Annotated in this window: 55 protein-coding genes (2 of these 55 cut by a window edge); 32 read left to right on the forward strand and 23 right to left on the reverse strand. The window is 69.3% G+C overall.

Features of this window, described 5'->3' with window-relative positions:
• Positions 1-1029: the 3' portion of a hydrogenase formation protein HypD gene (hypD, locus tag ABEA43_RS22920; RefSeq protein ID WP_345564678.1), read on the forward strand. The gene continues 75 nt to the left of window position 1, outside the view; only the last 1029 of its 1104 coding nucleotides appear in the window; its start codon lies beyond the left edge, outside the window; it ends in the stop codon at positions 1027-1029.
• On the forward strand, positions 1026-2075 hold the full coding sequence (gene hypE, locus ABEA43_RS22925; RefSeq protein ID WP_345564679.1) for a hydrogenase expression/formation protein HypE: 1050 nt from the start codon (positions 1026-1028) through the stop codon (positions 2073-2075). The genes hypD and hypE overlap by 4 nt, the downstream gene beginning before the upstream one ends.
• A 30-nt stretch (positions 2076-2105) precedes the next feature.
• Here hypE and ABEA43_RS22930 read toward each other — a convergent pair whose 3' ends face one another.
• From ABEA43_RS22930 to ABEA43_RS22960, 7 genes are all read right to left on the reverse strand, one after another.
• Positions 2106-2555, reverse strand: a complete 450-nt coding sequence (locus ABEA43_RS22930) for a hydrogenase maturation protease (RefSeq protein ID WP_345564680.1) — start codon at positions 2553-2555, stop codon at positions 2106-2108.
• Entirely contained in the window at positions 2548-3831 is a 1284-nt protein-coding gene (locus tag ABEA43_RS22935) for a Ni/Fe hydrogenase subunit alpha (protein ID WP_345564682.1), read from the reverse strand. Before ABEA43_RS22935 ends, ABEA43_RS22930 begins: the two co-directional genes overlap by 8 nt.
• Positions 3821-4570: an NADH-quinone oxidoreductase subunit B family protein gene (locus ABEA43_RS22940; RefSeq protein WP_345564684.1), complete on the reverse strand. Its 750-nt coding sequence runs from the start codon at positions 4568-4570 to the stop codon at positions 3821-3823. The genes ABEA43_RS22935 and ABEA43_RS22940 overlap by 11 nt, the downstream gene beginning before the upstream one ends.
• A complete protein-coding gene (locus ABEA43_RS22945; RefSeq protein WP_345564686.1) occupies positions 4567-5370 on the reverse strand; it encodes an FAD/NAD(P)-binding protein in 804 nt (267 codons plus the stop codon). Before ABEA43_RS22945 ends, ABEA43_RS22940 begins: the two co-directional genes overlap by 4 nt.
• Positions 5367-6440, reverse strand: a complete 1074-nt coding sequence (locus ABEA43_RS22950; RefSeq protein ID WP_345564688.1) for a 4Fe-4S dicluster domain-containing protein — start codon at positions 6438-6440, stop codon at positions 5367-5369. The genes ABEA43_RS22945 and ABEA43_RS22950 overlap by 4 nt, the downstream gene beginning before the upstream one ends.
• A 1-nt stretch (position 6441) precedes the next feature.
• Positions 6442-7134, reverse strand: coding sequence for a CBS domain-containing protein (locus tag ABEA43_RS22955; protein ID WP_345564689.1), 693 nt, complete (start codon positions 7132-7134; stop codon positions 6442-6444).
• A 75-nt stretch (positions 7135-7209) separates the two neighbouring features.
• Entirely contained in the window at positions 7210-7872 is a 663-nt protein-coding gene (locus ABEA43_RS22960) for a CBS domain-containing protein (protein ID WP_345564690.1), read from the reverse strand.
• Positions 7873-8188: 316 nt separating this feature from the next.
• On the opposite strand from ABEA43_RS22960, the gene ABEA43_RS22965 reads away from it, so the two are divergent.
• The 5 genes from ABEA43_RS22965 to ABEA43_RS22985 all read left to right on the forward strand — a co-directional run bounded on the left by ABEA43_RS22965 (position 8189) and on the right by ABEA43_RS22985 (position 13799).
• Positions 8189-9394 carry an NAD(P)/FAD-dependent oxidoreductase gene (locus ABEA43_RS22965; protein WP_345564692.1) on the forward strand — a complete coding sequence of 402 codons (1206 nt, stop codon included), beginning with the start codon at positions 8189-8191 and terminating at the stop codon, positions 9392-9394.
• Between the two features lie 73 nt (positions 9395-9467).
• Positions 9468-10580: a Glu/Leu/Phe/Val family dehydrogenase gene (locus tag ABEA43_RS22970; RefSeq protein WP_345564694.1), complete on the forward strand. Its 1113-nt coding sequence runs from the start codon at positions 9468-9470 to the stop codon at positions 10578-10580.
• A gap of 68 nt (positions 10581-10648) precedes the next feature.
• Entirely contained in the window at positions 10649-11698 is a 1050-nt protein-coding gene (locus ABEA43_RS22975; RefSeq protein ID WP_345564695.1) for a class I fructose-bisphosphate aldolase, read from the forward strand.
• A 343-nt stretch (positions 11699-12041) separates the two neighbouring features.
• A complete protein-coding gene (gene gap, locus ABEA43_RS22980; protein ID WP_345564696.1) occupies positions 12042-13025 on the forward strand; it encodes a type I glyceraldehyde-3-phosphate dehydrogenase in 984 nt (327 codons plus the stop codon).
• 111 nt (positions 13026-13136) lie between these two features.
• Positions 13137-13799 (forward strand): CBS domain-containing protein, encoded by a 663-nt coding sequence (locus ABEA43_RS22985; protein ID WP_345564699.1) that lies wholly within the window; start codon positions 13137-13139, stop codon positions 13797-13799.
• A gap of 12 nt (positions 13800-13811) precedes the next feature.
• On the opposite strand, the gene ABEA43_RS22990 is transcribed toward ABEA43_RS22985, so the two are convergent.
• The 3 genes from ABEA43_RS22990 to ABEA43_RS23000 form a co-directional block, all read right to left on the reverse strand.
• Complete coding sequence (locus ABEA43_RS22990) at positions 13812-14765, reverse strand: Acg family FMN-binding oxidoreductase (RefSeq protein WP_345564701.1); 954 nt, start codon at positions 14763-14765, stop codon at positions 13812-13814.
• A gap of 194 nt (positions 14766-14959) precedes the next feature.
• Complete coding sequence (locus ABEA43_RS22995) at positions 14960-15640, reverse strand: L-2-amino-thiazoline-4-carboxylic acid hydrolase (RefSeq protein ID WP_345564703.1); 681 nt, start codon at positions 15638-15640, stop codon at positions 14960-14962.
• Positions 15641-15923: 283 nt separating this feature from the next.
• The gene (locus ABEA43_RS23000) at positions 15924-16565 is read right to left on the reverse strand and encodes an MBL fold metallo-hydrolase (protein ID WP_345564704.1); all 642 of its coding nucleotides are present in this window, start codon (positions 16563-16565) and stop codon (positions 15924-15926) included.
• Between the two features lie 68 nt (positions 16566-16633).
• On the opposite strand from ABEA43_RS23000, the gene ABEA43_RS23005 reads away from it, so the two are divergent.
• Positions 16634-17056, forward strand: a complete 423-nt coding sequence (locus ABEA43_RS23005) for a MarR family winged helix-turn-helix transcriptional regulator (RefSeq protein WP_345564706.1) — start codon at positions 16634-16636, stop codon at positions 17054-17056.
• A gap of 238 nt (positions 17057-17294) precedes the next feature.
• Here the strand turns inward: ABEA43_RS23005 and ABEA43_RS23010 are convergent, their stop codons facing one another.
• Positions 17295-17660, reverse strand: a complete 366-nt coding sequence (locus ABEA43_RS23010) for an STAS domain-containing protein (protein ID WP_345564707.1) — start codon at positions 17658-17660, stop codon at positions 17295-17297.
• An 886-nt stretch (positions 17661-18546) separates the two neighbouring features.
• On the opposite strand from ABEA43_RS23010, the gene ABEA43_RS23015 reads away from it, so the two are divergent.
• From ABEA43_RS23015 to ABEA43_RS23045, 7 genes are all read left to right on the forward strand, one after another.
• On the forward strand, positions 18547-19071 hold the full coding sequence (locus ABEA43_RS23015; protein WP_345564708.1) for a hypothetical protein: 525 nt from the start codon (positions 18547-18549) through the stop codon (positions 19069-19071).
• A gap of 152 nt (positions 19072-19223) precedes the next feature.
• On the forward strand, positions 19224-20186 hold the full coding sequence (locus ABEA43_RS23020; RefSeq protein ID WP_345564709.1) for a sigma-70 family RNA polymerase sigma factor: 963 nt from the start codon (positions 19224-19226) through the stop codon (positions 20184-20186).
• A gap of 166 nt (positions 20187-20352) precedes the next feature.
• Positions 20353-20703 carry a nitroreductase/quinone reductase family protein gene (locus ABEA43_RS23025; RefSeq protein WP_345564711.1) on the forward strand — a complete coding sequence of 117 codons (351 nt, stop codon included), beginning with the start codon at positions 20353-20355 and terminating at the stop codon, positions 20701-20703.
• A gap of 83 nt (positions 20704-20786) precedes the next feature.
• Positions 20787-21689: an ABC transporter ATP-binding protein gene (locus ABEA43_RS23030; RefSeq protein ID WP_345564712.1), complete on the forward strand. Its 903-nt coding sequence runs from the start codon at positions 20787-20789 to the stop codon at positions 21687-21689.
• Positions 21686-23293, forward strand: a complete 1608-nt coding sequence (locus tag ABEA43_RS23035) for an ABC transporter permease (protein WP_345564714.1) — start codon at positions 21686-21688, stop codon at positions 23291-23293. The genes ABEA43_RS23030 and ABEA43_RS23035 overlap by 4 nt, the downstream gene beginning before the upstream one ends.
• A gap of 62 nt (positions 23294-23355) precedes the next feature.
• Complete coding sequence (locus ABEA43_RS23040) at positions 23356-25653, forward strand: phosphoketolase family protein (protein ID WP_345564716.1); 2298 nt, start codon at positions 23356-23358, stop codon at positions 25651-25653.
• A 178-nt stretch (positions 25654-25831) separates the two neighbouring features.
• Positions 25832-26035: a DUF1918 domain-containing protein gene (locus tag ABEA43_RS23045; RefSeq protein WP_345564717.1), complete on the forward strand. Its 204-nt coding sequence runs from the start codon at positions 25832-25834 to the stop codon at positions 26033-26035.
• 139 nt (positions 26036-26174) lie between these two features.
• Here the strand turns inward: ABEA43_RS23045 and ABEA43_RS23050 are convergent, their stop codons facing one another.
• The gene (locus tag ABEA43_RS23050) at positions 26175-26495 is read right to left on the reverse strand and encodes a DUF4342 domain-containing protein (RefSeq protein WP_345564718.1); all 321 of its coding nucleotides are present in this window, start codon (positions 26493-26495) and stop codon (positions 26175-26177) included.
• Positions 26496-26756: 261 nt separating this feature from the next.
• On the opposite strand from ABEA43_RS23050, the gene ABEA43_RS23055 reads away from it, so the two are divergent.
• Positions 26757-26999 carry a PLDc N-terminal domain-containing protein gene (locus ABEA43_RS23055; RefSeq protein WP_345564720.1) on the forward strand — a complete coding sequence of 81 codons (243 nt, stop codon included), beginning with the start codon at positions 26757-26759 and terminating at the stop codon, positions 26997-26999.
• Here the strand turns inward: ABEA43_RS23055 and ABEA43_RS23060 are convergent, their stop codons facing one another.
• Positions 27000-28427 (reverse strand): alpha/beta hydrolase family protein, encoded by a 1428-nt coding sequence (locus tag ABEA43_RS23060; protein ID WP_345564722.1) that lies wholly within the window; start codon positions 28425-28427, stop codon positions 27000-27002. It abuts the gene before it with no gap.
• A 356-nt stretch (positions 28428-28783) separates the two neighbouring features.
• Between ABEA43_RS23060 and ABEA43_RS23065 the strand changes: the two genes are divergently transcribed.
• From ABEA43_RS23065 to ABEA43_RS23095, 7 genes are all read left to right on the forward strand, one after another.
• Complete coding sequence (locus ABEA43_RS23065) at positions 28784-29692, forward strand: spore germination protein GerW family protein (protein WP_345564724.1); 909 nt, start codon at positions 28784-28786, stop codon at positions 29690-29692.
• A gap of 181 nt (positions 29693-29873) precedes the next feature.
• Positions 29874-30029 carry a hypothetical protein gene (locus ABEA43_RS23070; protein ID WP_345564725.1) on the forward strand — a complete coding sequence of 52 codons (156 nt, stop codon included), beginning with the start codon at positions 29874-29876 and terminating at the stop codon, positions 30027-30029.
• 241 nt (positions 30030-30270) lie between these two features.
• A complete protein-coding gene (locus ABEA43_RS23075; protein WP_345564727.1) occupies positions 30271-30942 on the forward strand; it encodes a DUF305 domain-containing protein in 672 nt (223 codons plus the stop codon).
• Positions 30943-31423: 481 nt separating this feature from the next.
• Positions 31424-31927, forward strand: a complete 504-nt coding sequence (locus tag ABEA43_RS23080; protein ID WP_345564729.1) for a DUF4365 domain-containing protein — start codon at positions 31424-31426, stop codon at positions 31925-31927.
• An 8-nt stretch (positions 31928-31935) separates the two neighbouring features.
• Positions 31936-33021 carry a cupin domain-containing protein gene (locus ABEA43_RS23085; protein WP_345564730.1) on the forward strand — a complete coding sequence of 362 codons (1086 nt, stop codon included), beginning with the start codon at positions 31936-31938 and terminating at the stop codon, positions 33019-33021.
• 32 nt (positions 33022-33053) lie between these two features.
• On the forward strand, positions 33054-33665 hold the full coding sequence (locus ABEA43_RS23090; RefSeq protein ID WP_345564732.1) for a hypothetical protein: 612 nt from the start codon (positions 33054-33056) through the stop codon (positions 33663-33665).
• Positions 33662-36754, forward strand: a complete 3093-nt coding sequence (locus ABEA43_RS23095) for a helicase HerA domain-containing protein (RefSeq protein WP_345564734.1) — start codon at positions 33662-33664, stop codon at positions 36752-36754. Before ABEA43_RS23090 ends, ABEA43_RS23095 begins: the two co-directional genes overlap by 4 nt.
• A gap of 69 nt (positions 36755-36823) precedes the next feature.
• Here the strand turns inward: ABEA43_RS23095 and ABEA43_RS68205 are convergent, their stop codons facing one another.
• From ABEA43_RS68205 to ABEA43_RS23105, 3 genes are all read right to left on the reverse strand, one after another.
• Entirely contained in the window at positions 36824-37051 is a 228-nt protein-coding gene (locus ABEA43_RS68205) for an acetate--CoA ligase family protein (RefSeq protein WP_425570338.1), read from the reverse strand.
• Positions 36972-37169: an acetate--CoA ligase family protein gene (locus ABEA43_RS23100; RefSeq protein WP_345564736.1), complete on the reverse strand. Its 198-nt coding sequence runs from the start codon at positions 37167-37169 to the stop codon at positions 36972-36974. The genes ABEA43_RS68205 and ABEA43_RS23100 overlap by 80 nt, the downstream gene beginning before the upstream one ends.
• A gap of 155 nt (positions 37170-37324) precedes the next feature.
• Positions 37325-37639: an NAD(P)/FAD-dependent oxidoreductase gene (locus ABEA43_RS23105; RefSeq protein ID WP_345564740.1), complete on the reverse strand. Its 315-nt coding sequence runs from the start codon at positions 37637-37639 to the stop codon at positions 37325-37327.
• 125 nt (positions 37640-37764) lie between these two features.
• Between ABEA43_RS23105 and ABEA43_RS23110 the strand changes: the two genes are divergently transcribed.
• The gene (locus ABEA43_RS23110) at positions 37765-37950 is read left to right on the forward strand and encodes a hypothetical protein (protein WP_345564742.1); all 186 of its coding nucleotides are present in this window, start codon (positions 37765-37767) and stop codon (positions 37948-37950) included.
• Between the two features lie 173 nt (positions 37951-38123).
• Here the strand turns inward: ABEA43_RS23110 and ABEA43_RS23115 are convergent, their stop codons facing one another.
• The 4 genes from ABEA43_RS23115 to ABEA43_RS23130 form a co-directional block, all read right to left on the reverse strand.
• A complete protein-coding gene (locus ABEA43_RS23115; RefSeq protein WP_345564744.1) occupies positions 38124-39116 on the reverse strand; it encodes a universal stress protein in 993 nt (330 codons plus the stop codon).
• Between the two features lie 31 nt (positions 39117-39147).
• Positions 39148-39270 carry a hypothetical protein gene (locus ABEA43_RS23120; protein WP_345564745.1) on the reverse strand — a complete coding sequence of 41 codons (123 nt, stop codon included), beginning with the start codon at positions 39268-39270 and terminating at the stop codon, positions 39148-39150.
• Positions 39271-39820: 550 nt separating this feature from the next.
• Positions 39821-42418, reverse strand: coding sequence for a cation-translocating P-type ATPase (locus ABEA43_RS23125; RefSeq protein ID WP_345564747.1), 2598 nt, complete (start codon positions 42416-42418; stop codon positions 39821-39823).
• Between the two features lie 387 nt (positions 42419-42805).
• Complete coding sequence (locus ABEA43_RS23130) at positions 42806-43687, reverse strand: universal stress protein (RefSeq protein WP_345564749.1); 882 nt, start codon at positions 43685-43687, stop codon at positions 42806-42808.
• A 252-nt stretch (positions 43688-43939) separates the two neighbouring features.
• Here ABEA43_RS23130 and ABEA43_RS23135 point away from each other — a divergent pair, with 252 nt between their 5' ends.
• From ABEA43_RS23135 to ABEA43_RS23160, 6 genes are all read left to right on the forward strand, one after another.
• Positions 43940-44782 carry a universal stress protein gene (locus ABEA43_RS23135; protein ID WP_345564751.1) on the forward strand — a complete coding sequence of 281 codons (843 nt, stop codon included), beginning with the start codon at positions 43940-43942 and terminating at the stop codon, positions 44780-44782.
• Positions 44783-44824: 42 nt separating this feature from the next.
• Positions 44825-45664 carry a universal stress protein gene (locus tag ABEA43_RS23140; RefSeq protein ID WP_345564753.1) on the forward strand — a complete coding sequence of 280 codons (840 nt, stop codon included), beginning with the start codon at positions 44825-44827 and terminating at the stop codon, positions 45662-45664.
• Positions 45665-45819: 155 nt separating this feature from the next.
• Positions 45820-46770, forward strand: coding sequence for a universal stress protein (locus tag ABEA43_RS23145; protein ID WP_345564755.1), 951 nt, complete (start codon positions 45820-45822; stop codon positions 46768-46770).
• Positions 46771-46816: 46 nt separating this feature from the next.
• Positions 46817-47731 (forward strand): ABC transporter ATP-binding protein, encoded by a 915-nt coding sequence (locus ABEA43_RS23150; protein ID WP_345564757.1) that lies wholly within the window; start codon positions 46817-46819, stop codon positions 47729-47731.
• Positions 47728-49323, forward strand: a complete 1596-nt coding sequence (locus ABEA43_RS23155) for an ABC transporter permease (protein ID WP_345564759.1) — start codon at positions 47728-47730, stop codon at positions 49321-49323. Before ABEA43_RS23150 ends, ABEA43_RS23155 begins: the two co-directional genes overlap by 4 nt.
• 37 nt (positions 49324-49360) lie before the next feature.
• Positions 49361-50224: a universal stress protein gene (locus ABEA43_RS23160; RefSeq protein ID WP_345564761.1), complete on the forward strand. Its 864-nt coding sequence runs from the start codon at positions 49361-49363 to the stop codon at positions 50222-50224.
• Between the two features lie 56 nt (positions 50225-50280).
• On the opposite strand, the gene ABEA43_RS23165 is transcribed toward ABEA43_RS23160, so the two are convergent.
• Positions 50281-52551: a glycoside hydrolase family 65 protein gene (locus ABEA43_RS23165; protein WP_345564763.1), complete on the reverse strand. Its 2271-nt coding sequence runs from the start codon at positions 52549-52551 to the stop codon at positions 50281-50283.
• Positions 52548-53297 carry an HAD family hydrolase gene (locus tag ABEA43_RS23170; RefSeq protein ID WP_345564765.1) on the reverse strand — a complete coding sequence of 250 codons (750 nt, stop codon included), beginning with the start codon at positions 53295-53297 and terminating at the stop codon, positions 52548-52550. The genes ABEA43_RS23165 and ABEA43_RS23170 overlap by 4 nt, the downstream gene beginning before the upstream one ends.
• A gap of 125 nt (positions 53298-53422) precedes the next feature.
• Here ABEA43_RS23170 and ABEA43_RS23175 point away from each other — a divergent pair, with 125 nt between their 5' ends.
• Complete coding sequence (locus tag ABEA43_RS23175; protein WP_345564767.1) at positions 53423-54265, forward strand: universal stress protein; 843 nt, start codon at positions 53423-53425, stop codon at positions 54263-54265.
• Positions 54266-54391: 126 nt separating this feature from the next.
• Here the strand turns inward: ABEA43_RS23175 and ABEA43_RS23180 are convergent, their stop codons facing one another.
• Positions 54392-55054 (reverse strand): hypothetical protein, encoded by a 663-nt coding sequence (locus tag ABEA43_RS23180; RefSeq protein ID WP_345564769.1) that lies wholly within the window; start codon positions 55052-55054, stop codon positions 54392-54394.
• A 197-nt stretch (positions 55055-55251) separates the two neighbouring features.
• Here ABEA43_RS23180 and gap (ABEA43_RS23185) point away from each other — a divergent pair, with 197 nt between their 5' ends.
• Positions 55252-55417, forward strand: partial view of a type I glyceraldehyde-3-phosphate dehydrogenase gene (gap, locus tag ABEA43_RS23185; RefSeq protein ID WP_345564771.1) — the 5' end (the start) only. Its footprint extends 830 nt past the window's final position; only the first 166 of its 996 coding nucleotides appear in the window; the start codon lies at positions 55252-55254; the stop codon falls past the right edge of the window.

The following is a 55417-nucleotide window of genomic DNA, read 5'->3' on the forward strand; positions in this document are numbered from 1 at the left end:
CGGCGGTGGTCGATCATGGAGGTCTGCGGCGGGCAGACGCACACCATCGTCAGGCAGGGCATCGACGAGCTGATCCCGGTACGCATGGTGCACGGCCCCGGCTGCCCGGTCTGCGTGACCCCCTTGGCGACGATCGACCGCGCCCTCGCCATCGCGGACCACCCAGAAGTGATCTTCACCTCGTTCGGCGACATGCTGCGCGTCCCCGGCTCCGGCGGCGACCTGCTGTCGGCCAAGGCCCGGGGCGCGGACGTGCGCGTCGTCTACTCGCCGCTCGACGCCGTGCGGCTGGCCGCGGCGAACCGCGATCGGCAGGTGGTGTTCTTCGCGGTCGGGTTCGAGACCACGGCGCCGGCCAACGCGATGGCCGTGCTGCGCGCCGCCCAGGAGGGACTGGCCAACTTCAGCGTGCTGGTCAGTCACGTCCTGGTGCCCCCGGCGATGGCCGCGATCATGGATTCGGCGTCGGGCGCCGACGGCGGCGTGGACGCGTTCCTGGCGGCCGGGCACGTCTGCGCGGTCATGGGCTGGACCGAGTACGAGCCGCTCGCCGCACGCTACCGGGTGCCGATCGTCGTCACCGGGTTCGAGCCGCTCGACCTGCTGGAAGGCATCCTCATGGCCGTACGCCAGCTGGAGGAGGGGCGCTTCGAGGTCGAGAACCAGTACGCGCGGGCGGTCCGCCGCGAGGGCAACGCCTTCGCCCAGGACGCCCTCCGCCGGGTGTTCCGGGTGAGCGACCAGACGTGGCGGGGAATCGGGGAGATCCCGGCCAGCGGGCTGGTCCTCGCACCGGAATTCGCGGCCTTCGACGCCGCGGGACGCTTCGAGGTGCGCGGGGTGTGCACGGCCGAGCATCCCGGCTGCATCGCGGGGGAGATCCTGCGCGGCATCCGCACGCCGCTCGACTGCTCCTCCTACGGGACCCTGTGCACGCCGCGCCGCCCTCTGGGCGCGCCGATGGTCTCCGCCGAGGGCACCTGCGCCGCCTTCCACAACGCCGGACGTACGAGACAGGAGCAGCCATGAGCACGGCCTACGATCCGATCGCCGCCACCTGCCCGGTGCCGCACGCCGAGAACGAACGGGTGCTGCTCGGCCATGGCTCCGGCGGGCAGCTCATGGCCGAGTTGCTCGCCGACCTCACCCCGCGCCTGGGCGCCCCCGCCACGGAGGACGCCGCGATCGTCGTCACCGGCGCGCCCGAGGTCGTGATGTCCACCGACGGGTTCGTGGTCACGCCGCGCTTCTTCCCGGGCGGCGACATCGGCTCGCTGGCCGTCCACGGCACCGTCAACGACCTGGCCATGATGGGGGCGACGCCGGTCGCGCTCAGCCTGGCCTACATCGTCGAGGAGGGCCTGCCGCTGGACGAGCTGCGCCGGATCACCATGTCGGTCGCCGAGGCGGCCCGCGGCTGCGATGTCCGGATCGTGACCGGTGACACCAAGGTCGTCGGCAGGGGCGCGGCGGACGGCCTCTACCTCACCACGACCGGGATCGGCATCCGGCTGCCCGGCGCGGCCCCGGCCGTCGCGAACGGCCGGCCGGGCGACGCGGTGCTGCTGTCCGGCCCGATCGGGCTGCACGGCGTCACCATCCTCAGCACCCGCGAGGGCCTCGGCTTCGAGAGTGAGCTGGCCTCCGACAGCCGGCCGTTGCACCGCCTGGTCGCGGCGATGATCACGGCGGGACGCCACGGCGTGCACGCCATGCGCGATCCCACCAGGGGCGGCCTGGCCAGTGCGCTCAACGAGCTCGCCGCTGCCTCGGAGGTGGGTGTGGAGCTGGAGGAGGTCGCTGTTCCCGTGCCCGCCCAGGTGGCCGCGGCCTGCGATCTGCTGGGCCTGGACCCGCTGCACGTGGCCAACGAGGGCTGCCTGGTGGCGTTCGTGGCCCCGGACAGCGCCGGCGCGGTCCTCTCCGCGATGCGCGACCTGCCGGAAGGCGCGGCGGCCAAGCGCATCGGCACCGTGGTGCCGGACCATCCGGGTCGCGTCGTCATGCGAACCCTGGTCGGCTCCACACGGGTCGTCGACATGCTGGTGGGTGAGCAGCTTCCGAGGATCTGCTGAGGTCACGCGCGGGTGGACGGCTCGCCCGGGTCACGCGCGGGCGCGGGGCTCGCCGAGGTCCCGCGCGAGCGTACGGGCGAGACACGAGACCGCCGCCGCCACCGGCTCCGACATCCCGGCGCCCAGGTCGAACCCGGCCCCTTCCACGGTGTAGACGACCAGTTCCCCGGGCAGCCGGTCGAGCATCCCGGCCAGCGTCACGGCGTCGGCCAGCGAGAGGGCGTGGGTGCTCGCGCCGCCGCCGGGCAGGTGGCCGAGAGAACGATGACACCGGACGGTGCCCGGCGGCTCGCCCGAGCCGGCGGCATCGATCACGATGGCGACGTCGGCTCCCGTCCAGGCCTCGATGAGCTCGGCCGGGTCGCCGCCGTTCTCCACGGCGGATACGCCCATGCCGCACAGCAGCCGGGCCACGGCGAGCCCGGCGCCGTCGTCCCCCCGGTAGTCGTTGCCGAGCCCGATGACCACGGTCCTAGTCATGGTGGAGACGCAGGTCGAGGAAGTGAGCCGAGCAGGAGATGCACGGGTCGTGGTTGCGGATGGCGCGCTCGCAGAGCTCGGTGAGCTCGGGGACGGGCAGGCCGAGGCGAGGCTCGACGAGGGCGTGCAGGTCGGCTTCGATGCGGGCCTGGTTCTGGGCCGTCGGAGGGACGATGTCGGCCTCGGCGATCAGGCCGGCGTCGTCGATCCGGTAGCGGTGGTAGAGGGTGCCCCGCGGGGCCTCCGAAGCACCGTGGCCTTCGCCGGGACGCGCCGTGACAGGCAGCGCCGGCGGATCCGGCGGGACGTACCGGTCGATGATGCGGAGCGCCTCCTCGCAGGCGTGCACGATCTCCACGGCGCGGACGATGATGCTGCGGAACGGGTTGCGGCACACTCGGCCGAGCCCGGCGTCGGCGGCGGCGCGCAACGCGAGGGGAGACAGGCGCGGGGCGTTGAGCGCGTAGCGGGCCAGCGGGCCGGTGAGGTAGCCAGGGCGGCCGTCGAGGCGGGCGTGCAGCGCGGTGGAATGCGGCACCTGCTCCTCGACGACGTGCTGCGGCCACTCGGCGACGGGGAAGGCGGTGCCGTCGCTGACGGCGACGTCGCCGGACAGGATGGCGTACTCGGTGGGGTGACGCAGCGCCAGGAAGTGATAGTCGTGCTCGACGTCGGGAAAGTCGAAGCCGCTGACCCACTCGACGGTGGCCAGCGCCGCCTGCAGCGCGTTCTGAAGCTGTCCGGCGACGGAGCTGAGATCGGCGGGCGCGCGGTAGAAGCCGCCCAATTTGACGTTGATCGGGTGGATGGCACGTCCGCCGACCGCGGCGACCAGCTCGTTGCCCGCCTTCTTCAGGGCCAGGCCGCGCTCCACGAGCGGCCGGTGGTCGGCGGCCATGGCGACGCCGCTGGGGTAGCCGAGGAAGTCGGGGGCGTGCAGCAGGTAGATGTGCAGGGCGTGGGACTCGATCCACTCGCCGTAGTACAGCAGGAGCCGCAGGTCACGCAGCGCGCCGTCGACGGTGACGCCGCAGGCCGACTCCAGGGCCTGGCAGGCGCTCATCTGATAGGCGACGGGGCAGATGCCGCAGATGCGGGCGGTGATGTCGGGCGGCTCGGTGAAGGCGCGCCCGCGCAGCAGCGCCTCGAAGAAGCGCGGCGGTTCGTAGATGCGCAGCTGGAGGTCGGTGATGCGGCTGCCGCGGGTGCGGATCAGCAGCGCGCCTTCGCCCTCTACTCTGGTGAGGCCGCCGACGCGGATGGTCTTATGCGTCACTGCTGCTCCCGAAGGTGGTGACATTGAAGGTGCGGTAGACGCGGTCGAGCTCGTCGTCGTCCATGCCGGCCGCGCGCAGCCGCGCATTGAGCGCGGCGGCGTTGGGGGTCTCCATGGGGCCGAAGCAGCCGAAGCAGCCGCGGTTGAAGGCCGGGCACAGCGCGCCGCAGCCGGCCTGGGTGACCGGGCCGAGACACGGCGTGCCGTGAGCGACTAGCACGCAGGGGTTGCCGCGGGCTTTGCACTCGACGCAGACGCTGTGTGCCGGCACCACCGGCCGCCGCCCGGCGAGGAAGGCGCCGATGACCTCCAGGAGCTGGCGTTTGTCGATGGGGCAGCCGCGCAGCTCGAAGTCGACGGGTACGTGTGCGGAGATCGGGGTCGAGCGGTCGAGGGTCTTGATGTAGTCGGGCCTCGCGTAGACGACGGAGGCGAATTCGCGTACGTCCGCCAAGTCGCGCAGCGCCTGCACACCGCCGGCGGTGGCGCACGCCCCGATGGTCACCAGGTGCTTGGAGACGCGGCGGACGTGTTTGATCCGTTCCAGGTCGTCGGGTGTGGTGATCGACCCTTCCACCAGCGACAGGTCGTACGGGCCCGTTCCGCGGGAGCTGGAGGCTTCCAGGAAGTAGGCGATCTCGACACGGGCGGCCACCGACAGCAGCTCGTCCTCGCAGTCGAGCAGGGTGAGCTGACAGCCGTCGCAGGAGGCGAACTTCCATACGGCGAGCTTGTTCATAGCTGTTTCACCTCCAGCAGGCCGGACACTCGGTCGTAGGTCAGGACAGGGCCGTCGAGGCAGGTGAACAGCGGGCCGAGCTGGCAGTGGCCGCAGCGGCCGATGCCGCACTTCATGTTCCGCTCCAGCGACAGCGCGATCCGCTCCGCTGGGACGCCACGGCGCAGCAGGTCCTCGGCGGTGGCGCGCATCATGATCTCGGGGCCGCACACGAAGGCGTAGGTGCGGCGCGGCTCGAACACGATCCTGCCGACCAGTTTGGTGATCAGCCCGGTCGGGCCCTTCCACGTCCGGTCCGGATGGTCCACGGTGACCTGCACGTCGAAGTCGCGCCTCCACCGGGCCAGTTCACGCGGGTAGATCAGCGTGGCGGGGGTGCGGGTGCCGACGATCAGGCTGATTCGGCCGTAGCGGGCGCCGTGCGCTTCGAGCTCGCGGATCACGGGGCGCAGCGGCGCCAGGCCGAGCCCGCCGGCCGCCACCACCACGTCCAGCCCGGCCGCCTGAGAGAGGTCGAAATGCGTGCCGAAGGGCCCGCGCACCCCGACGATCGACCCGCGGGGCGTGTGGCAGAGGGCGCGGCTGACGGCGCCGACGGAGCGGATGGTCTGGACGTAGCCGCCGGAGCGGGCGTGGCCGCTGATGGAGATGGGGATCTCGCCCACACCTGGCGCGTAGAGCATGGTGAACTGGCCGGGCAGGAACGGCGGGCACGCGCCGGTCACCGGTTCCAGGGTGAGTGTGACGGTGTCGGCCCGGTCGGGCCTTCTGGAGCGGACACGGTACGGGATGGGGATCATCGCAGCCGCTCCAGCTCTTCGGTGAGATCGATGCCGGTGGGGCACCAGGTGATGCACCGGCCGCAGCCGACGCAGCCATAGGTGCCGAACTGGTCGACCCAGGTGGAGAACTTGTGCGTGAGCCACTGCCGGTAGCGCGCGGACCCCGAGGAACGCACCGCCGCACCGCCCAGCTCGGTGAAGTCCAAGGCGAAGCACGAGTCCCACCGCTCCGAGCGTTCGGCCGATCCGTCGGCCAGGTCCGTCCCGTCCTCGATCGTGGTGCAGAAGCAGGTGGGGCAGACCATCGTGCAGTTCGTGCAGGTCAGGCAGCGGGAGGCGATCTCGCTCCAGACAGGGGATTCACGCTGTTCGACCAGCCGCTCCTTGACGCCGTCGAGGTTCACCTGGCGGCCCATGCACCGCGTGGCCGTCTCGCTGACCGCGCGGGCGGCGTCCTGGTCGGCTTCGGTGGCGGGCCGGGACGGCAGCGTGGTCAGCAGCGTCGTGCCCCGTTCGCTGCCGGTCTCGGTCAGGAACCGGTGCGGCCCGGTCAGCTCGGTCAGGGCCAGGTCGAAACCGGAGGTCGCCTGCGGTCCCGTCCCCATGGAGGCGCAGAAGCACGTTCCGCCCGGGACCGCACAGTTGACCGCGACCAGGAACAGAGCCTCCCGGCGCGCACGATACGCCTCGTCCGGATGCCGGCCGCCCAGGAACACCCGATCCTGAACGGCCAGCCCGGCCAGGTCACAGGCCCGCACGCCCAGCAGAGCCACCTTGGGGGCGGCCACGGGAGTCTCCTCGGGCACGCCGTCACGCATACGGAACAGCGTGCTGCGCGGCGGGTGGGTGAACCGCTTGACGGAGTCGGGGCTCGCGGCGAACCCGAAGACCAGCTCGTCCGCCCCCTCCCGCAGCCGGTAGGCGCCCGGCCGCTGGTCGTCCGTCCAGCCCGCGGGCAGGCCGGCCGCCGATTCGATCTCGGCGTAGCGGATCACGCCGTCGCGGACGGCCGGGCCCACGACGGCGTACCCGCGCTCGCGCAACGCGCCGATCAGCGCGTCCAGCGAGTCGAGGACTACGGGGTCCATGTCATGCTCCGCCCCAGACCGGCAGGTCGGCGATGTCGTCGTGTTTCCAGCCGAGGGTGGCGCGGATGGCGACGACGCCGTCGATGTTCTCGGCCAGGCGGATGGCGGTGATGGCTTGGCTGTGTTCGGCCAGGGTGCCGGTGAGGGTGACGATGCCGTCGGCGACGGTGACGTCGATGGTGTGCAGGTCGGTGCGGATGGCTTCGCGTACGTCTTGTTCGATGTTGTGGTCGGGCCGGAGGAAGACTTTGATCAGGTCGCGGCGGGTGACGATGCCGATGAGGTGGCCGTCGGGGTCGGTGACGGGCAGGCGTTTGATGCCGTACCGGTCCATGAGGCGGGCGGCGGTGACGACGGGGGCGTCGGCGTCGGTGACGTGGGCGGGTGTGCTCATGAGCTCGCCGGCGGTCTGGCCGAGTGATTTGCGCAGGCCGCTGCCCTCGCTGCCGGCGGTGTGGCGAATGCGGGCGCGTAGCGGTGGCCGGTAGTCGTCACCGTAGTAGCGCTCCTTGAATTCTTCCTTGGCGAGCAGGTCGGCTTCGGAGACGACGCCGACGACGTGGTTGTCGTCGTCGAGGACCGGCAGGCCGCTGACGCCTTTGTCGATGAGGAGCTCGGCGACGGTGTGGAAGGAGGCGTTGTGGTTGACGGCGGCCACGTCGGTGGTCATCACGTCCCAGACGGTTGATCTCATCGTGTTCTCCTGAACTGCTTGGCCCGGACGGCGCCGGGCACGGTGCGGGCGGGCACGCCCTGGCTACTTGGCCTCCTACGCGGAGTCGTTCTGCTTCCAGGTGAGCTTGTCGACCACGTCGACGACGCCGTTGACCCGGTGGGTCATCCGGACGGCTATGCCGGTCTCCGTGCGGTGCTCCATCCAGCCGGACAGGGTGACGATGCCCCGATCCACCTGCACGTGGACACCTTCGGTGTTCACCCACAGAGCGCTGTCGAGGATGTCGTCGCGGACCGCGGCGGCGATCTCCTTGTCACCGCGCAGGAACAGCTTGACCAGGTCGCGGCGGCTGACGATGCCCTGCAGACGGCCGTTGTAGTCGGTGACGGCGAGCCGCTTGACGTCGTGGGCGTCCATGAGGCGGGCGGCCGCCACTGCGGAGGCCTCGGGGTAGACGGTGACTGCGGGGCTGGTCATGAGCTCGGCGGCGGTGTCGCCGGCGGCCTTCTTCCGGCCTTTGGGGTGGCGCAGCCGGGCGCGCAGCGGCGGATGGTAGCCCTCGCGGTAGTACTGCTCGCGGAACTCCTCCTTGCGCAGCAGGTCGGCCTCGGACACCATGCCGATCACATGGTTGTCGTCGTCCAGCACCGGCACGGCGCTGATGCCGCCGGTGATGAGCGCCTCGGCGATGTCCTTGAACGGCGTGGCGGCGGTGACGGAGACGACCTTGGTCGTCATCACGTCCGCGACGGTCATGTGCATGGTGAGCCAGCTCTCTTCTCTGGGTTCTGCGCCGTCTTCCTCTTGTCCGGTCGCCTCCATCACAGCTCGGCGCGTCGGCCGGACCTAGGGCCGGAAGTCCCGATCGGTGGCGGTCCTTGGTCAGCGTGCGGCGCTGCTCTGCCTCCACCTCCATCTCACGCCCGCCCACGGCCGCTCCGTCAGAGGCGAAAGTCCACGATCTCCCGGCGTCTGGGCAGGGAGCCGGGACCATCGCCGCTTGACTCGGGACCTTCGCGCGTACCCCGCCTGCGGCCCGCTTGCCACAGTGGAGTGCAGGAAGGTGATCCATATGCGGAAGAAAGTCCTGGTGCTGGGAGGCAACTTCGGCGGGCTGCACGTCGCCCTCGGTGTCCGGCACGAGCTGGAGGAGGACGTCGATGTCACCGTCGTGGCGGAGTCGGACCGCTTCCTGTTCACCCCGTCGCTGATCTGGCTGCCGTTCGGCAAGCGGCGTCCGGCTGACATCACGTTCGCCCTCGCGCCGACGTTCGGGATGCACGGCGTCGAGTTCGTGCACGCCGCGGCCACGTCGATCGATGCGCGGGCGCGCCTCGTGCACACCACCAAGGGCGTCCTGCCCTATGACTATCTGGTCATCGCCACCGGATACCGCAACACCTTCGACGCGCTGCCCGGCTTCGCCGACGCCGACGGCGCCTACACGATCACCACGCTGGCCGATGCCATCCGGGCGGGGGAGGGGTGGCGCGGCTTCCTGGACGCTCCCGGCCCCGTCGTGATCGGCGCGACGCAGGGCGCGGGCTGCTTCGGCGCGGCGTACGAGTTCCTGTTCAACACCTCCTACCAGCTCAAGAAGGCGGGGCTGCGCGGGCGGGTGCCGCTCACGTACGTGACCACCGAGCCCTTCCTCGGCCACTTCGGCATCGGCGGGCTGCCCGGCGGCGAGAAGCTGCTCAAGCTCTTCCTGAAGAAGGAGGGCATCGAGGCCGTCACCGGGGTCGCCATGGAGGAGATCGCGTCCGGCAAGCTGCGGCTGGCCGACGGCAGGGACCTGCCTTACGCGTACGCGATGATCGTGCCGCCGTTCACCGGCCAGGAAGTGGTGCGGACCGTGCCGGGCCTGGCCGACGAGGCGGGATTCGTCCCCGTACGCGACACCTACCAGTCGCGGGGCTTCCCCGACATCTACGCCGTGGGCGTCGCCGCCGCCGTCCAGGTGCCGTGGACCGCCGCCATCCCGGTGGGCGTGCCCAAGACGGGTTTCCCCACCGAGGTCCAGGCTCGCGTGGCGGCCGCCAACATCGCGGCACAGATCCGTGGGGAGGAGCCGGCGAAGCACAAGGAGTTCGGCGCCATCCCGGCCGTCTGCGTGATGGACGCCGGCAACAACGGCGTGCTGATCCTGGCCGACCGGATGCTGCCGCCGCGCAAGTTCGGCGTGATGATCCCGGGACCTCAGTCGCACGCCGCCAAGGTCATGTTCGAGAAGTACTTCCTGTGGAAGACGCGTCACGGCTACGTCCGGCTGCCTTGACCGGCAGGCCGCGCCGTTCCTGGGACAACCCGGAGGGTCCGCGCGCACACGGGATCCGGAGGAGATGAGAGTCGTGGCACGTGAGATCACAGCCGCGTGGCAGGCCGATGAGCTGGGCCCGGCCAAGGTGGTGTTCCTGCGGCCGATGCCGCACATGGCCGCTGTGGTCGTGGTGGACAACCTCGCGCTCGGCCCGGCCATGGGCGGAGTGCGCTGGTCGCCGTCGGTGTCCGTGTCGGAGGTGGCCAGGCTGGCCAGGGCGATGACGCTGAAGAACGCCGCGGCGGGCCTGCCCTACGGCGGCGGCAAATCCGGCATCTATCTGCCGCCGTGTCCGGACGGGGAGTCGCGTTATCCCGCGATGCGCGCCTTCGCCCGCGCGATCGAGCAGCTCACCGACTACATTCCGGGGCCTGACATGGGCACCGACGAGGGCTGCATGGCGGTCGTCCACGACGAGATCGGACGCGCCGTGGGGTTGCCGTCGGTGCTGGGCGGCATCCCGCTGGACGAGCTGGGCGCCACCGGATACGGGCTGGCCTGCTGCGCAGAGGCGCTGGCCGCCGACAAGATCATCGAGCTGGACGGGGCCCGTGTGGTCGTCCAGGGGTTCGGCGCCGTCGGGACGCACGCGGCCAGGTATCTGGCCGAACGAGGCGCCAGGATCATCGCCGTCTCCGACATCGCGGGCGCCGTCCACCAGGATGCGGGCCTCGACGTGGAGGCGCTGCTCGCCGCGAAACGAGCGGGGAAACCGGTCGCCGCGTTCCCGGGAGGAACCGCCCGCGACCGTGACGAAATCCTGTGGCAGAAGTGCGACCTGCTCGTGCCCGCCGCCGGACCCGACGTCTTCACCGCGGGCAACGCCGCGCGCGTGCGGGCCAAGGTGATCCTGCAAGGTGCGAACATCCCCGCCACCGCCGAGGCCGAGCACATCTTCCACCGCCGCGGCGTCCTGTGCGTCCCGGACATCCTCGCCAACGCCGGCGGAGTCATCTGCGCTGCCGTGGAGCAGCAGGGCGGCAATCGCGCGCAGGCCTTCGCCGCGATCGAGGAGAAGATCCGCGCGAACACGGCCGAGCTGGTCGACCGGCTCGACGCCGGCGATGTGCCGCCCCGCGAGGCCGCCACCGCGATGGCGATGAGCCGCTTGCGCGCCGCAGGCGGCTACCGGCGCCGCTTCTGACGCCGACCGGCACCCGTACGCGCCGGCGGTGAGCGCCGGGCGTGGAGACGACATGGGAAGGAGCCGACATGGATCTGAAAGAACTGCTCGGAGACGAGGCCGGATACCTGCTCGAACACAGTGCCACGGGCGTGGCCCGCGAGTCGCTGCACCTACCGGGGCCGGACTTCGTGAGCCGAGTCGTGGCCGACACCGACCGCAGCCCGGCGGTGCTGCGCAACCTGCAGCACGTCTTCGACACCGGACGGCTCGCGGGCAGCGGCTATCTGTCCATCCTGCCGGTCGACCAGGGCATCGAACATTCGGGCGCGGCCTCGTTCGCGCCCAATCCCGCCTACTTCGACCCCATGCGCCTGTGCGAGCTGGCCGTGGAGGGCGGCTGCAACGCGATCGCCTCGACGCTGGGGGTGCTCGGCGCGGTGTCGCGCCGGTACGCGCACCGGGTCCCGTTCATCGTCAAGCTCAACCACAACGAGCTGCTGACCTACCCGAACCGGTACGACCAGACGATGTTCGCCGCCGCGCGGCAGGCGTTCGACCTGGGCGCGGTCGGCGTCGGCGCCACGGTGTACTTCGGGTCGGCCGAGAGCATGCGGCAGCTCCAGGAGGTGCGTGAGGCCTTCCAGCAGGCGCACGAGCTGGGTCTGTTCACCGTGCTGTGGGCTTACCTGCGCAACGAGGCGTTCTACAAGGACGGCGTGGACCTTCAGCTGAGCGCGGACCTGACCGGGCAGGCGAACCACCTGGCAGCCACGGTCGAGGCCGACATCGTCAAGCAGAAGCAGCCGGAGTCGAACGGCGGCTACCGGGCGCTGAAGTACGGCAAGACGCACGACAAGGTGTACACGCAACTGGCCACCGGGCACCCGATCGAGCTGACCCGCTGGCAGGTCGTCAACTGCTTCATGGGACGCGTCGGGCTCATCAACTCCGGTGGCGCCTCGGGCGGGCAGAGCGACCTCGCGCAGGCCGTCCGCACCGCGGTGATCAACAAGCGGGCCGGCGGCATGGGATTGATCGTGGGAAGGAAGTCCTTCCAGCGGCCGATGGAGGAAGGAGTGCACCTGCTGCACGCCGTACAGGACGTCTACCTCGACCCCGACGTCACGGTGGCCTGACCCGCTCTTCGGAGCCACAGGGCTGGGGTGGGCTGAGCCGAAGGTCCCCGCTCTCAGGGACCAATGACCCTACGCGCGCACCGCGCCCGCCACGAGGATGAAGAAGGACACCCGCCGAGGCACGTGAGATCCCCATCCCCAGCGGTGGCACCGCCCGGCGGCGGATCGGTAGTAGTGGCCGGCAGTCACAAATGGCGAGTCCGGTTGCACGGGCGGGACCGCCCATCGCCCGGCGGGTGTCCTCATGTTCCTCTCGGACCGCCACCGATTCAGGGTCGAAAGTCCTGCGTCGTGCGGACTGTCGCCTCTAAGCGGAGAGCCCGGAGCGCCGGACGATGAAGGCATGAGAATCGGAATCAACGGGTTCGGCAGGATCGGCAGAGCCGTCCTGCGTCGCGCGCTGCGCACCGACCTGGACATCGTCGCCATCAACGACATCGCCGCCCCGGCCGCGCTGGCCCACCTGCTCAAACATGACTCCACGTACGGGCCCCTGGATCTGCCCGTCACGGCCACCGCCGAGGCGATCGAGGTCAACGGCAGGACCATAGCCGTCAGCAGCTGCGCCGACCCGGCGGAGATCGCCTGGCGAGCCCACGATGTCGACCTGGTCATCGACGCGACCGGACGCTTCCGCACCAGGCAAGCCCTGGAGGCCCACCTGAAGGCCGGCGCCCGCAGGGTCCTGCTCTCAGCTCCGGGCAAGGGCCTGGACGCCACCATCGTCCCGGGCGTCAACGACGCCGCCTACGACCCGGCCCGTCACCAGATCGTCTCGCTGGCCTCGTGCACCACGAACTGCGTGGCGCCGATGGTCAAGGTCCTGCACGAGCACTTCGGGTTCGTACGCGGCTTCATGACCACCATCCACGCCTACACCGGCGACCAGATGCTGCTCGACGCCCCCCACAAGGACCCGCGCCGGGCCCGCTCGGCCGCCGTCAACATCGTGCCCACCACCACCGGCGCCGCCCGCATGGTCGGCCAGGTCCTGCCCGAGCTCAACGGCCGTCTGGACGGCATCGCCATCAGAGTGCCCGTCGAAGACGGCTCCATCACGGACCTGTCCGCCCAGCTCAGCCGCCCGGTCACCGCGTCGGAGGTCAACGGCGCTTTCGCCGAGGCGGCCCAGGACGTGCTGCACGGCATCCTGCGCTACAGCACCGACCCGCTCGTCTCCCGTGACATCGTCGGCGACGCCGCCTCGTGCGTGTTCGACTCCGGCCTGACCCAGGCGAACGGCGACCTGGTCAAGGTCTTCGGCTGGTACGACAACGAGTGGGGCTACGCCAACCGCCTCGTGGAGATGGCCCAGCGGATGGTGTGAGGGCCACCTCCGGAAGCGGCCAGGACCTAAGGCCCCGGCATCCGGGACCTTCGCTGCTGCCGGTCGAGCCTGGAGAGGGGGAGTGTGGGAGGCGAAAGCGAGGTGGACATCATGTCGATCGAAGTCAAGGATGTCATGGGCCGTGTGGCCATCGCGGTGCTGGAAAGCGCTTCGTTCGCCGAGATCGTGGCCGCGATGAAGCGCTTCGCGGTCGGCGCGGTCACCGTGATCGACGTCGAACGGCGGCCGGTGGGAGTGGTCTCCGAGGACGACCTCCTGCTCAAAGAGGCCGACCCGGTACGGCACAGCGTGACGATCTTCGAATCCCGTAAGCAACGCCAGGAGCACCACAAGGCCGCGGCGGTGACCGCGGCACACCTCATGACCGCGCCGGCGATCACCGTCACCCCCGGCACCCTCGTGCGGGACGCGGCCCGGCTGATGCACGCCAGGCGCATCAAGCAGCTGCCCGTCATCGACCCGGCCACCGGGCGGATCGTCGGCACGCTGCACCAGCGGGATGTCCTGAGTATCTTCGCGCGCCCGGCCGATGAGCTCAAAGCGGAGGTCCAGGCCGTGCTGACGGAACCGGAGCGCTTCTCCGTCGACGTCGACGGCGGCGTGGTCACGATCAGCGGCGAGGCCGGGACGAGGTCGCAGGTCATCGCCCTGACCAAGGCGGTCAGGGCGATCGAAGGCGTCATCGACGTGGTGTGCGAGGTGACCGTGAGCGAGGACGACCTCGACCTCGTCATCGTCCCGCCGCTGCTGTAGCTCGTGAACGCGTCAGCCGGTTTCCAGTTCGGCCGCGGGACGGCGTGGGCTGCGGGCCACGTACGGCCCGTAGCCGAGCCGGATGATCATTTGAGGGTGTCCGCGCCGGTGATGGGGGTCACGGCGCTGGCGGATATCGCGGAGGTCCAGAGACTGGTTCAAGAACGACGCCGACACATCGTTTCTGGCCGCGACCAGCAGCACCCGCTGCAACGCCTGGCCCGCCTTGAGCCAGTCGACGGGCCGATCGCCCATCGTGGTCAGCACCGCGAGCTGCGGCCGTTCCTCGAACCGCGCCTCGCCTTCCTGGCGCCCGAAGTCCCTGAGAGGAGAGGGATCCTCAAGCGCGTGCGGCCCATGGGTGCAACCGGGCAGTCCGTCGTAACGTGCGCCAGGCATCGTCCAGGCGGCCAGTTCGGCGCGGTACTCGTGGTCACGAGCGAGCTCGTCCTCGGCGATGGCGGCGTAGTCGAGCATGTCGGCCGTGGCGTGGCGGTCGAGAGGGATGAGCGTCGCGCCCTCGCGCGAGGCGGCGACCCGGAGCTCGGCCAGCACCGCGCGGGGCAGACGCTGGTCGGCGAAGGGCCGGCGACTGGTGCGGCGCACGGAGATGAGGTCGTACAGCTCACGGTGCTCGTCCATAGCGGGCGACGCCCCGCCCATGCGTACGGCCGCCAGCAGGCCGGGCTCCTCCTCGGGTGACGGCAGCAGCCACACCATCGGCCGCTGCCCGGCCGTGCGGATCGCCAGACGCAGGTTGAACAGGGCCGCGCCGCAGCTCACGTACTGGTTGCGCCCGCGCGGATCGCTGACCCGCAACCGCCGGTCAGGATCGGCGAACACCTCGACGAACTCCCGGCGGACCACGCGGAAGCGCCATGGCTGGGTGTTGAGCACCGACGGAGCCTGACCGGCCGCCACCAGCAGCCGTCGGACGCCGAGCTCGGTAGCAAGTGAAGAGAACATCACGCACCTCCTGCGACCGACGCTGCCGCACCGGCGTGGGCGCCGTGAGTGCCGGACGGCCCGCCATGGCGGCCGAAGGTCCTTCGCCGGGCACGCGCTGCACCGTAGGCCTGGGGTGTGATACGCCGTGGCTCACCTTAGAAGCCAGGTCGCCCGGGGAATCGCGCCCCCGGGCGACCCGGCCTCTTAAGGCGTCAGCCCGCTTCTTCGGTCCGGCTGAAGTGGAAGGGGCAAGACGTACCGCCCGTGCCGATGGTGGTGTGGCGGTCGAATCGGAAGCCGTGCTTGCCGGGTTCGATGGCCTCGATCCAGTTGGCGTCGAATGCGCACATGGTCGGCGTGAGTTCCGATGCCGAGTTGGCGACCAGGACGTCGTGGTAGAAGCACCGGCGTACGTCGAGGTAATAGCGCTCGTCGTCGTCCACCGGCCGGTCGAAGACGAACCCCTTGCCGAACGCGTGCTCCTCGCGCGATTTGCTCAGCTCCACCATGGTGCGGAAAGCGTCAGGCGCATTGTCGAGCATCGCCCGGGTGCCCTCCTTCATGGATTCGCCGAGCGGTTCGATGAAGGACGTGCGTACGACGGCGATGGCTGTCTCCTGGCCCAGCCTGGGCAGGAGGAGGTCGTAGGCCGCCACCAGGGCCAGGGTAAGGCGCAGGTTGTGGCGGGCGGGCTCATCGACGATCAGGGACTTGTTCGCTGCTTCGAGCTCTTCCTGACGTGCCCGCATGGCGGTCGTGAGATCTGCGGAGAGCGTGTGCTCGCGCAGAGCCGCGGCGAGGTGGTCGTAGAACGCGTTGAGGAGCAGCGTCGTGTCGCGATCGGGATCGGGGACGTAGCCGCCTCCGGCGAGGCCGAACTGGTCGGTGGACATGACGATCCTTTCGTGTACGGCTCGGTGCGTACACGAACGCAGTCCCGCGTGGAGGCGTGACTGGCCGTGCTCGCGCCGAGCGAGCACGCCAGCGCACTCCACCGACCGACCAGGCGCTGACAAGCTTTGTTGATGTGTCGCCGTCAGTCTGGCACGCCTGCGAGAATCACGTCCACTCGCCGGATCCCGGCTCCATCGCCGGGCAGAGCTGCGGTCCGGCGCCGATCATCCACCATCGCGTTCGGCGACAGGGACGGCCTCTCCAGGGCCGCGTGCCGCGACCTCAGCCGATCTCGACGGACGCGCCTGCGGTCAGGCGGCTGTAGCGGGCCCCGACGCCGGGACCGTCGCTGCCCAGGAAGCCGCCGATCATCGCGGTGCCGACCTCGTTGAGGGCGCCGTCGTGGATGGCGTAGGACTGCCGCGGGGCCACCGCGCGCACGTAGTCGATGAGCTGTCCGGTGGTGGACCAGGGGCCGTGCACGGGCAGGAGCAGGGTGTCGACGGTGGTGTCCGGGACGGTGAGCGCGTCTCCGGGGTGGAACAGGGCGTCGTCGACGAGGAAGCCGATGTTGCCGACGCGCGGGATGTCGGGGTGGATGAGGGCGTGCCAGGTCCCGTAGACCTTCACGTCGAAGCCGGCCGCGGTGAAGACCTCCCCTTCACCGACGGGGGCGACCCGGGCGCCGAGGCCGTCCAGCCGCCTGGCGACGGAGGTGTTGGTCCAGATCTTCAGGGTCGGGTTGCTCTGGGCGGCTCTCCGCAGTGTCTCGTCGGAGAAGTGATCGAAGTGTTCGTGGGTGACCAGGACCGCGTCGGCGCCGTCCAGCGCCTGCGGGTCGGTCAGGCCGCCTGGGTCGATGATCAGGTGGCGGCCGTCCTTCTCAACACGGACGCAGGCGTGGCCGAACTTGGTGAGACGCATGTCCCCACTCTCCAAACTATGCAACCAAACTGTACAACTTGGTTACATAATAAGAGTAGGATGGAGCCATGAAGGACGAGCTGGCTGAAGACCTGCGGCAGGTGATCGGGGAGCTGGTCCGCGCCGTGCGGGCCGCGGACACCATGCCCTCCGGAGAGGCTGCCATCCTCGGCCACCTCGATCGCGGTGGCCCGCGGACCACGGCCGACCTTGCCCACCTGCGCGGCGTGACCCACCAGTCAGCCGCCAAGTCCGTTAAGGAGCTCCTCGGCAACGATTGGGTGCGGGCCGAGCCTCATCCCCGTGACGGCCGCAAGCTCCTGCTGCACATCACCGACCACGGCCGTACCCGTCTCCAGCAAGAACGCGCACAGCGCGCCACCTGGCTCAACACCGCCATCCGCGACACGCTCAGCTCCGACGAGCAGCAGCGGCTCCGGGAGTGCGTCTCCCTGCTGGCCCGCCTGACCACCCGCATGACCGGACGGTGATCGGTGCGCCATGGGGCGCGCTGATCCGCGACCGCCAGGCCTCGTCCTCGCTGACCGTCAAAAAGCCGTGGCCAGGTTCTCACCGGCGTCACCGCTGGCGGCCTTGATCTCCATGAGAATGCGGTGCCGCCCGGACTTCTCCAGCAGGTCGGCCCACACAGATCACCGCGACGACGCCTCCCGTACATCGTCTCGCAGTGGGCGCACTCAACACAGCCCCACGCCAGGCCAACGGGGGTCAAGTGGCAGGCTCGGCCGCTTTCATCGCGATGAACAGGGCCTGCTCGACCGTGACATGCACGCTCATGCGAAGATCGATTCCGGTGATCTCGAACAGCTGGGCCGGGCCGGGCCGAGGCGCCGCTACCCGCACATCACCCCCGCACTGGAGAGCGTCGCTGCGGCAGGCCAGTACGGCCCGCAGGCCGCTGCTGTCCATGAATCTCAGCTCTGTCAGGTCGAAGACCACCTGATCGGCCGGCCGCTGGCGGGCTTGGACCATGAATGTGAGCAACTGCTCATGGTTGGTGATGTCCAGCTCCCCGGCCACCATGATCATGGTCACCCCGGGCAAGTTCTGGTGGGTCAGCGTCAGCGGTGTCATCGCAGACCTCCCGGCTAACCGAGCAATGCCCAGCGGCCACTACAGCGCGGCCACGGAGAAAGAGTAGCCCTCTGTAGGCCGCGCGCACTAACGAGCAGCCGTGACGATCAGACAGATCATGTCCACGGCATCGCGCCGAGCGGAACACCGCACCCGCGCGCCGCCGAACGCCCGCTCACACCACCACACCCCAGGACAGCAGCCCATGACTTACGTCGAGTGGAGGGTGTCCGGCCGCCGCAACTGCTACCGGCCGGACACCCCCCTGCGGGTCAAGCCCCCCTCCAGAACGCTGCCCCGCACCCTCCGGAATACCAGTAGCCAAGATGCTGCGCTACGTAGTCAGCGAAACACGATGTTTGTCCACCAATAATTCTCACGGAAGATCACAAGCCTTAGAACAGGCGCTCACGCCCGGCGGCCCAGTCAGGCGGGAATGTCTCCAGCCACGGGCGGTGGTCTGGGGCGGGGGTGAGCAAGGGAGCGAGGTCTTTTGCTGCCTGTGTGCTGAGGCGGGCGGTGCAGCCCATTTCGCGGAGCCGTCGCGTGTCGTCGTAGCGGCCCGGCAGGCAAACCACATTCTCGCTGCTCAGCATCGCCGACGTGCCGATCTCGGGACGCCGCCCTCCACACCCAGGCGCGGGAGAACGACCTGCTGCGCGAATTCCTCCGCCTGAAGCTCTGCTCCGGGGGAGTGCCCCAAGGTGATCATGCGCTTGACGTCATTTTCGAGGTCAAGGACTCGCCTTGCCGCCCGCTCTCCGACGTCTTGGAGTGGAGGACCAAGGTCCCGTCGCCGAAGGCCGGACGGCACTGATCGAGCGCTGCCGCAACCGCTGTGATGGAGGCATACAAGGACATACAGCAAGCAGAAACGGAGGCCGCCATGGCCACCACCAGCAAGCCCGCGATCGACACCGGCGTCGGCAAGGCGGCACGAACCCCTGTCGATTATGTCTGGGCGGTTGCCCGGATCTCGATCGGCTGGGTCTTCCTATGGGCGTTCCTGGACAAGACCTTCGGCTGGGGTTTCGCCACTCCGGCCAACCGGGCCTGGATCGAGGGCGGCAGCCCGACGACCGGGTTCCTGAAGGGGACTGGCGAGAACGCGCTCGGTGGCTTCTTCTCGGGCCTGGCCGGGCAGGCGTGGGTGGACTGGCTGTTCATGGCCGGTCTGCTGGGCATCGGCCTGGCGCTGGTGCTGGGTGTCGGTCTGCGGATCGCCGCGATCGCGGGCACCGCGATGCTGGTCCTGATGTGGGCGGCCGAGCTGCCTCTGGCCAACAACCCGTTCATGGACGAGCACCTCATCTACGCGATCGTGCTCATCGGCCTGGCCCTCGCCGGCGCGGGGACCACGCTCGGGCTCGGCAACCTGCCGATCATCCAGCGCAGTACCTGGCTGAAGTAGTGCGGACGACCAGACGCCCACCCCCTGACCAGGGGGTGGGCGTCTCGTCACTCGGGACGGCCTTGTGGCGAAGGTCCCCACGCATCGGGCCTTTCGGCGCTTGGCGGTGCGCGATCTTCAGAGTGTCCTGTGAAGGGAACTGAGGAGGAAGCATGATCGCCGTTGGAGCGGACGGCTCCTGGCCCGTCGGCCGGGAGCAGGACAGTGCGCTGAACATCCAGGTGATTTCGCAGGACCAGGTGAGCGACTACCTGGCCCGGATCGGCGCGACCCCGCTGTTGAACGCCGGCGAGGAGACGGCGCTCGCCAAGCGGATGGAGGCGGGCGCCTACGCCGCTCACCTGATCGAGCAAGGAGCCGCAGACCCCGAGCTGGCGGCCGTGGCCGCCGATGGACGGGCCGCCAGGAAGCACATGATCGAGGCGAACCTGCGGCTCGTCGTGTCGATCGCCAAACGGTACGCCAGCCGCGGCATGTCGCTGGCGGACGTGATCCAGGACGGGAATCTCGGGCTGATCGAGGCCGTCGACCGTTTCGATCACGCCCGAGGCAACCGGTTCTCCACGGTCGCCACCTGGTGGATCCGTAAGGCCATCCAGCGTGGGCTGGAACACGCGCACGCGGTGCGGTTGCCGATCGGTGTGCAGGACCAGCTCATCAAGATCGCGCGGGTGGAGTCGGAGGCCACCCATCGGCTCGGGCGCACTCCGACCGAGCGGGAACTGGCCGAGGAAACACAACAGGAGCCGGCGAAACTCGCCGTGCTACGGCGGCTGCCGTGGGGCTGCCTCAGCCTCGACCTGCCGGTGGGAGGGCCGCAGCGACACGCCATCGGGGACCTGGTGGAGGACGATCAGTGTCGTGCCACGGATCGGCTCGTCGAACAGAAGATGCTCAAGCAGGCGGTCGACTCCCTCGTGGCGGGGCTGGCGCCGCGGCAGGCGCTCATCCTGCGATTGCGCTTCGGCCTGAACGGGCACGACCGGCACACACCACGGCAGATCGCCACAAAGCTGGGACTGACCCCGCAATGGGTCCGTTACCTCGAAAAGGAATCGCTGACCCAGATGCGAGGCTCGGGAAGCCGGCAGGGGTTGCGCGCATGGGCGAGCTGACCGGCCGCCCGAGACAGGAGGAATTATGCGAAATGCCACGAAACGTGTAACGCTCTGGCAGCGTTGCTACCACTGGCTGTATTCGGGCGGGCGGCCGAACCGCGTAGCCCGTGCCCTGAACGGGGCCTGGAGGGTGCTGCACTCCACTGGGTGGGTGGGACGCGCGGTGACGCTGGAGGTCCGTGGCAGGCGCACCGGCCGCGTCATCGCCTTCCCGCTCGTGCTCGCCGACCATGAGGGCGAGAGATACCTGGTGTCGATGCTCGGCCGCAACGCGAACTGGGTGCTCAACGTGCGTGCGGCGGGAGGACGGGCGGTGCTGCGGCACGGCCGGCGTGTGCCGGTTCAGCTGGAAGAGGTCGAGTCTGCGGCGGCGCGGGCGCCTGTTCTGCAGCGTTATCTCGAGCTCGCGCCGGGAGCGCGGCCCCACGTGCCCGTGGACCGGCGTGCGCCGTTGGCGGAGTTCGAACGGGTAGCGGGGCAAGTCCCGGTCTTCCGCATCACGGAACCCCGCTGAAAGGTTCCAACGGCGTGCCATTCGGCCCTGTCCGGACCAGGCCGCCGCCGCAGATATTGAAGGTACCTGGAGAAGGAGCTGACATGTCGGCGGTGATCGTACAAGGACTGAGCAAGACCTACGGAGCGGTGAAAGCCGTCGATGACGTGAGCTTCACCATCGCGCGAGGAGAGGTGTTCGCGCTGCTCGGGCCGAACGGCGCGGGCAAGACCACGACGGTGGAGATCCTGGAAGGGCACCGTGGCCGGGACACCGGAGAGGTGTCGGTTCTCGGCTTCGACCCGGCCACCGGCGGTCGCGGCTACCGGGAGCGCATCGGGATCGTGCTGCAGGAGGCCGGGTTCGAGGAGGAGTTCTCCGTCTTCGAACTGCTGCGGCTGTACGCCGGCTTCTACCCCCGTCCCCGCGACCCGGACGAGGTCATCGAGCAGGTCGGACTCAAGGACAAGCGCGATGCCCGCGTCCGTACGTTGTCCGGCGGGCAGCGGCGCCGTCTGGACCTGGCGCTCGGCCTGGCCGGCCGGCCTGAGGTGTTGTTCCTGGACGAGCCGACCACCGGCTTCGACCCCTCGGCCAGGCACCACGCCTGGGAGCTGATCGAGGGGCTGCGCTCCTCCGGCACGACGATCCTGCTCACCACCCATTACCTGGACGAGGCGCAGCATCTGGCCGACCGGGTCGCGATTCTGAGAGAGGGACGCCTGGTCGCCGTTGGCACGCCGGAAGCACTGATCGGTGCCGGGCACACGAGTGTGCTGTCCTTCCGGCTGCCCAAGGGAACGATGCCGGCTGACCTGCCGGCCCTCACCGGCATGGTCGAAACGCGCGGTCCCGTCGTGTCCATCGAAACGGCCCAGCCGGCTCTCGACATGCACACGCTGACCGGCTGGGCGCTGGACCGCGGCACCGAGCTGACCTCGCTGACGCTGGCCCAGCCATCGCTCGAGGACGTCTATCTCGACCTGGTCAGCGAGGCGACGTCATGATCGCCCGATTGGTCCGGCACGAGCTCGCCTCCTTCTTCCGCACCCCGATGGCGGCCGTCTTCAGCATCGCGATGCCCCTGCTGATGACGGTGATCGTCGGTGCCGCGGTCGGCAACGAGGTCGTCGCGGCCGGCACCGGCGTCAAGGTCATGCAGTTCGTCATTCCGGTCATGATGGTGTTCGGCGTCGCCCAGGGTTGTTTCGGCATGCTGGCCATCCACCTGGCCGACCTGCGCGACCGCGAGTGGCTCAAGCGGCTGCGCGGCACGCCGGTGCCCGCCTCGGCGGTGCTGGCTGGGCTGATCGGCGCATCGCTGGTGATCGCTCTGCTGACGGCCGCCCTGCTGCTGGCGGCGGGTCTGATCTTCTACGACGTGCAGATCGTCTGGCGCACCCTGCCCGCGTTGCTCCTCACCCTCCTGGCCGGGGCGGCCTGCTTCTCCGCCCTCGGCTTCGCGGTGGTCGGGCTGGTGCGCAGCGCGGCGGCCGTGCAACTGGCCGGCACCGGGCTGCTGCTGGCGCTGGCGTTCATCTCCGACATCATCCTCGTCGGCGCCCGGCTGCCCGCCTGGCTGGACGTTCTGGGCTGGATCTTCCCGCTGCGGCACCTGGCCAACGCCGTCCGCGACGCCATGAACCCGTTCCTGACCGGCTCCGGCTTCCAGGCCGGCCACCTGGCGGTGCTGGCGGCCTGGGGGATCGGCGGCGCGGCCGTCGCTGTATGGCGCTTCCGCTGGTACCGCCCGCCGGGCCGGGCCGCGACGGCTCATGCGGCTCTTCGCCGGTCGCCGGGGCGGGAAGGCCGCCCTACGCCGTGGCGCCTGCTGGCCGGGCAGGTGAGACATGCGGTGACCAGGCTGCGCCGTGACCCGTCCACGGCGTTCTTCACCCTGGTCCTGCCGGTGCTGCTCCTCGCGCTGATCTCGCTGATCTTCGCCGGGGCGAAATCCGCGGGTGTGCCGTTGCCGGTGTTCATGCTCGCCGCCATGACCACGTACACGGTGGGGGTGGCCTCCTTCGTCAACATCGCCGAGGCGTTCGCGGGCGACCGCGAGCGCGGGGTGCTCAAACGGCTCGCGGGCGCCCCGCTTCCGCGCTGGGCCTACCGCGCGGGCAACCTCTCCACCGCACTCCTGGTGACGCTGTCCACCGTCGTCGTGCTGACGGTGGTGGCCGCGCTCGGATTCGGCGTGGAGGTCGGGCTCGCCATGATCCCCGGGGCGCTCGCCGCGATCCTTCTCGGAGGGGCCTGCTTCGCTCTCCTCGCCGCCGTCGTGGTGGCGTTCGTGAGCAGGCAGCAGACCGTGAACGCGATCACCCTCGGCCTCTTCCTCCCGCTGGCCTTCGTCTCGGACGTGTTCGTCATCGGCGGCGAACTGCCCGGCGTGCTGCGCATGATCGGCGATGTCTTCCCGTTGAAGCACGTCTCCCACGCGTTGCTCGCCGTGCTCGATCCGGTGGGCCGGCCGTTCCCGTGGGCAGACCTGGCCGTGGTGACCGCCTGGACGCTCGCCGCCGCGGTCGTCCTGGCCGTCAAGGAAGGCATGGGGAAGTCGGCTTCGGACAAGCTGGTGACCGCGCCTCCGACAGCCAGAACCTTGTGACCCACGAGATCAAGGACCAACGGCCCTAGGCCGCACGGCCCCCCTTCGACAGCATCGAAGACATGACGACGATGCAGCGAATCGACGCTTACTGGCGCGCCGCGAACTACCTGTCCGTGGGGCAGATCTACCTGCGGGACAACCCCTTGCTGACCGAGCCGCTGAAGCCGGAGCACATCAAGCCGCGTCTGCTGGGCCACTGGGGCACGACGCCCGGCCTGAACTTCACCTTCGCCCACCTCAACCGGATCATCGCCGAGCGTGAGCAAGAGATGATCTACATCGCCGGCCCCGGGCACGGCGGCCCTGCGGCGGTCGCGCACGCGTGGCTGGAAGGCTCCTACTCGGAGAAGTACCCCGAGATCTCCCAGGACGCCGCAGGCATGCGCCGGCTGTTCCGGCAGTTCTCCTTCCCCGGCGGGATCCCCAGCCACGTCGCACCGGAGACCCCGGGATCCATCCACGAGGGCGGCGAGCTCGGCTACTCGCTCGCGCACGCCTACGGCGCGGCATTCGACAACCCTCGCCTGGTCGTGGCCTGCGTGATCGGCGACGGTGAGGCGGAGACCGGCCCGCTCGCCGCGAGCTGGCACTCCAACAAGTTCCTCGACCCCTTCCGCGACGGCGTCGTCCTGCCCATCCTGCATCTCAACGGCTACAAGATCGCCAATCCGGCCGTACTGGCCAGGATCCCCGAGGACGAGCTGATCAAGCTCATGGAAGGGTACGGCTACCACCCCCACATCGTCGGCCCCTCGCATGAGGAGATGGCCGACACCCTGGACACCGTGTTCGACCAGATCGCCTCCTACAAGGACGGCCGGTCCGCCAGACTCCCCATGATCATTTTGCGTACGCCGAAGGGCTGGACCGGCCCGCGCGAAGTCGACGGGCTGCCCGTCGAAGGGACGTGGCGAGCCCACCAGGTGCCGTTGTCCGGGATCCAGGACAACCCCGAGCACCTGGCGATGCTGGAGGACTGGCTGCGCTCCTACCGCCCGGAGGAGCTGTTCGACGAGGAGGGCCGCCCGGTGCCCGCCCTGCTGCAGACGGTGCCGGAGGGACCGCTGCGGATGAGCGCCAGCCCGCACGCCAACGGCGGTGAGCTGCTGGCCCCGCTCACGTTGCCGGACTTCCGCGACTACGCGGTAGAGGTCAAGACTCCGGCGGCCCAGTCCACCGAGCCGACTCGCGTGCTGGGCGTCTTCCTGCGCGACGTGATCGCCGCCAACCCGCACACCTTCCGGCTGATGGGCCCGGACGAGACCGCCTCCAACCGGCTGCAAGCGGTCTTCGATACCACCGACCGGGCCTGGAACGCCGAGATCAAGCCGACGGACGAGCACCTGGCGGCCGGCGGCCGGGTGATGGAGGTGCTGAGCGAGCACCTGTGCCAGGGCTGGCTGGAGGGCTATCTGCTGACCGGCCGCCATGGGTTGTTCAACTGCTACGAGGCGTTCATCCACATCATCGACGCCATGTTCAACCAGCACGCCAAATGGCTGGAGACGGCGAAGAAGATCGCCTGGCGGCGGCCGGTGGCCTCACTCAACTACCTGCTGTCCTCCCACGTGTGGCGGCAGGACCACAACGGCTTCAGCCACCAGGACCCGGGCTTCCTGGACGTGGTGGCCAACAAGAAGGCCGAGGTCGTGCGCGTCTACCTGCCGCCGGACGCCAACACCCTGCTCTCGGTCGGCGACCACTGCCTGCGCTCCCAGGACTACGTCAACGTCATCGTGGCGGGCAAGCAACCCGTGCTCGACCTGTTCACCATGGACGAGGCCATCGCCCACAACACGCGCGGGCTCGGCATCCTCCCGTGGGCCTCCACCGACCAGGGCCTCGAGCCCGACGTCGTGCTGGCCTGCGCAGGCGACGTGCCGACCCTGGAGACGCTGGCCGCCGCCGCGTTGCTGCGCGAACACCTGCCCGAGCTCAAGGTCCGGGTCGTCAACGTCGTGGACCTGATGCGCCTCCAGCCGCCCTCTGAGCACCCGCACGGCATGCCGGACGCCGAGTTCGACACGCTCTTCACCACGGACAAGCCGGTCATCTTCAACTTCCACGGCTACCCCTGGCTGATCCACCGCCTGACCTACCGGCGTCGCGGCCACGCCAACCTGCACGTGCGCGGTTACAAGGAGGAAGGCACCACCACCACACCGTTCGACATGGCCATGCTCAACGACATCGACCGCTACCACCTGGTCATGGACGTCATCGACCGCGTCCCCGGCCTGGGCACCACGGCCGCGCACCTGCGGCAGCAGATGTCGGATGTCAGGCTTCAGGCGCGCGCCTACACGCGCGAGCATGGCGAGGACCCCGCCGAGATCCGTAACTGGTCCTGGGGCTGATGAGATCCTCCGCTTCGGCCCGGGACGAGCCCGTGAGCTCGGCCAGGCCGGATACGGCGACGCGGGCTTGGGGCGTTCGGCCCGCCGGCCGGGCCGAAGGTCCTGCGGCGCACGGACTTCCGGCCCTGCTGCCCGGCAGGTGGCCAGGGCAGGGTGGGAGTAACAGGTACGAATGAGGATGGAGGCGATCGTGATGCGAGCAGCAGCGGGCGACAAGCTGATCGTTGAAGGGACATACGGTGGCGACAACCGCCGCGAAGGGCTGATCGTGAGTGTCGAGCACGCCGACGGCTCGCCGCCCTACACGGTGCACTGGCTGGACAACGAGCATGAGACGCTGGTCTTCCCCGGCCCCGACGCACGCGTCGTCCATAGCGTGTGATGACCCCTCCCGGCGGTGCCGCCTGCGCGGGCATCACCCGGGGGAGCGGACGGTGGCTATGGCAGCCTTTGAGCCCTTCCACCTGGACATGTCCAGGTGGAAGGGCCGCCGTGACCGCCCGGCCGTGCGGGTGGGGCGCTCATTCCGCGGGCGCCTTCTCCTTCCCCTTCGGCACATCCTTGATGTCCTGTACGTTCTCTTCCTGGGTACGTCGTTCGACGCGGATGGTCCATTCCGCGGCGAGGGCGGCCAGTGCGGCGGCCGCGGTGACGACCGGAGCGGCGATGGCAGCCACGGCGCCCACGGTCATCGGGATCTCCATCACGCTGTGCCCGCTTGCGTCCGTGACGATGATCCGGCGGACGTTGCCCTCGTGGATGGCCTTCCTGACCTTGCCGGCGAGTTCGCTGGTGCGAACCCTGCCTTCTTCCTTGACGGCCTCTTCCTTGACGATGGTCATGGTCGCGCCCCCTTCTTGTGCTCTGCTTCCAGTCTCACGCGGCGGGGGTGGCCAGGGGAGTGGACCAAGGTCGCCAGAAGCGCGCCCAAGGGCACCTCTTTTCGGGACGTTCGCCCGATCTCGCACAGACGGGACCTCGATGGCGCACCCTGATCGGCCGCGGTGTCCAACGGCGACGGATCGAGGGCCTTCGGCCCGTGAGACGGTGCCGAGACGTCGTCAGGCTGGTGCTGAAGGCACGTAGCGGAAGGAGCGGGCATCATGCGATGGGAAGCAATGTCGAAGCGGCGGCAGGTTCTCCTGCTGACTCTGGTGTCGGCCGAGGTCGCGCTGACCACCGCGGCGGCCGTGGACCTCGTGTTCATCCCCAGGGACGCGGTACGCGGTCGCAAGGGACTCTGGTGGTTGGGGATCTTCGTCCAGCCGATTGGCCCGATCGCCTACCTGGTGTGGGGAAGGAGACGCTCCGGCGACCGCAGCAGGGCCACAGCGAAACGAGCATGATCACGAAGGCCCATGGCTCTCCATGCGCACCTCCGGATACCGCTCGGAGGGCCCGTCGAGCAGGGGCGAGCTCTTGTGCTTGAGCTCGTGGTCGAAGAACGCGACCGTGTAGGCGTTGATCACGTCGTGCGCTCTCTGGCCGCCGATGGGCCCGGACAGGCCCAGCGCCGCGGCCAGCGGCGGCGCCGCCAGCAGTGGGCCGTCGGTCATGTCGAGATGGAACATGCCGTCCACCTGCACGAAGTAACCCTCCGCAGAAAGGCTCCGGTACACCGCCCGCATCGTGTTCTGATGCTCTGCGATGTCGGATTCCGCCCAGCCTCCCGCGCGCCGCCTTTCGAGCCGCATGACCTCCGCGTCCCTGGTGATCCACATGGTGGGCCGGCTCAGGCCCTGCCGTACCGTGTCGGGCGTCATGTACGCGTCCTCGAGCAGGCAGGCCCGCAGCCGCGGCTCGATGAGGCAGGCCTGCGAGCCCACGATGCCGCCCAGCGACTGGCCGGTGAGCCCGGCGCGGCCCAGATCCAGCCGGCCGGTCAGGATGCCGCTGGGGTCGGCCCGGTTCAGAGCGGCGAGCTGGTCGAGGGTGAAGCCCACGTCTTTCGCCAGGTGAGGGATGTGGGCGTCCTCGAAGGCGCGCTCGTCCAGGCGATGGTCGTAGAGCACCCGCCGGCCGTCGGGAAAGACCACCGCCGCGTACGCGTAGGGCATGTCGACGGCCGCGACGACGTAACCGCGGGAGGCCAGCTCCTCGGCCTGGAAGGTGTACACCTGGCGGATGCCCTGGATGCCGCCCAGCATGACGAGCACCGGATAGCGCGGCTCTCCGCGCGCCACGCGGGCAGACGGGACGGCATTGGTCCGGACGTATCCCAGGTGACCGAAGGTGAACTCGGGCACGCCCAGCAGACGTCCCAAGGTCGGAGTCATGATGCTCGCATCCTCGATGTACGGGGTGTGCGGCGACGACGGATCGGCCTCGGCGGGATACCAGAGCTGCACCATCACCTCCCGGCGGTCTGCCGGGTCCGCGGTGAAGATCTCCGGACGGTCCTCATCCACCCAGTGGTAGGTCAGCGTGCCCACGTCGTAAGGGCCGGTGGGCTCCGGGAAGCCGAAGACGGGAAGCGCGAGCGGCAGGGCGGCCGAGATCACCAGTCCCAGCACACCGAGCCCGGCCGTCAGCACCCGCGGCCACCGCCGCGTGCCCGGCCGCCGGAACCGGCGTCGTAACCAGCTGCCCGCGAGCACCGCGGCCAGCACGTACGCCGGCACGAGCTGCCAGCGCGGTCCCTCGGCCACCACCTGTACGAGGACGACCGGCAGCGGCGACAACGCCGCATGTCGCAGCGGGCCGCGCGTCCGCAGCGCCAGCACGCCGAACGCCACCAGGTCGGCGAGCAGCAACAGGATCTCGAAGGGTCTCATCCGCGACGTCCTCACTCGAAGGGCAGCAGCCATGGCTGGGCTCTGCGCGTTCCACTGGCGGCAACGGACCCTGGTTGACCTTCCATGAGCTGTTTCTGCGGCGGACGAGCCGGAACATCACCTGCACGCAGATCCCAGCGAAGAGAAACCGCCCGCCTACAGTTCACTCCTGCCTTCTGCCGCACCGCCAGGGACGAAAGCCCGTGCCGAGCCGCCGGACGGCCGCTGACGTCCCGTGATCAGGTCCAACGGCCATGCTTCGCGGGACCTTCGCCACTGTCACGCCGTGTCGCCGTCGCTCACGCTGTGAAGTAGACCGCCGTCGATGGATTCGGCCCAAGCGAAGGAGGCCCAGGATGGCCGGTCGAACGGACGTCCTGCCGGTGGGCCAGGCGACGAAACGAGCGCGGGGATTCCTGACTCCTGTTGACTACAGCGATCGCCGCCGGTACCGGCGGCCGCCCCCGGCGTACACGCGCCTGCAATGGCTGGGATGGGGGCTCACCAGGATGGGGCTCAGTCCGGCGTTCGTGACCCTGCTGGAGGTGCCCGGTCGCCGGTCCGGCCGGACGCGGCGGGTGAACCTGGTGGTGACCACATATCGCGGAGCCCGCTACTTGGTCTCGCTCAGCGGCGAGGCCGAGTGGGTGCGCAATGTGCGAGCCGCGGGCGGCCATGTGACCGTCGGCCGCAGGCACCGGCGACCCGCCGTCCTGCACGAGGTACCGCCGGAGGCTCGCGTTCCGATCATCAAGACGTACATCGGGCGCGAGGGGCATTCGTCCGCCCAGGCTGCGGCCAGGACGGCCCGTTACTACTTCGGCGTCAACGCCGGAGCGTCCGATCTGGAATTGCGGCGCATAGCCGACTACTACCCGATCTTCAGAATCGAGGAGCGCATGATGGACGGCATCGATGTGAGCGGCACCGTCAAGGACGTCGCGCGAGTGGAACGCGTGTTCGGCGAGCCCATCACCCAGGACGGGGTCACCGTCATCCCGGTCGCCCGCATCGGCGGCGGAGGCGGCAGTGGCACCGGCAAGCAGGAGGGGGAGCGGCCGGGCGAGGGCTCCGGCGGCGGGTTCGGGCTCGGCGCCACCCCCGCGGGCGTGTTCGTCATCAAGGACGGTGACGCCCGCTGGCGTCCCGCGATCGATATCAACAAAATCATTATTGGCGGTCAGACGGTCGCCGTCGTCGCCCTGCTGACCGTAAGGGCCATCGTCCGGATGCGGATCGGGAAAGGTTCGCGCAAGCGACGGTGACATGTGGCGGTGGTCAACGTACTGAAAGATCGGCAACAAAGGTCTTTAGACCCTACGGAAGCCGCCAAGCCGGTGCGACGATGGTGTTGTCTGCGAGATCGGCGAGCGGCCTTCGTTCCATGGGTCGGAGGACCACTCGCAGGTCCCCCCTGAGATAGATCGGCACCCTCATGGAGCCCGCATGGACATCGCCTGCGAAACCCGCTCAGGGTTCCAGAGCGATACAGGTCCATGCGGGCTTCGGCTGCGCCTGCTGGAGGTGGCCGACCGCGACGACGTCTTCATGACGCCTTCCGAAGCCGTACAGATGACCTGCGATCGGACCGAAGCATCCTGAGATGCGAGCTATGCCGGTTCCCGGTCAGCGCGCCGACGCCTGCCTTCTGCCAGGTCCTGCGGTCCCTCCCTGAACAGCCCGGCGTCGCCGTGCCCGGAGGTGTCTTTGGACCCCAGGTGAGCAGGCCCAACGGCCCTGGGCGTGGAAAGCAGACAGAGGGAGTCTGAAGTGGATACCTGCTCCAGGGAGCGGAGGGATCGACATGAGACGCTCAATATCAGTGGCGATAACAGTCGCAGCGGTGGCAGCCACCGTGGGGGTCAGCGGAGCGGCCATCGCCACTGCTGATCACCAGCAGGTACGCGCCACTACGGCTACGGGATGGCAGCAGCCCTGCCTGCCGATGGGCTCGATGCACCGGATCGTGGTCAACGATGAGGCCGACTATCTGGCTCAGATGGTGGCCCACCATCAGGAGGCGGTCGATGCGGCCGCTCAGCTGCATCGTTCAGGGCGGGACGAGATGCGTGCCCTTGCCGCGTCCATCACCAAGACACAGAGCGCTGAGATCAACACCATGAAGGCATGGCTGGCCGCGTGGTACCCGGGCCAACGGGCTGCCTCTTACCAGCCGATGATGCGCGATCTGGCCAAGCTGTCGGGCGATGCGCTGGATGAGACGTTCCTGCAGGACATGATCCCGCACCACATGGCTGCGGTCATGATGTCGCAGCAGTTGCTCATGCACGGGCGCATCCGGCATCAGGAGGTCGCCGGCTTCGCTCAGACCGTGCGCGATGACCAGCGCGCCGAGATGTTCCAGATGCAGCGTTACCTGTCCGACTGGTTCGGCACCGTCCGGCCGATGCCGTGCGGGCCGTGGGGCGGCCCCTGGCGATGGTCGGACGACTCCACGCCATCCCCATCCCGGGCACCGGGTTCGTCCTGGATGCCGGGCGGGATGATGGGCTGAAGGATTTCCTGGCTTATGGCGGCGGATCTGTCGTGTCTCTGCGGAAACAGGGCTATACCGGCATCGATCGCCGCAGCGGATGCAGGGGATCCGTCATAACCCACGATCACGCCTATCGTCATCATGTATCTCCTTCGTATCGGGACGTCGGACCGGGTTTGTGCCCGCAGCAGATCGACCGCACCCGCTTCTCCGTCAGCCTCGCGTGCGCATGCTCACAAATGGAGACGTAGGTCATGCTCCCGCCTGCCATTGGTCCTTCGCTGGTCATAGCTGAGTCGTCGATGTCGGTTCTGCACGCGAGCCGATATGGGAGTCACGGGGAATGCGCCCTCCGGAAAGGCCATCGCGGCACAGTTAGCTCGTAGTAATCGTTGACGTCCGGAACCCAAGACAACCCGCTCGCGATAGCGGTACTGACAGTTGAGGGCACGTCACGTACGCTCCTACTGCCGCACTCCACGTCCGTGGGAGGGCCTGCATGATCGATGTCAGGCAACATCAGGGCAAGTTCGGTGAGGACTACGTTCGCGTACTCGCCTCCGCGGCGGGTTTGATCGTTCTGAAAGACGATCTGGACGTGGACGGAATCGATCTCGGATTCCGCGCCACCGGCAGGTATGGACGCGTTTACTCGCCCACCGTCGAAGCTCAGATCAAAACCTGGTCCGCGCCCTCCGTGTCAGCCGGCCACCTGATCTACCGCGGACTCAATGAGTGGCAGTTCAACAAGCTCGCCGGTGCTGACTTCGCCATTCCCCGATTTCTTTTCGTCATCTGTGTTCCGCCTGATTATCAACGCTATGCGACTTCCCTGACGGACGGTGTCATGCTTCGTCATCTCGGCTACTTCGTCTCGCTTCGATCGGAGGAGCCGATCGTGAATCCCGATCCTGGCCGAAAACGGCAGGTCAAGGTGCCGACCGCGAACGTGCTCACCGCTGTGGCCCTGCGCCGGCTGACCGAAACCCAGTCGGCCTGGTAGGCGCCGACATGACGATTCCGTTGAAGGTTGACGACATCGTCAGCTACCTGGCCGAGACGGAGTGGGAGCGGGATCCAGACGGGTGGCACGGCGCGAGTGTCTGGCGGCACTCGGGCGACTACGAGGTGATCGTGCCCATGCGGGACGGCATGGGTGACGGGGACCGGCGAGTCCACGAAATCCTTCGTTGTCTTGCCGCAGCAGAGGACCGTCCTGTCGGCGACATCGCCCTGGAAATAGCCCGGCCGCAGCTTGACCGGCAATTCGTGCGCGCGTTTCCCACCGATCATGACTCTGGCTACACCTCACTGCTTTCCGGTGTCCAGACCGTGCTGGCCATTCGTGGTCTCCTCAGCACGGCAACCCGCACCGTCGTTCAAGGCCCGCACTTCGCCTTTTCCGGACGGTCGCCGAGCGCCGTCGGTGACCTCATTCGCGCGGCCGAGCTCGGCCCCTCTCGGGCCGGCAGCTACATCGTGGAAATGCGAATGGCCTCCGACGCGACAGCCCGAGCCCCGGGCGGGGAACAGGTCGGCGGCCGGGCCGTCATGGTCCAGATGCTCGAGGCGGTGAGCGCAGCTCAGGCGGCCGTGCTGGCGGACGAGCCGGCGCCATTCGACGAGGCCGTCACGGCCGGAGTCTCGGCTGACCTGTGCAGGGCTCTCGGCGACCTGTCCGGGACCGACGGGAACGAACCGTTCGAGATCACCTTCCGATGGGGTCGCTCGCAGCCACTTGACGCTCCGGCTCACGTTGTCGCGTTCCCCGAGACCGCGGGACCGGCACTGCGCGCGGCGGCCGGACGGCTCCGTAACCTGCACGCCTCCGGTCCGGCGACGGTGTCCGGAGTCATCGAAGGGCTCCACGACGACGCGGCGGGCAATGACCGATGGCGGATCAGGGTGCGCGGCGAATTGCACACCGAACAGGCCGACCGGGCTCGGAGGGCGGTATGGGTACGCCTTACGGACCAGGCCACGTACGACCGCGCGATGACCGCGCACAGGGAACGGCGCGCGATCACCGTGACGGGCGAGTTGTCCAGCGCGACCGGCCGGGTGGAACTGGTGCCTGGTCAGCGAGTGGATATCTGAACCGACCGATCCGATTCTCCCAGGAGGCTACAGTGCCGACCGGATTGACCGTACGGGACCAGGCATCGTTGTTCGCCCTGATGGTGGTCGCACGACCGGTGACGAACCGTGAACTGCGCAACCTGTTCGGCTTGGAGATCAACGCAGAGATCCGCAGGCGGGCCAATCGCGATAAGGAGCTGATCGCCACGAAGAAGCGGGGCGCGGTCAACACGTACACACTCACTCCGATAGGTCGAAGCTGGTGTGAGTCGGCGCTGGTAGCCGGACGTCCGGACGGCGCCAAGTTCCCGGCAGGCGTGCTCTACGCGGTTCTGGACAGCGTTGGCCAGTACCTGGCGCGATCGAGCACGGAGTTCGGCGAGTTCTTCAAACCCGACATCGAGAGCTGGATCCGCTCGGCATACACCGAGCTCACGGTCCGCCGTGGACCGGGAAGCTGGATCAAGTTGTCGGCTCTGCGCCCTTGGCTGGACGACGTCCCGCGAGACGTCGTCGACGAAGAACTCGACCGCATGATCCAGCAACCCGATGTGCAACTGATGGCGGAACTCAACCAGCGATCGCTCACCGCAGAAGACCACAAGGCCGCCGTTGGCATCGGGGGCGAGCCCCGCCATCTACTGAGGATCGGCACGCCATGAAGGAGCAGCTCGCAGCCCTCGACGCGCTCTACGTCAGCACCGCGCTCACACCTGACGAGGTCTGGAAACCGGTGACGGACTACCATGTCGACAGCCTCCATCCCCGCGTATGGCAGCGGCTGTTGCGCGCGATGAACCAGATCGAACGCGAGCAGGCGCCGATCGCGGCCGTGGTGCTCGGCGAGCGTGGATCCGGCAAGACACACCTACTCGGCTGGACCCGTCACGAGATCCAGACGCGCGGCGGCTTCTTCTTCTACATCAAACTCGTGACGGGCAGGGACTTCTGGGAAAGCGCCACCGGAAGCATTGTGGACAGCCTGTACCGCAAGGACGAGGGCGGCCAGCGGCAACTATTCCGCTTGCTCGATGAGCTCTCGCGCCGCGCCCGGCTCGACGCGGGGACCCACGCCGCCATCACCGGGCAGCGAAAGCTGACGCGCGACCACGTGGACGCGTTCATCGACGGCATTCGCGAACTCGACCGGCAAGTGGGCAACGAGGCCGCCGAGACGGCGCGCGCCCTGGCCCTCATCGCCTCCTCGGGAGATGTTGTCGAGATCGGCAACTCCTACCTGGCCCTGAACGACGACGACCTCAGGCAACGGGCGGCATGGGGCATGTCGTCGCGCGGGCGGCCCGCTCAGCTGGTGCTGCGCGATCTCACCCGCCTGTTCGCCCTCGTCGGACCACTGGTGTTCGCCTTCGACCAGCTCGACAATCTGCTGGCCGCCTCGGAGGCGTCCTTGGGGTCACCCTCGTCGAGCGAGAGTCGGACGGCGAAGCGGTTGGGTCAGGACATCGCCGCAGGACTGATGGAACTGCGGGAGGAGACCCGCCGGACGCTGATGGTCATCGCGTGCCATCCGGACACCTGGCAAAAGCTCTCGAGCGTGGCGATCAGGTCCGCGCTGGATCGCTTCGACGTCCTGCCGGCGTTGGGAGCGATTCCCGACGAGGCCACCGCAGGCGCCATAATCAGCAGCCGCTTCCGCCTCGACTACGAGTACGCGGGATTCACTCCGCCGCATGCGACCTGGCCGATCGCCCCGGCGGCACTGGCCGAAGCCGCGCACCGCTACACCGCGCGGCGGCTGCTCGACCGCGTCATGAAGCACATCAACCAATGCCGCGAGAGCGGAGAAGTGACAGAGCTGACCTCACTGGCGGAGACAAAGCCTGCGGAGGTCGTACAGCCGACGACGGCACCGGCCGGTCAACTGGCGCAGCTGACCGAGACGTTCGGCGAACTACGCAGGGAAGCGGACGACCTCGGGCCGCTGCACAAAGCCACTGAGGACACGCTGATGCCGCCTCTGCTGGGCGCGGGGTTGCTCAGCCTGGTCAAGGAACTCGGTGGGGATGAGACCCGGTTCCTCGTCGAGACCGATTTCGGCGGCAAGGCGGCGTTGCACGCCCGGTTGCGCTACACACTCGAAGAAGCGCACGAGAACGAGATCCACTGGTCCTTCCGGGCGATCGCCGCTGATCACGCCCGTGCCGCACAGACCCGAATACGTAACGCGATGGTGGAGGCCGGCCTTACCCCGGGCCTGGACAGCCGGCGCCTGATCCTGCTGCGGAACACCAGATACCCGAGCGGCGCCAAGACTGACGAAGCCAGGAATGACTTCGAGGCAAGGGGCGGGCTGCCGATACCGATCGGAGCCGCTGATCTGCGGACGCTCTCCGCTCTCCAGGTGCTGCTCGACAGTCATGCGTCTGGCCTGGACGCCTGGCTGCGGCACGAGCGCCCGGCCTCTCGCACGGAAATCTTCGCCACTGTGCTCCAGGATTTGCGCCAGTACCTCGGCATCGCCGCAGAGCAGGGTGAAGCGGAGCGGCCGGATGACGTCGAGCCGGCCCACCCGAGCATCATGCTCGGTACCACCGTACGAGGTGGTCGGCATTTCACCGTCGCGGTCAAGGAGCTTCGAGCGCACACCGTGGTGGTCGGCGCCTCGGGGTCAGGCAAGACAGTCCTCACCAAGCATCTCGTCGAGCAGAGCGCTCTCCGCGGTGTCTCGGCCATCGTGCTGGATCCGAACGACGACCTCGCACGACTCGGTGACCCATGGCCGGACCCGCCGGACCAGTGGACGGTCGAACGGGAGCACGATGCTCAGCGCTATTTCGCAGGCACCGAGGTGATCGTCTGGACACCGGGCCTCAATCGCGGACGTCCACTTTCCTTTCCTCCGATTCCCGACTTCGGGCCCGTTCTCGGCGAGGAGGACGACTTCCGTCGGTTGCTCGATTCGACCATCGCGACACTTGCCCCGCAAGCGGGCGTGCGAGGCAACACTGCGCGTGCGACGCAGCAGCTCGGTCTGCTGAGACGAGCACTCGAACGATACGTGCGCGACGGCAGACAGACTCTGGCCGGATTCGTCGAACTGCTCGCTGAGCCTCCGAGTGACATCGTGAACAGCAGAACCAGTCGCTTCGCCGTCCAGATGGCCGACACTCTGGAAGCTGCGATGGAGACGGATCCGCTGTTCAGGGAATCTGGAACGCCCGCCGACCCCGGGTTGCTCCTTACCCCGTCACCGGGAAAGTCCGCGAGGATCTCGGTGATCAGCTTCGTCGGTCTCTCCGGCGAGGGACAGACCCGATTCGTGAGCCGGCTGCAAACCACCCTGTTTTCCTGGTTCAAAGCACATCCCGTTGTCGGGCGTCCTCTGGGCGGCCTCCTGGTCATGGACGAGGCACAGAACTTCGTGCCGTCGGGCGGGACCAACCCGAGCACCGCGAGCACGGTGGAGTTCATCCGCCAGATACGCAAGTACGGACTCGGCGTCGTCCTCGCCTCACAAGCGCCGAAGGGAATCCATCACCAGGCGTTGGGAAACACGGCGAACCAGTTCATCGGGCGGTTGACCGCGCCTGCTCAGACGGAGGCGGCCCAAGCCATGGCACACGCACGCAACTCGGTCCTCGACAATCTTGCCGGCCTCACCAGCGGCACCTTCAACGCCGCCAAGGAGGGAACCGGATACAGCAAGATCCAGGTGCCGATCTGCCTGAGCCACCACACCGGGCCTCTGCAGGAGGACGACGTCGTCTTGCGCGCCCGCCGCAGTGCGTGATTCGGCCAGTCATCCGTAGCCTGTTGCCGGTCGGCATCGTGAAAGAAGGGTACGTGAGGCATGCGCCGGTCAGCGCAGCCGCCGAAGCGATGGCGGGGGCGGCGGCTCACACAGGGCCACCCTGATGCGCGCGTCTACTGCGGCACCACCGTCTGGCGTGACGATGACGGGGTTGAGGTCGAGCTCGCCCACCTGGGGAAGGTTGTCGAGCAGCCTGTCATCCGCGTGATCTGGCCGTCGAGAGCGCCGACATCGACGCGCGGCGAGCCGCGATATCCATGCAGCAGCGCAGCTCACCGAGCATGTCGGCGGCGTCCGTGATTGGTGTCACCCGGAAGGTACGATCCGCCAGCAGATCCGCCGGCACGCCACCCACGCCGGCCATGACCAGCGGCCCGAACGCCCAGTCGACCAAGCCTCCAGGGACATGCCCATGGGGCCCCGAACGCCAGGAAGGCCAAGAGGACGGCGCGTCTCCGGAATCTCCCGAGCGGCGCGGTCTACTTACACCGCGTCGGTGTTGTCTGGAGCGCTCTTAGTCTTGTTCGAATACGGCCTAGGTGCGGCCGCTCAGGCGCGGGCGCGTTCCCGGTTGCTGCGCAGGTGGCGGGCGAGTGCTGCCACGATGCGCCGGGCGTCGACGCCCACCCCGCGCAGGGTGTTGGAGGAGGAGGTTTGCTGCCACTCCAGGCTCAGGAAACCCAGGCCGCCATGGGTGAGTGACAGGCCGTGGCGCTGGCGCGGGCGGCTGTCGGCCGTCAGGGCTCCCAGTGCGGCCAGGTAGGGCAGGTTCGGCTGGTAGCCGGTGGCCAGCAGCACCGCATCGACGGGTTCACGCCGGCCGTCGGGCCATTCGACCTGGTCGCCGTCCAGGCGCGTGAACATCTCCCGGCGCTGAAAGCGGCCCTCGCGCAGCGCCCGGCGGTAGCGGCCGTCATCGAGGACGCGAGGCGGGCGGAGCCTCCGCGAGCCAGCGGCAACCGGTCGGACCCGGTCACGCGGAACCAGAAATGCAGATCCCGCCCCAGCGGACGTTGCTCCACGAACCGGATCGGCGTACGGCTGGCGAGCGTCACCCGCCGATCGGCGGCCAGGTTCTCGCCGCCGTCCAGGCGGGCACCGAAGCCGTCCCCGCCGACGTTCCCGGTAGGCCCGACCGCGATGATCTGCAGGACTACCTGAAGTTCTGCTGCTGAGCTTCTTGCCGGCAACCGGCAGAGCAGCCGGCTCCCTCACGCCGGTGGCACGCCAACCGGCGCATCGGACGGGGACTCGACCCGCCTGGTGCACTCGGGCCGCAGGAATGCGTCTCGGCTGACCGCCGAGGGTCCAGGCTGTGACGGGCGCGGGTGTCTGACGCGATGGCAGCTCAGCTTGACGGCGACGCCACCGCGATCGGGCACCAGGCCTCGAGCAGCGCCGCCTGGGTGACCGGTCCCAGCAGCAGGCAGCTGGGAGACTCGTTCCCCGTGTTTCCGAGCACAAGGAGCGTCGCGTCCTTGGACGAGTCGATGAGCGCGCGCTGAGGTCGCTCGGACACGAACTCCGTCGTCACCGGCACATCGGGGTGGTTGCGTGCCAGATGGGACACGACCTCGTTGAACCGGCTTTCCGCGCCACGGCGGAGCGCCTGCGAATCCACGAAGGGCAGCGGATCCTGCCAGGATGATGATCCGCAAGGCGTCCAGCAGCACAGTGCCGTCACAGCGCCGCCACGCAGGGCGGCTTCGTCCAGAGCGAAGGCGAGGGCCGCCAGGCTCGGCGGCGAGCCGTCGACGCCGACCACGATCCGGACATCCTGGCTGCCAGGTGGCAGGAGGGGCCGTACGACGATGACCGGCCTGGCGCTGTGCGCGGGCACCTGTACGGCAGCCGACCCCACTTGAAGGCCGTCGAAGCCGCCCTGACCGCGAGACCCGAGCACGGTCAGCTCGGCGTCGCGGCCGGCCTCCAGGAGCACCGCCGCGGGCGTTCCTCTTATCAGCAGCGGCTGGACATCCACCCCGGGAGCCAGTTCCAGGGCGCGCCGGACGCCGTCCTCCACGACGCCGAGGGCGACTTGCTCGATCTGCGCGAGAACTTCCTGCGCGATGGGCCTGAGGGCGTACGGCCAGTGCAACGCATGACAGACCAGCACGGGTAGCCCGCGCAGCCGCGCCTCATCGACCGCCCAGGTCAGCGCCTGTTGGCTGCCCGGCGAATCGTCGTAGCCGACCAGTATGGGCCGACCTGCATGTGCATCGCTCAACGCCGCCCCCAGAACAAAGGAATTCGCTGGTCCTGCCGCAGTAGCGTTCCCCCGGCCGATGAGACGAGCCCCACGAGCGATGAAACTGTTGGCCCGGATCTCGTCAGTCCCCAACGGCTCGCCTGGAGGGAACTGCGGTGAGGACTCACGCCAGCACCTGGCGGAGTGAGCGGATCCGGTCGGCGAACTCCTCCGGAACCCCCTCGGTCAGCGCTGGCCTGCCCGGGACACGGCGCATCAGCCACACGCCCGTCTGGATCGCGAGCATCAGTTCCGCCCGGACTGCGGCTCCGTCTCCGGACAGTTCCTCGTTGAGGTGCTGTCCGACCCCCCTCGCGCACCCGCATGCGGGGGCGAAGGCCACGTCGACGGCCTCGGCGAACAGCCGTTCTTTCGATCCGAAGTCAGTCGGCGTCGATCCTTAGCTCCCGGGCAGGTGCGGGTGGCCGCCGCCGGTGGTGCGTTTGCTGTCACGCATGGGCATGGACACGACATCGCGGTGCCGGGGCGCTGGTGTGGGCGCCCCGCTGAGCCCGCCCACTAGATCGTTGCCTACTTCGCAGCCAACGGCTCGGCGTTGCTGACGCAGATTGTGCTGGTCGTGCTCGGCGCGGTGGCCTTGCTGAAGGTCATGCTCGGGGCTTGCTGAGCCGCGCACCTCGGACGGGCTCTTCGCCGCGGTCATCAAGCCGTGGACAGCCCACGGCGATCGTCAGGCGGCGAAGGCACGGCCCTGGCCGACCGCGTGCAGCGCCGAGACCGGATTCCGAGCCTGGGAACCGGACCAGGACCGTCATGCTTCGCGCGTACTGACGTACCTAGTTCTCCGGAGCTACCGGCGGCCGGGAAAGCGGGGTCCGCTCGCGGTGCAGGATGCGGTCCAGGCGGGCGGCGGCGTACCCGAGGACCGACAGTCCGGACACGACGGCCAGGTCGCCCAAGGCCAGTGGCTCTGTGCCGAGCAGGTCGCGCAGCAGAGGCACGTACAGGCCGGCCAGTTGCAGAAGCAGTGCTCCCGTCACGGCGGCAAGTAGCGCCGGGTTGGCCAGGGAACCCGGGCGGGCACGCGAGCCCAGGGCCACGCCGAGCTGGGAGGCGCCCAGGGCGAAGAAGGCCATGCTCTGCCAGGGGCGGCCGGTGTGCAGGGCCCAGATCGCCACCCCGAGGGTGACGGCGGTCAGGACGACGGCGATGCGGACCACGCGCTGCCACAGGCCCGCTCTCAGGATGCTCTGGTCGGGCGGGCAGGGCGGGCGGCTCATCGCGGCCGGGTCGGCGGGCTCACCGCCGAGGGCGACGCCGGGCAGACCGTGGGTGAGCAGGTTGACCCACAGGATCTGGGCGGGCAGCAGCGGCAGCGCGAGGCCGAACAGCGGGCCGAGCAGCATGACGGCGATCTCGGTGGCGCCGCCGGACAGACCGTAGACGAGGAAGCGGCGGATGTTGGCGTAGACGCGGCGGCCCTCCTCGACGGCGGCCACCACAGTGTCCAGGTTGTCATTGGCGAGCACCAGGTCGGCGGCCTGGCGGGCGACCTCGGTGCCACGACCGCCCATGGCGACGCCGATGTCGGCGCGGCGCAGGGCGGGGCCGTCGTTGACGCCGTCGCCGGTCATCGCCACCACCTCGCCGCCGGCCCGCATGCTTTCGATGAGGTCGAGCTTCTGCTCAGGGGTGGCGCGGGCGTAGACGGCGGCGTCAGGCGGCTGCCCGGCGGACGTGGCAGGTGCGGGCGGCACAGCGGCGGGATCGGTTTGCGGGTCGGCTCCGGCGAGGGTACGGCAGTCGACGATCGTACCGCCGGGCATGAGGATGCCGAGCTCGGTGGCGATGGCGCGGGCGGTGCCCGGATGGTCGCCGGTGATGAGCACAGGGCGGATTCCCGCCCGGCGGCAGGCTGCGAGAGCGCCGGAGGCAGCTTCGCGAGGCGGGTCGAGGATGGCGACCAGTCCGAGCAGCTTCAGTCCCTCCTCCGGCGCCTCCTCAGGAACGGACGGCAGGTCGGCCTCGGCCACGGCGAGGACCCGATAGCCCTGCCGGGCGAGGAGCTCCGCGTGTTCGGCGGCGCGGTTCAGCAGAGCCGGGTCGTCGGCGAGGACCGGCGCTCGCAGCAGCACCTCAGGCGCGCCTTTGCAGATCACCCTGGCCCGGCCGCCGGGCAGCCGGTGCAGGGTGCTCATGCGCTTGCGTGCGCTGTCGAACGGGCGTTCGGCCAGGCGGGGCCAGCGGCGATGCAGGTCGTGGCGGTTCAGGCCGAGCTTGGCCGCGGCGGCCAGCAGGGCGGCTTCGGTCGGGTCGCCCAGGGCTCGCCATTCCTCATCCTCGTCGTCATGCAGGAGGCGGGCGTCGTTGCAGAGCGCGGCGGCGGTGAGCAGGCCGGTGAACGCCTCGGGCGCGGAGTCGCCGTCGAGCCGCCCCTCAGGGCCGTAGCCGGTGCCGGTGAGTGCGGCCTGCGCGGTGGGCGTCCACAACCGGCGTACGACCATCCGGCCCTCGGTGAGAGTGCCGGTCTTGTCGGTGGCCAGGACGGTCACCGAGCCGAGCGTCTCCACCGCGTGCAGACGTCGTACGAGGGCGTGCCGCGCGGCCATCCGGCGCGCTCCCAGCGCCAGGCTCAGCGTGACCACGGCGGGCAGTGACTCCGGTACGGCCGCCACCACCAGGCTGATCGCGGTCACCACCATCAGCTCCACCGGCTGTCCCCGCATCAGCCCCAGCGCTCCCACCACGACGCACAGGAACACCGTCACCCCGGCCAGCAGACGCCCCACCCCGACCAGCCGTCGCTGCAACGGCGTCAGCCCAGAGCCCGTGACCATGAGCGCGGCGATGCGCCCGGCCGCGCTCGCCGAGCCGGTCGCGCTCACTTCGGCCCTGCCGCGCCCGCGGACCACGACCGTCCCCGCGGCGACCTCGTCGCCGGACGCCTTGTCCACCGGCACCGACTCGCCGGTGAGCGCGGACTCGTCCACCAGCAGCGCCGCCGCCTCTCGCAGCCGGGCGTCAGCCGGGACGATGTCCCCCTCGGCCAGCACCAGCAGGTCGCCGGTCACCACCTCGGCCGCGGGAATCTCCTGTTGCGTGCCGTCCCGCACGACCCGGGCCGCCGGGGCGGTGAGCGCGGACAACGCGGTGATGGCCCGGTCGGCGCGCACCTCCTGAGCGACGCCGACGCTCGTGTTGACCACGATCACCAGCAGAATCACGGCCATGTCCGTCCAGTCGCCGGTGGCCGCCGTCAGCGCCGCGGCTGCCAGCAGCACGATGATCAACGGGTCGCGAAGCTGCCCGGCCACGCGCCGCCACAAGGGGGTGGGCGGCTTGGCGGGCAGCAAGTTCGGGCCGTCCCGCTCCAGTCGCTCGGCCGCCTCCGCCGACGACAGCCCGGATCGGGACAGAACCATCGGTTCGCTCATCTCCCGCTCCCCCCTCACAGGACGCCTTTTCTCATCGTCCCTGGCCACGGCCGTGCGGCCAGGGACGAAAGTCCCGCAGACCGGCCCTTTTGACGTCTTCACCCCCCGGCCGGACGACTTACGCCTCTACGCCCGAGACCGGAGCTTGGCGGTGAGAGCCAGGCCGATGAAGGGGGAACGCGTGTGATGGCTGAACACATCATGGACGGGGTGGATGGTTCCGTGTCGGCGGCTGCTGCGGTCGAGCGAGCTGCTGCTGACGCGCGCCGGGATGGTGCTCGGCTCGGTCCGTGTGGCCGTGGCGGGGCATACAGCCGGGCCGGTCGTCATCATGCGTGGCTCCGTCGCGGACCTTCACGGGCATCCCGTTGCCGCGCACGCATCGCTTCATGGCTCGAACCGTCCAGTCCTCGGAGGGCCGGGGACGACGGCGACGGGGCAGTCGGCATGCTCGGCCACCGCCCTGACCACCGTGCCCAGATGGCCGTGGTGCCGGGTCCGCTGCACACCCACGATGAGGAGGCTCGCCTGGGCCGACGCGGCGCGCAGGGCTTCCTTGGCCGAGGCGACGACGGCATGCGCCTCCACGCGGATCTCCGCATGCCGGTCGCACCAGGGGGCCAGGCGTTCCTCCATCTGGTTCCGCCCGGTCCGGGTGAGGGTCTCGACGTCGGGTACGGGAGCCATCGCTATTCCCCATGCCATGTTCTGCAGGTGGACGGCGTGCACGACCACCAGCCGAAGCTGGCGCAGAGCGGCCTCGTCGAAGGCGAACTGCAGGGCCGTATCCGGTGTGGTCGGGCTCAAAGCCAGGACCACGGGGGCCGGATGAGCTGGCGCGGGTAGCGGGCCGGGGCCACGCACAATGATCACCGGAGCCTGCGCGTGTGCCGCGACGTAGGTGGCGACCGAGCCGACAACCGACCTGGCCAGGGTGCCCAGGCCTCGAGAACCGACGACGACGAGGTCCGCGCCGGCCGATAGGTCGACGAGGCGTTCGGCGGGCGAGCCCTCGTACAGATCTGTTCTGACATCGGTCAGCGTGCTGGAGGAGCGCGCGCATTCGGCCCCATGGTTGAGCACGTGCTCGGCGGCCGTGCGCAGATGCACCTTGACGTCCTCGGCCGCCTCGCCGTAAGGCCAGCGCCAGGCGTGGGCCACCGTCAGCGGCAACCTCCTCAACTCGCACTCGTCGAGCGCCCAGTCCAAGGCCTGCATCGAGAAATCCGAGCCGTCGTACCCTACGACTACCCTGTGGGGCTCGGCCATGGCTTTCACCTCGCATCCGTCGCCGGAGACCGCGGCTGCTGGGGTTCGATTGAGATGTCCGTAGCTGCGGTAATGGCGGCTACCCGGTACCGGGGTAGATATCCGCTCTGACCAGCGCGGCCTTCGGAAGCAGGCGTTGCGGGTGGCCGGGTGCTGATCCGGAATAGCGTTCCGGAAATTTGTAGCTAATTGTGGCTTTATGTCCCTTTCCTGGGAAGGGGAAGCTTGGGGGATTGGCGGTGAGGGAGCGAGATGATGCGTGCACGGATCGTGGTCGGAATAGACAGTTCCGCATCATCGACGTGGGCGGTGGAGTGGGCCGCCGCCGACGCCAGGCGCAGGGGATTGCCGCTGAGACTCGTGCACGTGTGCGAGCAGTGGTCGCACGGCATGGACCGGTCGAAGTACTGTGCCGGTGCGCTGGAGGCCGCCGCTGACAGGGCCCGCGATATCGGCGGGGACGTGGACGTCGGCACCGAGATGCTGACGGGCAACGTGATCGAGTCGCTGATCGGCGAGTCGGTGTCTGCCGAGAGCCTGGTGCTGGGCAGCAGAGGGACGGGCGGGTTCGCCGGCTTGGTGCTCGGGTCGGTGAGCCTGGCCGTTGCCGGGCATGCCGCCGGGCCCGTGGTGATCGTCCGAGGCCCCGTCGGCTCCGAGAACGATCAGATCGTGGTCGGCGACGACGGTTCCGAATGCTCGCAGCAGGCGATGGCGTACGCCATCGAACAGGCTCGCGCCCGCCGCGCTCGTTTGCTCGTGCTCTTCGCCTGGCGAACGCCGATGCTCACGCCGGCGTGGCCGGCCTACAGCCCGCTGCTGGCGGACTCCTTCGAAGAGGAGGCAGGCACCGCACGCGAACGGGTGGCCACCTGGCGAGAGGCGAATCCCGACGTCCTGATCAACGATGACCAGGTGCGCGGCCATCCCGTGGCCGCGCTCAAGGAGGCCGCGGCCACGGCGGACCTCGTCGTGGTCGGCTCGCGAGGCTTGGGCGGGTTCGCCTCGGCGGTGCTCGGCTCGGTCAGCCACGGGGTGCTGCACCATGTGGCATGCCCGGTGGCGGTGGTACGGCCACGTGGTGAGACCGGGTGACCGGATGGGGCCGTTCCGAGGAACCGGACTAGGGGGGACATCATGGCCGGTCTGATCATCGCGGGGGTGGACGGTTCGGCTCCCAGCATCGCGGCGGTCGAGTGGGCCGCCGACGACGCGCTTCGCATGGGCGGCGAACTGCGGATCGTTCATGCCTTGGATCGACGGCCGTACGACATCGCCAGATTTCCGGTTCCGGATCAGGAGGACCTCCTGCGGAAGGCTGCGGGCAGGGTGCTGGACGCCGCCGAGGCGGCCGCGCGAGCCCGGCAGCCGGCTGTGGAGGTGAGCACCCGGTTGGTCGAGGGCGCGCCCGCGGCTGTTCTGCAAGAGCAGGAGGCGAACGAGCTGGTCGTCGGCAATCGAGGGCTGGGCGGGTTCGCCGGAGTGCTCCTCGGATCGGTCACGATGGAAGTGGCCCGGCAGGTCGGCTGCCCGGTGGTCGTGGTGCGGGAGGAACGGCGGGAGAAGGTCGGTGAGATCGGGGTCGGCGTCGATGACTCCGACACCTGCGAGCCGGCCATCGGCTACGCCTTCGAGCAGGCCAGGATGCGAGGGGCGGCCCTGCGCCTGATTCACGCATGGCAGGTGCCCGTGCACGCCTTCGCCCCCGAGATCTCCTACGACCTGGACGAGGTCCGGGCCGCCCAGCGCGAGGTCGTCAGCAGGCGAACCGCGGCGTGGCGAGCGAGGTATCCCGAGGTGAAGCTCATCGAGGACGTCCAGAACGCACACCCGGTCGATGCCCTCACCGGCACAGCGTGCGACCTGCTCATCGTAGGCTCCCACGGGCGCGGCGCACTCGGCTCGCTGCTTCTCGGGTCGGTGAGCAGAGGGGTGCTCCATCACGCGCGCTGCCCCGTTGCGGTGATCCGCTCTTAGGTGTTTGTCCCACAGCTGTTAGATGTCGCCGGCCCGGTTGCGCGCTCTTTCGGTCTTTCCGAGGACGAAAGTCCCAGAGAAACGAGCAGGACGGCTCTGAGCAGTGGCGCCCGCCCGGACGACCATGAAGGTACAGCATCCTAGTGGAGACGATCATGAAGGACCAGCTGGGTGTGGTGGTCGGCTACGACACGTCGCCGTCGGCGCAGGAGGCCCTATGGTGGGGCGCTGCCGAAGCGGCCGTCAGAAAGGTGCCACTGACAGTGTGCCGCGCGTGGGAATGGCCCTACCATGAGTGGCCCGGCGAGCTGGTGCCGCTCGATCTGGCACGCCGCCCGGCACAGCGGCTGGTCAAGGACGCAGCCGCATGGGTTGTGCGCCACCATCCCGAAGTGCCGCTCAACACACTCACCGACCGAGGGCAGCCGGCCGAGATCTTGACCGATCTGTCCGGGGACGCGGAGCTGATCGTGGTCGGCACCCGTGGTTACGGAGGGCTCGGGGGATTGGTCGCGGGCTCTGTGAGTGCTCATGTGGCGGCGCATGCCGCCTGTCCGGTGATCGTCATGTGCGGGCGCCCAGATGAAGGCGACGCCCGCGAGGTGGTGGCCGGCTTCGACGGTTCACCGCCATCCGTGACCGCGCTGGGTTTCGCCGCCAGGGAGGCACACCGCCTGGCCGCACCGCTAAAAGCATTGATCGCCTACCGGGAGCGGGGCAGAGAGGCAGGCATGCAGGAGCCCCGCGTCGAGGCGCAGGGACTCGCCTGGCGGGAGCTCATCTCCTGGCAGCGCAGGTATCCCGGGCTCCAGGCCGAGGTCGAACTCGTCGACGAGCCCGCGCGGCCCGCGCTGCTGGAGGCGGCGCGGAAGGCGCGCCTGCTGGTGGTCGGCGCCCGTGGCCTGGGGGAGGTCAGAGGGTTGCTGCTCGGCTCGGTGAGCCAGGCCATGCTGCACCATGCGCCGTGCCCGGTCGCCGTGGTGCACGCCGCAGGGAGCGGACGGGCCGAGCATGGGCGATCGACCACCTTCCCCACGGTTTTGTCCCCGGGCGCCGAGGTGCTGTCCCATGTGACCCGCGGCGAGGGCCAGGTGCTGAACGTGTGACCAATGGCCCTAACCGGTGCCGTGAGCCGGTCGTAGCGTGCGCTTCATGGATACCGCGATTTCCGTGTCCGGCCTGGTCAAGTCCTTCGGCCGGACACGGGCGCTCGATGGCCTGAACCTGGAGGTCGCCACAGGAGAGGTGCACGGCTTCCTCGGCCCCAACGGCGCGGGAAAGACCACGACGCTGCGTGTTCTGCTCGGGCTGCTGCGTGCTGATGCCGGGCATGCCGAACTTCTCGGCGGGGACCCGTGGCACGACGCCGTCGACCTCCATCGCCGGCTGGCCTACGTGCCTGGAGACGTGGTGCTGTGGCCGAACCTGTCCGGCGGCGAGGTCATCGACCTGCTCGGACGGTTACGCGGCGGCATCGACCCCGGGCGGCGGGCGGCCCTGATCGAGCGGTTCGGCCTGGATCCCACCAAGAAGGGCCGCGCTTACTCGACCGGCAACCGGCAGAAGGTCGCCCTGGTCGCCGCGCTGGCCTCGGACGCCGAGCTGCTCCTGCTGGACGAACCCACGCTCGGCATGGACCCGCTGATGGAGGCCACGTTCCGCGAGTGCGTCATCGAGGAGCGGGCCAAGGGCCGTACGGTGCTGCTGTCCAGTCACATTCTCGGCGAGGTCGAGGCGGTCTGCGACCGCGTCACGATCATCCGCAACGGCAGGATGGTGGAGAGCGGGACCCTGGCCGATCTACGTCACCTCACCCGCACCTCCATCACGGCGGACCTGGTCGTCCCGGCCGACCTCGCAGATGTGACAGGAGTGCATGATCTACGGGCCGACGGCACAAAGGTGAGCTGCCAAGTCGACACGATCCACCTGGACGAGGTCCTCAAGCGGCTCAGCGCCGCCGGAGTGCGCAGCCTGCTCAGCAGGCCGCCGACACTCGAGGAGCTGTTCCTGCGCCACTACGGTGACCCGGCGCCCGCGGAGCACGCCGAGGCTGTGCCGAGATGAACGCCCTGACCGGCACCGGTGTCCTGGTGCGGCTCGCCGTCCGCCGCGACCGGATCGTGCTGCCCGCCTGGATCGCGGTGTTCGTCTTGATGGCCGTGGGCTCGGCTGCGGCGACGATCCCGCTCTACCCCTCGCTCGCCTCCCGGGTCCAGGCGGCCGAGACGATCAACGGCGCGCAGTCGATGGTCGCGCTGTACGGCCGGATCTACGACCCCGCCTCGATCGGCGCGCTCGCGCTGGTGAAGATGAGCGGGTTCGGCGCCGCCCTGGTGGCGGTGCTGGCCATCTTCACCGTCGTGCGGCACACCCGCGCGGAGGAGGCGAGCGGACGGCAGGAGCTGCTCGGGGCGGCGACGGTAGGCCGGAGCGCACCGCTGACCGCGGCGCTGCTGCTTGCCTTCGGCGCCAGCCTCGTCCTGGCGGTGGTCACCGGGCTCGGACTCATCGCCGCCGGGCTGCCGGCCGACGGCTCTTTCGCCTTCGGGCTGGCACTGGGCGGGATCGGGGCGGCGTTCGCGGCCGTGGCCGCCCTCGTCGCCCAGCTCACCGCGAGCGCCCGGACCGCCATCCGCACGGCCGTGGCCGTGCTCGGTGCCGTCTACGTGCTGCGCGCCATCGGAGACACCGCCGGCCAGACGGGTCCTCAGTGGCTGACCTGGCTGTCGCCCATCGGCTGGAGCCAGCAGCTACGGCCTTTCGCCGGCAACCGCTGGTGGGTCGCGTCGATCATGATCGCTTTCTCCGTAGTCGTGACGGCCGGCGCGTACGTCCTGGCCGCCCGCCGCGACACCGGTGCCGGGCTGATCCCCGACCGGCCCGGGAGGGCGGCGGCCGTGCCCGGCCTGAGCGGACCACTTGCGCTCGCCTGGCGGCTGCACCGGGGATTGCTGTCCGGATGGCTGATCGGATTCGTGCTGCTGGGCCTGGTGTTCGGCAACCTGGCCTCCAGTGTCGGCTCCTTCTTCGACAGCCCGCAAGCTCGCGACATGATCATCGCATTGGGCGGCGAGAAGGGGCTCATCGACGCGTTCGTCACCGCGGAGCTGGCGCTCGTCGCCACGATGGCCTCCGTGTACGGCATACAGGCCGTGATGCGCATGCGCGCAGAGGAGACGCACCTGCTGGCCGAGCCGATTCTGGCCACGCCGACGAGCCGGACGCGGTGGGCAGGAAGTCACCTGGTGATCGCGATCCTGGGCTCGACGTTGCTCATGGCGGTCATGGGCACCGCCGCCGGCCTGGCGCATGGCGCTCAGACGGGTGACATGGCCCAGGTCGGTCGCCTGCTCGGCGCGGCGCTCGCCCATATGCCGGCGATCTGGGTGCTCATCGGCATCACCGTGGCGGCGTTCGGGCTGTTGCCGCGGCTGATCGCGGCCGGGTGGGTGGCCCTGACGGGGTTCTTCCTGATCGGCGAGCTGGGGCCGCTGTTCCAGCTCAAAGAATGGGTCATCGACCTGTCCCCGTTCGCGCACGTTCCCAGGCTTCCCGGCGGGGCGTTCGAGCCGATGCCGCTCGCCCTTCTGGCTGGCCTCGCCGCGCTCCTCGCGATCGCAGGGCTGGCCGGGTTCCGCCGGCGCGACATCAGCTGATCCGGAATGAGACCACTACGGAGAAAGGTGAACCATCATGATCATCGTCGGTGTCGACGGATCGCAGGCCGGGCTTGAGGCGGTCGGCTGGGCGGCACGCGAAGCGGCACTTCGGGAGGTGCCGCTCACCGTGGTCCATGCCATGCCCCGATGGGCGGTGGAGGCCGGCGACGGCCGCTACGCCGACGTGGCCAAGTGGATGCGCGCAGGCTGCGCGACCGTGCTCGCGGCCGGCGAGAGCCGGGCAGCCCGCGAACAGCCCAAGGTCGATGTCCGGACGGCCGCGCTGCCCGGCGACCCACGCACCGCCCTGATCCGGGCATCGCAGGAGGCGGAGCTCCTGGTCATCGGAAGTCATGGGATCGGAGGCGTGCGTGGCCTGCTCGTCGGGTCGGTGGCCTACGGCGTCGCCGGCCATGCCGCATGTGACGTCGCCGTGGTGCGCTCGCTGCCCTCCCTGCCTCGCGGCGAGGTGGTGGTGGGCTTGGACGGCTCAGCAAGGTCTCGCCCCGTGCTGGACTTCGCGTTCGCCGAGGCGGAGTTGCGCGGAGCGCGGCTGCGTGTCGTACACGCCTGGGCCTGGCCGTGGCTGGAAGGTTTCGAACCCGCGGATGCCGGCAGCGAGCAGAACGAACTGCATGTGCTCAAAGAGGCAGTGGCGGGACACCGCGGACGGCACTCCGACGTCGACGTGATCGAAGAGTGCGTGCATGGGCATCCCGTCGAGGCGCTGCGGCAGGCCGCGGACGGAGCCGACCTGCTTGTGGTCGGCTCGCACGGGCATGGGACGTTCACCGGGATGGTCCTCGGATCGGTGAGCCACGCGCTGCTGCATCAGGCGCCCTGCCCGCTGGTCGTGGTCCGGAGCGAGGACCTGCCCACGCCTGACGCAGCGCGGTGACGATGCGCTCGGTTCCTCGCAGAACCGAGCGTGTTCGTGCTGCGCGGCGTCCGAGATCACCCACCGTCCGGCTGGATCATCTCTGCTTCGGTGATGGTCCGGCCGGTGCCTTGCGGCAGGGTGATGCCGTTGACGCGCGTGCTTTCCCGGTCTGTCTCGATGGTGAGCCGGAGTCCGCGGAAGAGAAGCGGCAGAGACAGCGTGCTGAGCCGGTCAGGCAAGAGCGGATTGAAGTGCAGGCCGTCGGATCTCGGCTCCAAGCCCAGGTAGCAGCGTTGCAGCATGTCGAGAGTGCCGGCCATGGCGCCGAGGTGGATGCCCTCGGCGGTGGTGCCGCCCTGGACGTCATGGACGTCGCTGATCAATGCTTCGGCGAAGAACTGCCAGGAGCGGGCCCGGTCAGACCGGGAGAGCACCCAGGCGTGGACGACGGCGCTGAGAGTGGAGCCGTGGCTGGTGCGATCCAGGTAGTAGGCGATCGTTCGCGGGATCAGGTCGGGGCCGGCCGGGTAGCCGAGCCGATCCAGGATCGTCAGCAGTTCGCCGGCGGTGAGGAGGTAGAACAGCATGAGCGTGTCGGCCTGTTTGGCGGCCTTGTAGCGGTTGACGTCGTCGCCGCCGGCTTCGAGGACGCGGTCCAGCCGGCGCGCTCCCTTGTACCGGTCCCAGTTCAGCTCGGTCAGGTCCGCGTACCCGGTGAACTGGCTGATCACGTCGTCGTGGAAGTCGACCCGCATGCGCCGGGTGATGTCGTCCCATCGAGCGGACTCCTGCGGGCCGGCTTCGCCGAGCTCGAGCACGCGTGACAGCAGCCATACGGTCATGATGTTGGTGTAGGCGTTGTTGGCCAGGCCGGGGGAGCCGGCGCCGGGGTAGGCGGTGTGGTATTCGTCGGGGCCCATGACGCCGTGGATCTCGTACCGGCCCGAGGCCGGGTCGAGCACGGCGAGCGAGGCGAAGAACCTGGCGATCTCCAGCAGGAGCTCCGTGCACCACGCCGGCATCGAGCCGGTGGCCAGGCGGTACTGCCATACGTTGTAGGCGATGGCCAGGCCGACGTGGCGCTGCAGGTGGGAGACGTCGGGCAGCCAGCGGCCGGAGTCGGGGTTGAGATGGTAGGCCTGAGTTTCCTCGCGGCCGTCGCTGCCGCTCTGCCAGGGGAACATCGCGCCGTCGAGCCCGGCCTCCCGGGCGGCGGCCCTGGCCTCGGGCAGGCGGCGCCATCGGTAGCGCAGCAGGCCGAGGGAGATCTCCGGGAAACGCAGGTTCAGCCACGGCAGGATGAACAGCTCGTCCCAGAACACGTGCCCGCGATACGCCTCGCCGTGCAGGCCGCGGGCGGGCACTCCGGCGTCGAGGTCGGCGGTGTGCGGGGACAGCGTCTGCAGCAGGTGGAAGACGTGCAGATGGACGATCTGCGACAGCTCCGGACCGTCGACGTCCAGGCTGGCCCGCTCCCACAGCCGCTGCCACGCCGCCTCATGCGCGTCCAGCAGGTCGTCGAAGCGGGGAGCCAGGCGAGCACGCCGCAGGGCGGCCGAGAGCGGGTCGTGGATGGCGGCATCGCGCGAGGTCAGCAGGGCGACGACCTTCGTCAGGGTAACCGGCACGCCCTCGACGGCGTTCAGCACATGCTCTGTGGCGATGCGGTCGGGCTCCGCGGAGCTGGAGCTGGAGTCGGGGGCGGGGGCGTCAATGCGCGCCGCGAGCGCGACGGCGATACGGGAGGAGCGGGTGGTCGCGGTCAGCCAGGTCAGCTCGTCCTGAACACCGGTGGCATGGTCGCTCAGGTGGTCGCCGCGCAGGTCACGGTACCGTGCGACGCCGCTGTTGGTCACCCGCCCGTCCAGGGTGGCGCGGACGCGGAGCGGACCGGACCAGTTCTCCGCGGTGAAGGTCGTCTCCAGAGCGGCGAGAACGGGATCGGCCATGGAAACCAGGCGGCGTTGCCGCACCCGCGTGACGCGGCCCTGCTCGTCACGCCAGCGCAGCTCCCGAAGCAGTACCCCGTGCCGCAGGTCGAGCTCCTGAGCGTAGCTCAGCAGGTCGGCCCGTTCGGGCTCGAACCAGCCGGAGCCGGGTGTGGCGAAGGTCAGCGGCAGCCAGTCCGGCAGGTTGACCAGGTCCTCGTTGACGACCGTCCGGCCCGCCACCTCCGAGGCCAGCCGGTCGTAGCACCCTGCCTGGTAGGTGCCTGGTGTGCGAATCCGGCCGTCGGGCGTGGCGCCGCGGGTGGCGAACCGGCCGTTGCCCAGCGTGCACAACGCCTCGCGCACCCCCTCCGAAGCCGGGTCGAACCCCTCGTAAGCCAGCAGCCACGGGTTCATCGCGACCTCACGGCAACCCGCCCGGTCACGGCCAGCTCGGCCAGGTCCGCTACGACGACGTCCGCTCCGGCGCGGCGCATCGCCGCCTCCAGCGTCCCACTGCGATCCACCCCGACGACCAGGCCGAAGGCCCCTCTGTGCCCGGCCTCGACGCCTGGGAGCGCGTCCTCCACGATCGCCGCGTCGCCCGCGGCCACCCTGAGACGCTGGGCGGCTTCGAGGAAGAGCGCCGGGTCAGGTTTGCCGGTCAGGCCGAGCCTGGCCGAGTCGTTGCCGTCGACCACCGTGTCGAACAGGCGCATCAGCCCCGCGGAGGTGACCACCGCGCGGCAGTGCCTGCTGGCCGAGACCACCGCGGTACGGCAGCCGCGCCGCCGCAGCTCGTGCAGGAAGGCGACGGTCGAAGGGAAGGCAGCCACCCCGTGCTGGGCGATCTGCTCGACGAACAACGCGTCCTTGGCCATGCCGAGGCCGTGCACGGTCGGCGTGCCTGGTTCGTCGCCAGGACCGCCCTCGGGCAGGGTGATGCCGCGGGAGGCCAGGAACGTGCGCACTCCGTCGAGCCGCGGCCTGCCGTCCACGTGGCGCAGGTAGTCGTCGCGGATGTCGAACGGGGTGGACCGGCCGCGCAGGAACCCGTCGAACACGTGTTTCCACGCGGCGGCGTGTACCCGGGCCGTGTCGGTGACGACGCCGTCGGTGTCGAAGACCACGGCCCGCAGCCTCATCAGGTCAAGAGCGGCCATACTGAGGACGGTACCCACCCGCCTTCGCCGCAGACAGGGCCCTTAGACCCTTGCATCGATGACCCCCGGCCCTGCATCGGACAGGCCAGAGCACGGTCCCATGGGTGGAGACGAAGGGAGACACGATGATCATCGTAGGAGTGGACGGCTCGGCGACCTCGCGAGCCGCCGTGGAGTGGGCAGCCGACGATGCCTTCCGCAGGCACGTGCCGCTGCGGATCGTGCACGCGATGGACACGTCCTGGTATCTGGTCGGCAGGCGTCCCGATGCCGCTCTGTCGGAAACGCTGCTGCGCGAAGGGCAGCGGATGCTGCGCGAGGCCGCGACTCTTGCCCGCGAGCGCCGGCCCGCTGTCGAGGTCACCACGCAGGAGACCGAGGGCGCGCCCGCCGCTGTCCTGCGTGAGCAGGCAGAGGACGCCACCGAACTGGTCGTCGGCAGCCGTGGGCGCGGCGGGTTCGCCGGGATGGTGCTCGGCTCGGTGAGCGCCCATGTGGCCGGGCACGCCCGCTGCTCCGTTGTGGTGGTGCGCGGCGAAGACCGGCCCGAGCACGGCGAGGTCGTGATCGGGGCGGACGACTCGCCGGAGTCCGAGCCGGCGCTCGCCTATGCCTTCGAAGAGGCGAGGCTGCGCGGCGCCACGCTCAGGGTCGTGCACGCCTGGCAGCTCCCGGTGCACGACTTCGTTCCGGAGGCGGCCTTGGACATGGACGACGTCCGCAAGTCGCAGCATCAGGCCGTGCGTGATCGGGTGACGACCCTGAGCAAGGACCACCCGGAGGTGACAGTCGTCGTGGACGCCCCTTCCGGCCATCCGGTGGAGCTGCTCGCCAACGCCTCCGATCGGGCGGACCTGCTGGTGGTGGGCTCGCACGGGCGCGGCGCCATGGGCGCGATGTTCCTCGGCTCGGTCAGCCAGGGCGTCCTGCATCACGCTCGCTGCCCGGTCGCGGTGGTCCGCTCCTGACCTGAAACCAAGATCATCGGTGGCTCAGGGCCTCGGTACCTGAGCCACCGGCCGCGTTCGGCAGCGCGAGCCTGCCGACGTGGGCGCTCACCGCCTCGCTGACTGGTGCCAACAGATCTCAGCAGTTCAATCTCTGCAGCCGGCTCGTATGCGATCGGCCGCCCGGGCGGCTCCCAGCGCCAGGAGGAGTCCCGCGAAGGAGAAGGCGGAAAGGGCCGGCACCAGCCCGGGGTTGTCCACTCCCAGGAGCTGACCGAAGAGGATGGTGCCCGGCAGCAGAGACAGGTATCCGAGCACCCCGGCTCCCAAGACCCACGGCCAGACCCGTCCTACGGCCTGGGCGACACGCCCCGGACGCCGACGGGGAGTAGCGCCCATCCTTGTCGCGCCGATTCCGATGATGATCCCGATCAGCGGCGGGCCGAATCCTCCGCCGACCAGGAGCAGGAGCACCGAGAGCAGGATCAGCACCAGACCACCGTGCCGCCGGTCGGCGAACCTGACAGACCAGACCAAGAGCGCGACCGCGACGATGACGGCGGCTATCCCTGTCACCAGCAGGTTCGGGATGACCGTCAAGGCGGGCTCACCGCCAAGGATCTCGAATGCCTTCGTGTCCGGCCACGACTCGATGACCGGTCCTTCCGGTTTGACCGAGCCCTGAAGTATCTCTCCGACACCGTGCTCGATGCCCGCCAGACCCGCCAGCAGACCGAATGTCGAGACCACGGTCCTCGTGGCGTTCCTGGCCGGTTCTCGGGCCACAACCGTCGCCGTCGTCGAGTGCATGACTGCTCCTCTCCACGCTCAACCGTGCGGAACGGAGCCGACGCGGATCCAGAGGCGAAGGTCCCGCTCAGAAAGACTTCCGCCTCTTGCAGGCAATCGGCAGCGCGGGCTACTTCGGCGTACGAAGGGCCGGAAGTCCCGAAGCCCGGGTACCGAGGCCTCTAACCGCCCGCGCCCGAGGGGCCGACGATGAGGTAATGAGACTAGGAATCAATGGATTCGGCCGGATCGGCAGGGCAGTGCTGCGGCGCGCGCTGCCGTCGGGCATCGAGATCGCCGCCATCAACGACATCAGTGACGCCGCCACACTGGCGCACCTGCTCAAGCACGACTCGACCTACGGCGTCTTCCCCTTCGCGGTAT

The organism is Nonomuraea rosea, from assembly GCF_039539705.1.
GTDB classification, from domain to species: domain Bacteria; phylum Actinomycetota; class Actinomycetes; order Streptosporangiales; family Streptosporangiaceae; genus Nonomuraea; species Nonomuraea rosea.

Excerpts from the sequence above, each read along its gene's own strand:
- ABEA43_RS23175 (WP_345564767.1), top strand. The coding sequence starts at position 53,423 with ATGATCATCGTAGGAGTGGACGGCTCGGCGACCTCGCGAGCCGCCGTG.
- ABEA43_RS22960 (WP_345564690.1), bottom strand. The coding sequence starts at position 7,872 with ATGACCGTCGCGGACGTGATGACGACCAAGGTCGTCTCCGTCACCGCC.
- ABEA43_RS23135 (WP_345564751.1), top strand. The coding sequence starts at position 43,940 with ATGATGCGTGCACGGATCGTGGTCGGAATAGACAGTTCCGCATCATCG.
- ABEA43_RS22930 (WP_345564680.1), bottom strand. The coding sequence starts at position 2,555 with ATGACTAGGACCGTGGTCATCGGGCTCGGCAACGACTACCGGGGGGAC.
- ABEA43_RS23045 (WP_345564717.1), top strand. The coding sequence starts at position 25,832 with ATGGAGGCGATCGTGATGCGAGCAGCAGCGGGCGACAAGCTGATCGTT.
- ABEA43_RS22965 (WP_345564692.1), top strand. The coding sequence starts at position 8,189 with ATGCGGAAGAAAGTCCTGGTGCTGGGAGGCAACTTCGGCGGGCTGCAC.
- ABEA43_RS22950 (WP_345564688.1), bottom strand. The coding sequence starts at position 6,440 with ATGGACCCCGTAGTCCTCGACTCGCTGGACGCGCTGATCGGCGCGTTG.
- ABEA43_RS23005 (WP_345564706.1), top strand. The coding sequence starts at position 16,634 with ATGAAGGACGAGCTGGCTGAAGACCTGCGGCAGGTGATCGGGGAGCTG.
- ABEA43_RS22940 (WP_345564684.1), bottom strand. The coding sequence starts at position 4,570 with ATGAACAAGCTCGCCGTATGGAAGTTCGCCTCCTGCGACGGCTGTCAG.
- ABEA43_RS23000 (WP_345564704.1), bottom strand. The coding sequence starts at position 16,565 with ATGCGTCTCACCAAGTTCGGCCACGCCTGCGTCCGTGTTGAGAAGGAC.
- gap (WP_345564696.1), top strand. The coding sequence starts at position 12,042 with ATGAGAATCGGAATCAACGGGTTCGGCAGGATCGGCAGAGCCGTCCTG.
- ABEA43_RS23180 (WP_345564769.1), bottom strand. The coding sequence starts at position 55,054 with ATGCACTCGACGACGGCGACGGTTGTGGCCCGAGAACCGGCCAGGAAC.
- ABEA43_RS23160 (WP_345564761.1), top strand. The coding sequence starts at position 49,361 with ATGATCATCGTCGGTGTCGACGGATCGCAGGCCGGGCTTGAGGCGGTC.
- ABEA43_RS23040 (WP_345564716.1), top strand. The coding sequence starts at position 23,356 with ATGACGACGATGCAGCGAATCGACGCTTACTGGCGCGCCGCGAACTAC.
- ABEA43_RS23165 (WP_345564763.1), bottom strand. The coding sequence starts at position 52,551 with ATGAACCCGTGGCTGCTGGCTTACGAGGGGTTCGACCCGGCTTCGGAG.
- ABEA43_RS23020 (WP_345564709.1), top strand. The coding sequence starts at position 19,224 with ATGATCGCCGTTGGAGCGGACGGCTCCTGGCCCGTCGGCCGGGAGCAG.
- ABEA43_RS22990 (WP_345564701.1), bottom strand. The coding sequence starts at position 14,765 with ATGTTCTCTTCACTTGCTACCGAGCTCGGCGTCCGACGGCTGCTGGTG.
- ABEA43_RS23105 (WP_345564740.1), bottom strand. The coding sequence starts at position 37,639 with ATGTTCACGCGCCTGGACGGCGACCAGGTCGAATGGCCCGACGGCCGG.
- ABEA43_RS22945 (WP_345564686.1), bottom strand. The coding sequence starts at position 5,370 with ATGATCCCCATCCCGTACCGTGTCCGCTCCAGAAGGCCCGACCGGGCC.
- ABEA43_RS23130 (WP_345564749.1), bottom strand. The coding sequence starts at position 43,687 with ATGGCCGAGCCCCACAGGGTAGTCGTAGGGTACGACGGCTCGGATTTC.
- ABEA43_RS23080 (WP_345564729.1), top strand. The coding sequence starts at position 31,424 with ATGATCGATGTCAGGCAACATCAGGGCAAGTTCGGTGAGGACTACGTT.
- ABEA43_RS23125 (WP_345564747.1), bottom strand. The coding sequence starts at position 42,418 with ATGAGCGAACCGATGGTTCTGTCCCGATCCGGGCTGTCGTCGGCGGAG.
- ABEA43_RS22995 (WP_345564703.1), bottom strand. The coding sequence starts at position 15,640 with ATGTCCACCGACCAGTTCGGCCTCGCCGGAGGCGGCTACGTCCCCGAT.
- ABEA43_RS22975 (WP_345564695.1), top strand. The coding sequence starts at position 10,649 with ATGGATCTGAAAGAACTGCTCGGAGACGAGGCCGGATACCTGCTCGAA.
- ABEA43_RS23095 (WP_345564734.1), top strand. The coding sequence starts at position 33,662 with ATGAAGGAGCAGCTCGCAGCCCTCGACGCGCTCTACGTCAGCACCGCG.
- ABEA43_RS23060 (WP_345564722.1), bottom strand. The coding sequence starts at position 28,427 with ATGAGACCCTTCGAGATCCTGTTGCTGCTCGCCGACCTGGTGGCGTTC.
- ABEA43_RS23070 (WP_345564725.1), top strand. The coding sequence starts at position 29,874 with ATGGACATCGCCTGCGAAACCCGCTCAGGGTTCCAGAGCGATACAGGT.
- ABEA43_RS23055 (WP_345564720.1), top strand. The coding sequence starts at position 26,757 with ATGCGATGGGAAGCAATGTCGAAGCGGCGGCAGGTTCTCCTGCTGACT.
- ABEA43_RS23140 (WP_345564753.1), top strand. The coding sequence starts at position 44,825 with ATGGCCGGTCTGATCATCGCGGGGGTGGACGGTTCGGCTCCCAGCATC.
- ABEA43_RS23085 (WP_345564730.1), top strand. The coding sequence starts at position 31,936 with ATGACGATTCCGTTGAAGGTTGACGACATCGTCAGCTACCTGGCCGAG.
- ABEA43_RS23065 (WP_345564724.1), top strand. The coding sequence starts at position 28,784 with ATGGCCGGTCGAACGGACGTCCTGCCGGTGGGCCAGGCGACGAAACGA.
- ABEA43_RS23010 (WP_345564707.1), bottom strand. The coding sequence starts at position 17,660 with ATGACACCGCTGACGCTGACCCACCAGAACTTGCCCGGGGTGACCATG.
- ABEA43_RS23120 (WP_345564745.1), bottom strand. The coding sequence starts at position 39,270 with ATGCTCGCGATCCAGACGGGCGTGTGGCTGATGCGCCGTGTCCCGGGC.
- ABEA43_RS23170 (WP_345564765.1), bottom strand. The coding sequence starts at position 53,297 with ATGGCCGCTCTTGACCTGATGAGGCTGCGGGCCGTGGTCTTCGACACC.
- ABEA43_RS23150 (WP_345564757.1), top strand. The coding sequence starts at position 46,817 with ATGGATACCGCGATTTCCGTGTCCGGCCTGGTCAAGTCCTTCGGCCGG.
- ABEA43_RS23110 (WP_345564742.1), top strand. The coding sequence starts at position 37,765 with ATGCAGATCCCGCCCCAGCGGACGTTGCTCCACGAACCGGATCGGCGT.
- hypE (WP_345564679.1), top strand. The coding sequence starts at position 1,026 with ATGAGCACGGCCTACGATCCGATCGCCGCCACCTGCCCGGTGCCGCAC.
- ABEA43_RS23015 (WP_345564708.1), top strand. The coding sequence starts at position 18,547 with ATGGCCACCACCAGCAAGCCCGCGATCGACACCGGCGTCGGCAAGGCG.
- ABEA43_RS23030 (WP_345564712.1), top strand. The coding sequence starts at position 20,787 with ATGTCGGCGGTGATCGTACAAGGACTGAGCAAGACCTACGGAGCGGTG.
- ABEA43_RS22985 (WP_345564699.1), top strand. The coding sequence starts at position 13,137 with ATGTCGATCGAAGTCAAGGATGTCATGGGCCGTGTGGCCATCGCGGTG.
- ABEA43_RS23050 (WP_345564718.1), bottom strand. The coding sequence starts at position 26,495 with ATGACCATCGTCAAGGAAGAGGCCGTCAAGGAAGAAGGCAGGGTTCGC.
- ABEA43_RS23155 (WP_345564759.1), top strand. The coding sequence starts at position 47,728 with ATGAACGCCCTGACCGGCACCGGTGTCCTGGTGCGGCTCGCCGTCCGC.
- ABEA43_RS22955 (WP_345564689.1), bottom strand. The coding sequence starts at position 7,134 with ATGAGATCAACCGTCTGGGACGTGATGACCACCGACGTGGCCGCCGTC.
- ABEA43_RS23145 (WP_345564755.1), top strand. The coding sequence starts at position 45,820 with ATGAAGGACCAGCTGGGTGTGGTGGTCGGCTACGACACGTCGCCGTCG.
- ABEA43_RS23035 (WP_345564714.1), top strand. The coding sequence starts at position 21,686 with ATGATCGCCCGATTGGTCCGGCACGAGCTCGCCTCCTTCTTCCGCACC.